Consider the following 56625-nt stretch of genomic DNA (forward strand, 5'->3'; position numbering starts at 1 on the left):
CTGGCATGTCAAGGATATAAGGCATAGAATTTTGTTTACGCTTGGGATGATCCTTGTTTTTAGAGCTGGTTCACATATACCGGTTCCTGGTATAGATACCAATATCATCAAGCAAATGGTGAACAGTGGACAATTGCTTGGATTTTTTGATGTTCTATCTGGTGGGTCATTCAGTAACTTTACTGTGTTTGCTTTAAGTATTACGCCATATGTTACAGCGTCAATTATAGTCCAGTTGCTTACTATAGCAATCCCATCATGGGAGCAAATGGCTAAAGCTGGAGAAGAAGGCAGAAAGAAATTAGCACAGTATACCAGATATGGCACGGTGGTGTTAGCCTTTATTCAAGCCATAAGTATGACCTATGGGTTAAGGGGAGCAGTGACAGAGGCAACAACTTTTAACTTATTATTAATTGCTCTTACCCTTACAGCAGGTACTGCATTTTTAATGTGGCTTGGCGAACAGATTAATGAGAAGGGGATAGGCAATGGCATTTCAATGATTATATTTGCCGGTATTATATCAAGAATACCAGCAATGTTTGTCACTACCTATCAATATGTTAAGGCTGGTACAACAAGTATCATTGGTGCTACAGTTTACTGGGTTGTAACACTTATCATGGTAGTAGCTATTGTGTATATAACAGAAGGACAAAGACGTATTCCCGTCCAATATGCTCGTAGACAGGTGGGAAGGAGAATGTATGGTGGTCAAAGCACTCATCTACCGCTTAGGGTAAACCCTACTGGGATGATACCGATAATATTTGCTGTCTCTATACTGCAATTTCCACTGCAAATAGCAGCGTTTTTCCCTAACAGCGGTTATGCACACTTTATGAACACCTGGTTTAATACAGGTGGTGTGCTGTATAATATACTTGATGCGATTTTGATTGTCTTCTTTACATTTTTTTATGCTGCAGTTGTGTTTAACCCTGAAGATGTTGCCGAAAACCTGAAAAAGTATGGTGGTTTTATACCTGGTATAAGACCCGGCAAGCCAACATCTGACTATATAACAAAAATTATGAACAGGTTAGTAATGGTTGGTGGTGTTTTTCTTGCGCTTGTCGCTGTTATACCGGTGATAGTAATGAAAATTACTGGCTTGAACCTTTACTTCAGCGGGGCTGCTATTTTGATTGCAGTTGGTGTGGCCATGGATACTGTAAAGCAGCTGGAGGCTCAGCTAGTGATGAGGAATTACCAGGGTTTCTTGAAATAGAGGTGTGTAAGCATGAGATTGATTATAATTGGTCCACCAGGAGCAGGAAAAGGGACACAGGCTAAATTAATATGCCGTCATTTTGACATTCCCCATATATCTACCGGTGATATGTTCAGAGAGAATATTATCGCCGCCACAGAAACTGGATTATTAGTTGATGAATATATAAAGAAAGGTCTTTTAGTCCCCGACCAAATAGTAAACAGGATGGTAGAAGATAGGCTGTCCAATCCAGATGTCAATAAAGGTTTTTTGCTTGATGGCTATCCGAGGACAGTATCTCAGGCTGATGTGTTGCAGAGTTTTTTAACAAAAAACGGAAAAAAGTTAGATGCTGTGATTAACCTTAATATTTCCAGGGAAAAATTAATAAGTAGAATAGCTGGTAGAAGAATATGTGAGAATTGTGGCGCTTTGTTCAACGTCATCACTAGCCCGCCCAAAATAGAAGGCGTATGTGATAATTGTGGTGGCAGGTTAATACAGAGATCAGATGATGATGTGAATGTAGCAGCAACAAGAGTGGACGTATATATAAAAGAGACAAAACCTTTGATTGAATATTATAATGCACTGTCATTGCTTTATAATGTAGATGCTGACAACTCGATAGAAAAAGTATTCAGGGATATATGCAAAAAATTGGAGAGCGACAGGTAAATGATTATTATAAAGTCTGAAAGTGAAATAGCTTTAATGAGAAGGGCAGGCAAAATTGTAAAAGCGACACTGGATTTTCTGGAGGAACACATAAAACCTGGTGTTACTACGGAATTTTTAGATTCTATTGCTGAGGAATTTATTCTAAAACAAAATGCCTATCCGGGTTTTAAGGGATATGAAGGTTTTCCTGCCAGCATTTGTGCATCAATTAATGAAGAAGTAGTTCACGGTATCCCCAGTAGAGACAGAGTTTTAAAGGATGGAGATATAATAAGTATAGACATTGGGGCAATTTATGAGGGGTACTACGGAGATGCTGCAAGGACATTTCCTGTGGGAGAGATCAGCGATGATGCCAGAAAATTAATTGATGTAACAAAACAAAGCTTTTTTGAAGGTATTAAGTTTGCACGTACGGGTTATAGGTTGTATGATATATCTAATGCCATCCAGACGTATATTGTGAACAATGGTTATTCAGTAGTCAGGGACTATGTTGGTCACGGTATAGGTCGAGATATGCATGAGGATCCTCAGATACCTAATTATGGGCCAAAAGGAAGAGGACCAAGGTTGCTACCAGGTATGGTCCTTGCCATTGAACCAATGGTAAATGCAGGAGATTATAAGGTTAAGACGTTGGGCAACGGATGGACGGTTATCACTGCAGATGGTAGCTTATCGGCTCATTATGAAAATACTATAGTAATAACTGAGGATGAACCTGAGATTCTTACTTTATGATGATTGGGGGACTTTGATGGACGGTATAGGTCTTAAGGTTGGCCAGGTCGTAAAATCTAAGGCTGGTAGAGATAAAGGAAAACTGTTTATTGTATTGAATGTAGAAGATCCTTATGCTTATATTGCTGATGGCTCTTTGCGCAAGGTGGAAAAGCCAAAAAAGAAGAAAATAAAGCATCTTATTAAGTATAATGTCGTAGACGAAAATATCAGGACAAAAATTTTAAATGGCAAAAAACCGACGAATACAGAGCTTTGTAAAAGTCTCCTTAACATCAACCTCAATGATGTCTGTGAGGAATAAAGGAGGTTTTGATAATTTGTCCAAAGATGATGTAATTGAAATGGAAGGGACAGTGCTTGAAGCATTACCCAATGCCATGTTTCAGGTAAAATTGGAGAATGGTTATGTTATACTGGCACATATTTCTGGAAAGCTCAGAATGAATTTTATAAAAATATTGCCTGGCGACAAGGTCAAGGTTGAACTATCGCCATATGACTTGAGCAGAGGAAGAATTACGTGGCGCGCCAAATAAAGGAGGTAATAATTTATGAAGGTTCGACCATCAGTAAAGCCAATGTGTGAGAAGTGCAAGGTTATAAAGAGAAAAGGTCGGGTTATGATTATTTGTGAAAATCCTAAGCATAAGCAAAAGCAGGGTTAAGGAGGTGTAAAGATGGCAAGAATAGCAGGAGTTGATTTGCCAAGAGAAAAGAGGGCCGAGATAGGTCTCACATATATATATGGAATTGGACGTTCCAGGGCTAAAGAAATTTTAAATAAAGCAGGTGTCAGTCCGGACATTAAAATAAAGGATATGACTGATGAAGAGGTAAACAGGTTAAGGGACATAATTGAGAAGGAATACAAGGTTGAAGGCGAATTAAGACGTGAGGTAGCACAGAACATTAAGCGACTGGTAGATATAGGATGCTACCGTGGGATAAGACATAGGAGAGGCCTTCCTGTAAGAGGACAGAGGACGAGGACAAATGCAAGGACAAGGAAGGGTCCTAAAAAGACTGTGGCTAAGAAGAAAAAATAAGGAGGGAATTTGATGCCGACCAAGACAAGGAGAGCACGTAAAAAACGTGAACATAAACATGTCGAAAGTGGTATAGCTCATATTCATTCAACATTTAACAATACAATAGTTACGATTACAGATATGGCAGGGAACGCCCTTTCATGGGCTAGCGCTGGTGGAGCGGGTTTTAAGGGTTCAAGAAAATCTACTCCATTTGCAGCCCAGATAGCTGCAGAGAATGCAGCAAAAGCAGCTCAGGAGTTTGGCCTTAAGTCGGTTGAAGTATTTGTAAAAGGCCCCGGAGCTGGAAGAGAAGCGGCAATAAGGGCGTTGCAGGCGGCAGGGCTTGAAGTTAATGCAATAAAGGATGTTACGCCAATACCTCATAATGGCTGCAGGCCGCCAAAACGCAGAAGGGTTTAAGGAGGTGACGATATTTTATGTCAAAAAGTATAGGTCCATCATGTAAATTATGCCGCAGAGAAGGACAGAAACTCTTCTTAAAAGGAGATAAATGCTATACAGATAAGTGCCCGGTAGCCAGAAGGCCTTATGCACCCGGCGAGCATGGCCAGAACAGAAAGAAGCTTAGTTATTATGGTACTCAGTTGAGAGAGAAGCAGAAGGCTAAGAGAGTATATGGAATAATGGAAAGACAGTTTAGAAGGTATTTTGAAGAGGCCGAGCGCATGAAGGGCATGACCGGCGATAATTTGTTCCATTTACTGGAGAGAAGGCTGGATAATGTGGTATATAGAATGGGGTTTGCTTCATCCCGGGCTCAGGCCAGAGAGATGGTAAGTCATGGATATTTTAAGGTAAATGGCAAAAAGGTTGATGCACCAGCCTACAATGTAAAGTTAAATGATGTGATAACCGTAGTTGAGAGACACAGGGATAACGAGACAGTAAAGGGTAATCTTGACATTCAAAGAACCATTCCAGCCTGGCTATCTGTTGACAGAGATAAAATGGAGGGTATTGTTGTTGGTTTGCCTAAGAAGGAGGATATGGATATACAGTTTGAGGATCACCTTATAGTAGAGCTTTATTCTAAGTAATGATGCCCTCGAAATTTTGCCAGCAATTAAGGAGGGTTATATAAATGTTAGAAATAGAAAAACCAAAAATTGACAGGGCAGAGGTTTCTGAGGATGGTTGCTACGGTAAGTTTATAATAGAACCTCTGGAAAGGGGATACGGCATAACTCTGGGTAATGCGTTGAGGAGGATAATGCTCTCATCATTGCCTGGGGCTGCTGTATCATCTATAAAAATTGATGGGGTGCTTCATGAGTTTTCAACAATACCTGGTGTAAAAGAAGATGTGGTAGAGATTATTTTAAATTTAAAAGAACTGGCAATTAAATTATATGGTTCAGAGGCAAAAATTGCCAGGATTGAGGCGGTGGGGCCGGGAGTTGTAACCGGTGGAGACATAAAGACAGATGGCGATGTTGAGATTTTTAACACTGACCTGCATATAGCGACATTAGAAGAAAATGCTGTATTAAACATGGAGATTACAATAACACCTGGACGCGGCTATGTTACAGCAGAGAGGAATAAAAAACAGGACCAGGCGATAGGGGTTATACCTGTAGATTCTATATATACTCCGGTCAAACGTGTGAATTTTAGTGTGGATAATACCAGGGTGGGACAGATTACAGACTATGATAGATTAACCTTAGAGGTCTGGACTAACGGTACATTGAAGCCTGATGAGGCTATCAGTCTTGCAGCTAAGATTATGATTGAACATTTGAATTTATTTGTTGGGTTAACTGAAAAGGTTGATGAAATAGAAATTGTTGAAGAAAAGGAAGAGGACAAAAAGGACAAAGTCCTTGACATGACCATTGAAGAGTTAGATCTTTCAGTGCGGTCATATAACTGCTTGAAGAGAGCTGGTATTAATACTGTTGAAGATTTGATTCAGCGCACAGAAGAGGATATGATGAAGGTGCGGAATCTCGGGAAAAAATCCCTTGAAGAGGTACAACAGAAGCTTGCACTTCTGGGGCTTAGTTTAAAGAAAAGCGATGAATAGGGAGGAGGTAAAATATGGGATATAGAAAGCTGGGAAGACCTTCTTCTCACAGAAGAGCCATGCTCAGGAACATGGTTACCTCGCTGCTGATGCATGACAGAATAATTACTACAGAGACAAGAGCAAAAGAGGTTAGATCCCTTGCTGAACATATGATAACACTGGGGAAAAGAGGAGATCTGCATTCAAGAAGACAGGCTCTAGCGTTTATGATGGACGAGACCACAGTGAAAAAATTATTTGATGAAATAGCCCCCAAGTATGCAGAAAGAAATGGTGGTTACACTAGAATAATTAAACTTGGCAACAGAAGGGGTGACGGTGCACCAGAGGCAATAATAGAGCTTGTATAGTCCATTAAATAGGGATTAAGTCTTTCTTAATCCCTATTTTAAAATTATTTAAGAGGGTGTGCCAATGGATGATGTTTTCATAGAGGTAAGAAATGTAGGATATGTATATGGGAAAGATAAAAAGCAAAAACCCGCTCTGCATGATATCAGTATAAGTATAAAAAAGGGTGAGTTTGTAGCTATCCTTGGGGAAAATGGTTCGGGTAAATCAACCTTTGCACGTCTTTTAAATGCACTTTTGATTCCTACTGAGGGAGATGTGTATATAAATGGCATGAACACAAAGGATAGCAGAAGGACCTGGGATATTAGACAGAATGTAGGTATGGTTTTCCAGAATCCCGACAATCAGCTTGTTGCCACCGTTGTAGAGGATGATGTGGCGTTTGGACCTGAGAACCTTGGTGTACCGCAAAGTGAGATAAGGGAAAGGGTAGACATGGCGCTTAAAGCGGTAGATATGTATGAGCATAGATTAAGAGAACCTTACAGGCTCTCTGGGGGTCAGAAGCAGAGGGTTGCCATTGCCGGTATTATAGCTATGAAGCCGAAGTGCATAGTCCTTGACGAACCGACAGCTATGCTGGATCCTCTGGGAAGGGCTGAGGTGATGGAAACCATAATGAAATTGAATAGAGCTGATGGAATCACTATAATACTTATAACACATTTTATGGAAGAAGCCGTTCTGGCTGACAGGGTTATTGTAATGAATAAGGGGGAGATTAAAATGGACGGAACTCCTAAAGAGGTTTTTGAGGACGTGGAAAGGATAAGGGCCTTTGGCTTAGATGTTCCTCAGGTAACAGAGCTTGCATATCTTTTGAGGCAGTCTGGAGTTGACATCCGGCCTGAGATACTTACAGTGGATGAAATGGTGGAAAGCCTATGTCAATTAAGATGAAGAATGTAAGCTACATATATGGGAAGGGTACCCCTTTCGAGACGATAGCCCTGGATAATATAGACCTTGAGATAAATGACGGAGAGTTTATAGGTTTGATCGGGCATACAGGTTCTGGAAAATCCACGTTGATACAGCATATGAACGGCCTCTTAAAACCTACCAGTGGTAAAATATTTGTGGATGGCACTGATATAACAGAGCATGGTGTAAACCTGAAAGAGATCAGACGCAAGGTAGGTCTTGTTTTTCAATACCCCGAGCATCAATTGTTTGAGGAGACTGTATTTAAAGATGTGGCTTTTGGTCCAATGAACCAGGGAGTGGGTGCTGAAGAGATTGAAGAAAGGGTAAAGTGGGCGCTTACGGAGGTTGGTCTTGATTATGATTCAATAAAAGACGTGTCACCCTTTGAACTTTCAGGTGGAGAGAGAAGACGTGTGGCTATTGCAGGTGTGCTGTCTATGCATCCCGAGGTTTTAATTCTTGATGAACCTACGTCAGGACTTGATCCACGTGGCAGAGACGATATTTTGGAGAAAATAAAGTCTTTAAACAGTGAAAATGGTATCACAGTAGTATTGGTCTCCCACAGCATGGAGGATGTTGCAAGGTTATCAGACAGGCTGATTGTGATGAACAGGGGTAAAATAATATTGACGGGTAGGCCAAGAGAGGTTTTTAAGGAGTCAAAGCTTCTAATGTCTGTTGGACTTGGTGTACCGCAGATGACACTGTTGTTTGAAAGGTTGAGGGAAAGAGGCTGGGATGTGCGTGACGATGTGTTGACTGTGGAAGAGGCAAGGGATGACATATTAAAGAAGGTGGGTTTGGATGCTTAGAGATATTACGATTGGACAGTATGTGCCTGGAGAGTCTGTCATACATCGTCTTGATCCGCGAACAAAAATTTTATTGACACTTATTTTTATAATTTCCCTTTTTATTATTACAAGGTTTTCAGGTTATATAATAGCAGCAGCATTTCTATTTACTGTAATTTATCTTTCGCGTATACCTGCAAGGTATATCATAAAAGGCCTAAGGGGTATAATTATAATTCTTCTCATAACGGTTTTAATTAATATGTTTATGACACCAGGAAGGGTGTTATGGTCATTTCTGTTTTTGAAGGTTACTTACGAAGGACTTACTCAGGCTGCTTTTATGGGATTGCGGCTTGTCTTTTTAATCGTTGGTACTTCAATTTTGACCCTTACCACGCCGCCTATTATAATGACTGATGGGATCGAGTATTTGCTAAAACCCTTAAGACCAATTGGTGTACCTGCCCATGAGTTGGCGATGATGATGACAATAGCCTTGAGATTTATACCAACATTGATGGAGGAGACAGATAAGATTATGAAGGCTCAGATGGCAAGAGGGGCAGATTTTGAGAGTGGCAATGTGCTGAACAGGGCAAGGAATATGGTGCCTCTTCTTGTGCCGCTATTTATAAATGCATTTAGAAGGGCGGATGAACTGGCGATAGCTATGGAGGCAAGGTGTTACAGGGGTGGAGAGGGAAGGACAAGACTTCATGAACTTATATATAACAGGAATGACTATCTGGCTTATGTTTTTGCAACCGTGATGGTAGGTTTGTTTATATGGAACAGATATTGGGTATGGTAGGTATGAGGAATGTAAAAATTAAAGTGAGGTATAAGGGTACGAATTATTGTGGTTGGCAATCTCAGAAGAATGGTGTTGCTATTCAGGATGTGTTAAAGGCTGCTATCGACAAGATCACAGGCGAAGATGTTAAACTGATTGGAGCAGGCAGGACAGATGCTGGTGTTCATGCTATGGCCCAGGTGGCAAATTTTGTAACTGGCTCATCTATACCTGCTGAGAGGTTTCCCCATGCATTGAATGCCGTCCTGCCTGACGACATATCGGTATTTCATGCTGAAGAGGTGGATATGAATTTTAATGCCAGGTATGACGCTATCGGAAAACACTACAGGTATTATATATGGAATTCTAGATTCAGGCCTGGCCTTTTTGAGGAATATTGTTACTGGTGTCCATATCAGTTAAATATGGAATTGATGCATACAGCATCAAAACTTTTTGTTGGCACCCATAATTTTAAAAACTATATGTCTACTGGTGGCAGTGCAAAGACCACTATAAGGAATCTGTGGAGTGTGGAGGTAGGCAGAGAAAGTGATATCATTTATATTGATATAAAAGGGAACGGGTTTTTATATAATATGGTGAGAAGGATCGCAGGTTGTCTTGTAGAGGTAGGAAGAAGAAAAAAGACAGTCCAAGAAGTAAAAGACATGGTTGAAGGGAAAAACACGCCTGCAAGCTATCTGACACTCCCTTCGAAGGGGCTGTTTCTTATGGAGGTTTACTATTGACAGGATAAAGAAACTTTATTATACTTGAAATAGTGTCTTGGAAGCCCCGCTAATTCTGGATACTAAACACACATTCAGGAGGGAAAAAAATGCAGAACACATACATGGCGAAGCCGCAGTCAGTCGAGAGAAACTGGTACGTAATTGATGCAACGGGCAAACCTCTTGGAAGGCTGGCAAGCGAAGTGGCAAAGATTTTGACAGGCAAGACCAAGCCGATATACACTCCCCATGTAGACACAGGGGATTATTGCATAATAATCAATGCGGAAAAGGTCGTCCTTACAGGTAAAAAGTTAAATCAGAAGCTTTACAGGCATTATTCTGGTTATCCTGGGGGATTGAAGGAGACACCATACAGGGTGTTAATGGAGAAGAAACCCGAGTTTGTAATATATGAAGCAGTGAAGGGTATGCTGCCAAAGAACAAGCTCGGCAGACAGATGATAAAAAAATTAAAGGTTTACAAGGGCTCAGAACATAAGCATGAAGCTCAGAAGCCACAACCTTTAGAGCTACACATATAAGAGGAGGTATATGAATGGCAGCTTTTTACTATGGTACTGGGAGAAGGAAAAATGCTGTAGCCAAGGTTAGACTTTACCCGGGGACCGGCTCCATTACTGTAAATGGACGTAATGTGGATGACTATTTTCGTCTTGAGACATTGAAACAGATAATCAGGCAACCGTTAGAGCTTACCAATTCATTAAACAGATTTGACATAGTGGTCGATGTACTGGGAGGCGGTATATCTGGCCAGGCTGGTGCTATCAGACACGGCATTGCCAGGGCACTTGTTGAGGCTGAACCCGGTTTAAGGCCTGTCATTAAGAAGGCAGGGTTTCTAACAAGAGATCCAAGGATGAAAGAAAGACGCAAATATGGCTTAAAAAAAGCAAGGAAGGCACCACAGTTTTCAAAGAGATAATTACTGGTGGAGGGACGAGCGAAGGCTCGTCCCTTTTTCACATATATGTGCCGCTACAATGGATTTTTAGATATGGTACAAACTCCTAAAATCAGAACCAGGGTATGAATTTTATAATTCATAAGTATACAGAGTGAATTAATTCATTATCATTGTCAAGAAAATATTTAATAATATTCTCAAAAGTTATGAAGGAATCTTTAGTTATCTATAGAAATATATATTACAAAAGTGGATGGTCCAGTTAAGGGAGTGCTATAAATGGGGTCGTCTCCTATAAAAAATATCAGGCTTTACGAAGTTTTAGTCGATAGAATTAAAGGTCTAATAAAATCAGAAAAATTAAGACCAGGAGATAAGCTACCATCAGAGAGAGAAATGATGGATATGTTTGGCGTAAGCAGAAGTGTAATAAGGGAAGCATTTCGCGTATTAGAATCCAGGGGTATAGTAGACAGCAGACCAGGGGGCGGCAGATACCTTATGTCAGAGATTGATAGGCCCGCTGGTTTGATGCCTCTATATAATATGGAATACGGTACAATAGCTGACCTTCTGGAAGCTCGTGAAATTGTTGAGGCAGATGTGGTAAAATTAGCCTGTGTAAGGGCAGAAAGAAAAGACATAAACAGACTGAGGAGTATTGTAAATGATCTGATATACAGAGATAATTTAAAGTTAAAGGAATATAGGGAAAAGGATATGGACCTTGAGTTCCATATTGCCCTTGCTGGTGCAACACACAACTTTATGCTGAAGGAAATTTTAAATATACAGATGCAGTTTGCCAGGAATTTAAACATAAAGGGCTATATAAATGATAAAGAATGGCTTGTACTTTGTGAAGATCATATAGATATTTTAAGGGCTGTAGAGGATAAAAATATAGATAAGGCTCATGCCCTTATAAAAAGACACATTGAGTCGCTAAAAAAAACAATACTTTCGGAAGATGTTAGCTCAAGACATAGAAAGGGGTGATGCACAGGGCAGTACAAATGTCGAAAGAGATTTAAGCATTTATTTTAGAAAAAAAGGGGGAAAATTTATGGAGAAAAAGGATACCTTTGCAACCCGCTTTGGCTTTATTGCTGCAGCAATGGGCCAGGCCATTGGTACGGGGAACATATGGAGATTTCCCAGAGTTGCAACAGCCAATGGTGGAGGACCATTTATGGTGGCGTACATCGTGGCACTGCTGGTATGGTCTGTACCGCTTCTTATTGCTGAGGTGGTTATAGGCAGGCGTACCAGAGAAGGTACAGTAGGTGCTTTTAGAGATTTCATGGGTGAAAAGTACACGTGGATGGGCGGCTGGATGGTATTTGTATGCCTTGCTTTAGGAGCATATTATTCTGTTACCATGGGTTGGACTCTTAAATATTTCACCTTGGGTCTTTCAGGGGCGTTAAAACCAGGGGTAAATACTGAACTGCTGTGGAACAACTTTGTAGCGTCACCATGGCAGGGCATTTTATTTCATACCATATCTGTAGCCCTTGCTGCATATGTGGTATTCAGAGGTGTTAACAAAGGTATAGAGGCAGCATCTAAGTTTATGATACCCACACTCTTTGTGCTTTTAATAGTTGGAATGATTCGTGCGTTGACACTTCCAGGCGCAGTGGGCGGCCTTAATTATCTCTTTAATCCTGATTTCAGTCAGCTTTTAAACGGTAAGGTATGGCTGGAGGCATTTACGCAGTCGGCATGGTCAACCGGTGCTGGATGGGGATTCATGATAACCTATGCTGTGTACACCCGTGAGAGAGAGGATGTTGCATGTAACGGTTTTATTACAGGTTTTGCAGATACATCGGCTGCACTGATTGCATCAATGACGGTAATACCCACTATATTTGCACTGGCGCCCGAAAATTTAAATGAGGCTATTGGCGCAGGAAATACAGGTCTTACCTTTATATGGCTTGCAAGACTATTTCCCAAAATGCCTGGTGGTTCAATAATAGCCACCATCTTTTTCCTGGCGATGGGATTTGCGGCACTTACATCACTATATGCGATGTATGAGGTTGGCATAAGAAACTTCATGGATGCAGGTTGGAGCAGGAATAAGGCAGCGGCGTTTGTGGTAACCTTATGTTTCCTTGGTGGACTTTCATCCGCCATAAATATAAAGTTTTTAAACAACCAGGACCAGGTATGGGGTGTCGGGTTATTGGTAAGTGGCCTCTTTGTTTCACTGGCAATGATGAGATATGGTCTTGAAAAAGCAAGGCTGGAGGACATCAATCCTGTGTCTGACATAAAAATAGGGAAATGGTGGAACTATTGTATAATGCTTTTCCCTCTTATGTTTGCAATCATCTGCGGATGGTGGATATATCAGGAATTCGTCTTGTATCCGGATACATGGTGGAATCCATTGGAGACATACAGCCCTGCTACTATGTTTTTGCAGTGGGCATTGGTTATAATAGTATTTGTGCTGTTTAACAATACACTGGCAAAGGCAATAAAAGCAAAGAACCCTGAATTCCTGCAGAAGGAGGGGAAATAAATGAGCACGGGAAGTTTGATTACAATGATTATAATACTTGGGCTGACTTTTGGAGGGATGATTTATTTCCTCAATATAGCATTTACCAGTGAGGATAAAAAAGGGGATTAAAAATATGGCGGGCCATTACTGGCCCGCACTGTAAATCAATTAAACTGGTCTGCTGAGTATACTTGGTTTACTTGGTCGGGGAGTGAGTATATGTATATTAAGCCAGTGAAGAGTACCAAACTCTATGAAGTGGTCATTGACTACATAATGGAAATGATAAACAATGGCGAGATTAAGCCAGGAGAAAAACTATATACCGAAAATGAATTTATGAAGATGTTTAAGGTAAGCAAGAGTGTATTGCGGGAGGCCTTCAGGGTATTAGAGAACAGGGGGATAATTGAAACCCGCCCTGGTGATGGAAGATATATGCGCTTGTTAACTGTAGGGGTAGAGAGAGATAGGGACTACTATCAAAAATATAAAGAATCTGCCATTATTGATATATATGAATGCAGACAAATAATTGAAGTGAATATTGTAAGATTAGCGGCTATGAGGGCCACATCAGATGATATTGATGCGCTGGATAAAATAAACCGTGAAATGAAATTAATGATATCCGACACCAGAGAAACTGACCTGGATATGGAGTTTCATCTGGCGATCTCCAAGGCTGCACACAACATCATACTTTTTGAGTCGATGCAAAACATTATTAACACATTGAAAGATATAAATGAAAAATATATTTTGCCACATCAGGAATGCAGGACATTGTGTGCTGAACATCAGGACATTTTTGAGGCAATTGCATCAAGAGATGAAAACAGGGCCGTGTATGCAATGCGCAACCATCTTATGCATTTTAGAGATATGATAGGCGAAACGCTAACATAAACCATTTTTGATAATAGGAGGTAATTGATTTGAGGATAGAGAGTCATCCAATTTTAGAGTTCAAAAGAGGCCATGCATTAAAGTTTATATTTGATGGTCAGGAAATGATTGGATATGAGGGTGAGACCATCGCAGCAGCACTGCACGCCAATGGGGTAAAGGTGCTTTCACACAGCATTAAAGAGGGGCGTCCGAGAGGCTTTTACTGTGCTATTGGCAACTGTTCCTCGTGTCTTATGAAGGTAAACGGGACACCTAACGTAAGGGTGTGCATAGAACCTTTAAGGGATGGTATGATAGTCGAGACACAGCATGGCAAGGGGGTTATAAAATGATTAATACGGATGTTGCTGTTATAGGGGGAGGGCCTGCTGGACTTTCAGCTGCCATAGCAGCAGCTGATATGGGAGCCCACGTAACTATCATAGACAGGAATCACGAACTTGGGGGTCAGCTTTTAAAGCAGACCCATATGTTTTTTGGCTCTCGAGAGGAATATGCGTCTACCAGGGGCTTTGACATTGCAAATATATTAAAAGAAGAACTTAAAGAAAGAAGTGTAGAGGTGCTTTTAAACACTACTGCAGTTGGATATTACAAAGATGACGGTGTCTGGGCTCTGGAAGAAGGTGAGGATAAGTTTGTAAAACTGAAGGCTAAAAAGACCATTGTTGCTACAGGGGCAATGGAAAGGCATCTATTGTTTCCAAATAATGACTTACCGGGGATATATGGTGCCGGTGCCGTGCAGACTTTGATGAATCAATATGGTGTGATGCCCGGCAAAAAGGTCTTGATGGTTGGGGCTGGAAATATCGGACTTATTGTCAGTTATCAGCTTTTACAGGCAGGTGTTGAGGTTTCTGCAATAATTGACGCCGCACCTGCAATAGGTGGTTATCTTGTCCATGCGTCAAAGGTAAGGAGACAGGGGGTGCCGATACTAACATCCTATACAGTGAAGAGGGCTTACGGAAATGAAGTGCTTGAAGGAGCGACAATAGTTAAAGTAGATGAAGGGTTTAGACAAATACCGGGTACTGAGATAGATATGGATATTGACACTATGTGCATAGCGGTTGGCCTAAACCCGTTGGTAGAATTGCTATGGCAGGCGGGCTGCAAAATGAGGTACATACCTCAACTCGGTGGGCATGTCCCGGTCAAGGATGAAGATTATGAGACAACTGTAAAGGGGATATACGTAGCCGGCGATGCAGCAGAGATAGAGGAGGCTACATCGGCAATGGTAGAGGGAAGGTTAGCCGGTCTTAATGCTGCTCATGCTATAGGGTTTGATAACGGAAATTACGCCAGAGAAAAGGACAATGCCTTGAAGAGATTGAACGCCCTCAGGTCAGGCCCGGTTGGAGCAAAAATTAGAAATGGTTTATTAAAACTTGCTGAGGAGGCCGTTTGATATGGTGTCACAAAGACTTTTGAGGGAAGGAGTAGCAGATGAGACCGATTTAAAAGAGATTATCCCACCTGACTACGCATTAGATAAGGGGCCTGTGGCTGTAGCAGAGTGCTTTCAGGAGATTCCATGTAATCCATGTTCAACTTATTGCAGGAGAGGGGCTATAGTACTTGAAAACATCAATGACAGACCGATAATTGACTATGATAGATGCAATGGTTGCACCCTTTGTGTAAGCAAATGCCCGGGCCTTGCCATTTTTGTGATAAACAAAAATTTTTCAGAAGATGAGGCTACTGTAACGCTTCCATATGAGTTTTTGCCGCTGCCCAAAAAGGGCGACGTGGTTATAACCCTTGACAGATACGGCAGTCCAGTGGGGAAAGGCAAGGTGGTCAGGGTCCAGAACACCAGATATAACGATAAGACCCCTCTCATAACTGTGACAGTACCTAAGGATATGATAATGAATGTAAGGAATATAAAGGTGGAGGCGTAAATTATGGAGGGAAAGACCATAGTATGCAGATGTGAGGATATAACCCTGGAAGAGATAGAAGAACTCATCGACCTTGGTTATGACGATCTGGAGGAAATAAAGAGGCTTACCAGATGTTCTATGGGGCCATGTCAGGGCAGGACCTGCAGGAATCTCTTGGCTCAAGTAGTAGCATCTAAGACAGGTAAGAGCATAGATGAGCTCCATATACCGACATACAGGCCGCCGGCTAAGAACATAAAGATGACTGCCCTTGCTGGGGGTGATGAGGATGAAGAATAGTGCTGAGATAGTTATTATAGGAGGTGGGATATCAGGCCTGGCCACGGCATACAATTTAGCTGCCAGAGGCATGAAGGACATAATTGTGGTGGAAAGAGGATATATAGCCAGCGGTTCTACTGGACGATGCGGAGCGGGGATAAGACAGCAATGGGGAACGGAGATGAACTGCCGACTCTCCAAGGCAAGCTGTGAGATACTGGAGAACTTAGAGGAAATTTTAGACTATAAAAGAAGTATAGAATTCAAACAGGGTGGATACCTGCTTTTTGCGACGACTGAAAAGGAGGTAGAACAGTTTAAAAAGAATGTTGCATTGCAAAACAGCCTTGGTATAAACTCTAAAATACTTTCTATTGAAGAAGCGCTGGAGATTGTGCCCGATATGAATACTGAGGGAGTAATGTCGTTCGCATTTCATCAAAAGGATGGTCATGCCAACCCATTTCAAACCACTTTTGCATATGCAGAGGCAGCAAAGAGACTTGGTGTTGAAATATATACCTATACAACAGTGAGGGGTATAGAGGTAAAAAATGATAGAATAGAATCAGTTATCACAGATAAGGGTGAAATCAAAACCCATAGGGTGTTAAACGCCGCAGGTGGCTTTGCTAAGGATATAGGGCGAATGGTAGGGGTGGAGCTTCCATTAAAGCCCGAAAGGCATGAAATTCTGGTGACGGAACCAGTGGAGACAATCCTGGGCCCAATGCTTATGTCCTTTTCATGGAATTTCTATATACAGCAGGAACCCAACGGGACATTCATAATGGGCTATGGCGAACAGGATAACCCTGAAAGTCAGGGCGTGAACTCATCATGGCACTTTGCTCAGGAAATGGCCAGAAAAGCTATCCGCATATACCCACCGCTTTCAAAGGTAAGGGTAGTCAGGCAGTGGGCAGGCCTATATACGATGACGCCTGACTCTCAGCCCATATACGGCAGTGTCCCGGGCTTGGATGGATTTTATATAGCGGCGGGTTTCAGTGGCCATGGCTTTATGTTTGGACCAATAACAGGTGTACTGATGGCGGAATATATACTGGGCGAAGAGCCTGAAATACCTATAGACATGCTGGATGCAGGAAGGTTTGAAAGGGGAGAGCTTATCTATGAGCCCTCTGTTGTATAAGCTTGAGAAGATTACGGAAATAGATTATATAAATGGTGCTGTGGTAAGGGAGGGGGGCAAAACTCGGCATACCAACACCTGTAAATGAAGTCCTGTAAATCTGGTTAAAGCCATTGAGGAAGGATATTGAAACGTCTAACGGTTATAAGGGAAAAATTTATAGATATAACCTTATAGCCATTTTTTTCGTTTAAAATATATAATCTGTATAATAGTGATAATAGCCATAACGGCGAGAGTAATAAAATAACCGTACCTCCACCTCAGTTCTGGCATATTGTTAAAATTCATCCCATATATTCCACTTATCACCGTAAGAGGCATAAGAAGTGTGGCTACTATAGTCAAAAACCGCATCTGTTCGTTAGCTTTAAGATCCATTATGGACACGTAGGATTCAATGACATTATTAGCGGACTCCAGCACAAATCGCAGCCTTTCAGAAGCATCCCTGTATTTTTCATTTAATACCATCGATAGAGAATCTTTACTCTCTGCAAGCATATCAATTTCATTCAGGTCGTCGACCACATACTTGCTCAGGTTTACTATATGAGCATATCTGTATACCATATTTTTAAAGTTTAATAAGTTGCGCAGATATGATATAGAATATACATCGTAGATTTTACTTTCCAGCTTTTCAAGTTCAGACATAAACCAGTCGCTGAGGCTGTAGTAATTCTCACAACATTCTTCCAATATGTAGAACAATAGCTTGTTCACATTCAATTTTCCTATCTTTTTGTTTTTTATATCGTGTTCTATGCCTTTAAAAAACTCAGGTTTTTCCTTATACAGGGTTACAATATAACCGTCTTCTCTATAGATATAGTAAATGTATTCTACTAAATAACCTGAATGATGTCGTGTAAAATAAGGCATTACAAAAAAATAATCGTCATTTATTCTATGTAACTTAATCTTTGGTCGGTCAGCATTTATCAGTTCTACTATTTTTTCTGTTAAATTAATCTTTTCATCGAGCTTTTTTGACAAAAACTCCTCAACACTGGACATTACCCATAGCACATCTACTGTATCCAATGTTTTATCAATATAGTCTTGATAAATAAGATCTTTAGTGATATATTGCATTTAGCCACACCTCTTTTTTATTATACCACACCATGGGCAGAACACAGTATATCATAATATGGCAAACTTAATTTTTACATTAAAAAGCGAGGAGGGAAATAGCAGTGGAGAAGAAAACTTTTAAAGAAGACCCGAGATATAGACAGACCAATAAAGAGACACTCTCTATGGTAATCCTGCTCATTGCAAACATCATATGGTGGTATGTGTTTGCATATGGTTTAGGGTCCAGACCCCCGGAAGAATATACCTATATAATGGGTTTTCCGGCATGGTTTTTTTGGAGCTGCATAGTGAGCTTTGTGCTTTTCAGTATACTTGTCTGGATAGTGGTCTCAGTGGTTTTCAAAGACATACCCTTAGATTCTTTTGAAGATGAGAAGAAGGGGGGAAAGGGGAAATGAACCTTAGCAGCTCCTATCTGATCCAGCTCTGGATACCATTGGGTTTGTATCTTTTAATCATGCTCTATATCGGTTTTTACAGCAATAGAGTGGTAAGCACTGTAAGCAAAAGGAACTTTTTGGGAGAATATTTCCTGGGCAATAGGAACTTTGGTGGATATGTCCTGGCCATGACTCTGGTTGCAACGTATGTCAGTGCATCCAGTTTTTTAGGTGGGCCAGGCACTGCCTACAGTCAAGGATTGGGTTGGGTCCTTCTTGCAATGACACAACTTCCAACAGCATATATTACCCTCGGTATACTTGGCAAAAGGTTTGCCATTGTATCAAGGAAAGTAAATGCAGTAACAATTATTGATGTAATACGTGAGAGGTATGATAACAATCCACTGGTGGTCTGGATTGCCTCGATGGGGGCAATTATATTTTTAATAGTTGCAGTTGTTGGGCAGTTTGTAGGAGGAGCAAAATTATTTCAGACCATTACAGGCCTACCGTATATATGGGGACTCATACTGTTTGGCAGCATTGTTCTGATTTATACAACAGTTGGTGGGTTCAGGGCAGTGGTCCTGACTGACGCTGTACAGGGGACAATTATGGTCTTTGGTACGGTAGTTATATTAATTGCCACTATAATGGCAGGTGGGGGCATTTCAAATATAATGCACACCTTAAAGACTATTAACCCGGACCTCTTGACACCATATGGAGTTGATAACTTTATCGCTGTGCCGTGGATTTCATCTTACTGGGTGCTTGTCTGCATAGGGATACTCGGGCTCCCACAGAATGCTATAAGGGCCATGGCATATAAAGATTCTAAGTCCATGCATAGAGCAATTATAATTGGTACCGTAGTATCGGGTGTATTAATGCTTGGCCTTCATCTAACCGGCGTGATGGCAAGGGCGATTGTCACTGAGATACCACAAGGGCTTACCACGGACAATGTTATGCCATTACTTGCCATGAGGTTATTTCCTGCTTGGTTTGCTGGCATATTTTTGGCTGCCCCGTTGGCAGCTATAATGTCTACTGTGGACTCACAGCTTATACTTATATCCAGCACTATAGTTAAAGACCTTTATCTAAATTATATAAATCCTAAAGTAAATGATGACCAGAGAAAACTTACCAGTACCAGCATGATAATAACTGCTCTACTGGGGCTTATTGCAATTTTGGCATCTATAAAGCCACCATCACTTATCATATGGATAAACCTGTATGCTTTTGGTGGCCTTGAGGCTACATTTTTCTGGATGCTTATACTTGGTCTTTACTGGAAAAGAGCTAATGCAGCTGGTGCTATAGCATCTATGATTACTGGCATAGTGAGTTTTATCGTTATTAGCAGGGTATGGCCGAGGCCATTTGGCACACATCCAATAGTTTTAACCTTGATTTTAGGCCTAATAGCTTTTTTAATTGCTACCTATGCTACAAAACCGCCAAAAGAGGAAACTATAGAGAAGTTTTGGGGTGTGTAAAATGGATTGTATGAAAGTCCATTAGTGAGGGTGAGTTAATATCTTTTGAGGGGTAAACTGGTCTAAATTGAATTTCGTATGTATACTGGATTGATTGCATCTGCGGGTATGGCGGTTGAAGTCATAAAAGACTGCTGTATTGATATCCCTGGCCAAATTATCACCTGTATACAGGATATCTTCCATGGGGTGGTTTTGAATTGTAGTGTGACATAAGGCTTATCTTAAAATTGTATCACATAGAGCAACGTTAAATCAAAAGGTTGGGACTACACAATGTCTTTGATATCAAAGTACAGTCCCAACCATTGTTGTATTTTCAGCTAATAGGAATTATCAACTCAATATTGTAGATGAGGGTAGACCTGTTGCGATTGATATACATACACACCGTACCTGGCAAATTTGCATGATTTTAAGCATGTTCTCTTTCTGAGACGGCTTTCTTTATCGCATCAACAGCTTGCTGTGTATTCATGTTTCTTATCTCCACGCCTATATGTTTGTCTCTTGCAAATCCCGCATCTTCGAAGGCGTCTCTGTACATCTTTCTCTGCATTGTGGGGTCGCAACCGGCGACGTATAATTCATCGATTTCACACCCTCGCAGCATATCCCTTAAATATTTATCGCCATCGTCAGCACATAGTTGCGGGTGAAGACCTACCCACTCAAATATATTTTCCCTTCTCAGTGAATTTAATACTTCAAACACATTCATCTCCTGAAACGACGGACATGTGCCCTGACAGACACATAACAACAGTCCTTTTTTACTCATGGCTTTACCTCCTATTTCCAAAATATGTTATTGCCTCACTGGGGCAAATTTTTGAACATCCTTTACAAAACTCTACACAGTTGTCGGGATTAACCACTTTAGGATATCCCTCATCGTCAATGGTATAGACATCGTGTGGACAAAAGTTAACACATTCATGATCCTGAATGCACTTATCCTTACTTATGATTGGATACCAGTTCTTTGCCAATAAGTTCACCCCCCTTCACTGGAAATAAAGATTATTCATTGAACGCTAATTAATCAAATGAATTCAATACATCGGCTATTCTGCCGTTTGCCCCTTCTATAACACTAATATTATTTTTACTTAACTTTTCTTTTACAGCGGGATCATCAATTTTAAATAGGACTAGTTTATCAATTTTTAAAGATTGAATAAATTTAATAAATTCATTGTCGTCAATATTTTGATGTCCATAGAAGATATTTTCGATATTTTGCACTTTTTTTAGCTCCTTATCTTCTATATCAGCAACAGTAAAGTATTCTGATCCGGATATGCTTGTACCCACCTCACTGTTTAAACCCAGATGATTTTTTGAAGCGAAAGCTATTTTCACTTTTTTCACCTCCATAAACGAATATTCGAATAAACGAATATACTTGATAAAAAATAACACGGATTAAACATACTTGAATAGGTCTTTTTTAACAAGCTCTATTATAGTAACAATTGATTTATCGATAAGAGTATAAAAAATTTTATTTCCATCTCTTGAATCCTCTACTATGTTATTATTTCTTAATACCGTTAAATGTCTTGAGATGTGCGATTGATCTAAATTGAGTTCGGCCATCATCTCACATACACACATATCTCTTTTGCTCAATAGCTCTATTATTTTTATCCTGGTAGGGTGGGATAAGGCTTTAAAGTATTCGGCCGAACTTTCATACACATCAAAATTATTGTGAATCATATGACCATCCTTTCATACTTAGTATATTCGTTTATTCGAATATTGTCAAGGGTAATCTTAAAGAATTGGTTAAAAAGGGCATTACGGATGGCTCATAAGGTTATCGGCAGGTATTGGATAACATGATGATATAGTTGAGCACTTAGTGCAGAGATGGATATCATTAGACGGAGTAGAGGCGAAAGGGAAAGAAATATAAAGATATTAGAAACTATGTAGAGATAAACCCGTGTAAATGGATTTTTATATTTTTGACTAAAATAGAATTCTCGTATATACTTATTATGTCAAACGGCCCGGTAGTTCAGCTGGTTTAGAACGCTAGCCTGTCACGCTAGAGGTCGAGGGTTCGAACCCCTTCCGGGTCGCCATATTATCTGCCCAGATAGCTCAGTTGGTAGAGCAGGGGACTGAAAATCCCCGTGTCGGTGGTTCGATTCCACCTTTGGGCACCATATATGCGGATGTAGCTCAGTTGGTAGAGCATCGCCTTGCCATGGCGAGTGTCGCGAGTTCGAGTCTCGTCATCCGCTCCATTTTTTTATGGCGACGTACCCAAGTGGCTAAGGGAGAGGTCTGCAAAACCTTTATGCCCCGGTTCGAATCCGGGCGTCGCCTCCATACATAAGAAAAAGTTAAAGGGTGATTTTTATCACCCTTTTTGTATATTATTTGTAATTCATATGCTCATTAGATTTTTTGACATGGATTGAATAAAAAAAGTAAAATATATATAATAGATATTAGATACAAAATGCAGCATAAAACATATACAACATAAGTATAATATATTGAAGTATTATTTGGGTGGGGCGACGATTGATAAATGGAAGAGAAAAAGAAAAAGATATTGGTAGCCGATGACTCCGTGCTGGCGAACAAAATAACAACAGATATCTTAAAAAAAGCCGGTTATGATGTTGTGAACGCCTTTGATGGGGAGGAGACATTAGAACTGATACAGAAGGAGCGACCTGACCTGCTGCTTACAGATATTGTTATGCCGAAGCTGTCTGGATTGGACGTGTGCAAGATAATCAGAGATGACCCGGTATACAACCTGATGCCTATTATCATACTTACCATGCAGGGGCAAGAAGAGGATAAGCTGCGAGGACTGGAGCTTGGCGCTGATGATTACATAGTAAAGCCATTTAATGAAAAAGAGCTTCTAATCAGGGTAAGAAATCTGTTCAAAAGAATTGACAGAAACAGACTTGCCAACCCTCTTACAGGTCTTCATGGTAACCTTGACATAACCATGGAGATGACAAGGCGGCTTGAGGCAGGTGAGAAGTTTGCTGTCCTTTACATAGACCTGGATAATTTTAAAGCATTCAATGACTATTATGGTTTTTCACGCGGCGACAGGGGAATAAAACTGCTGGCAGACATCATAGTAGAGGCCGACCATAAAGTGGGGGATACCAGGGACTTTATAGGCCATATTGGTGGCGACGATTTTGTTGTTATTACTACTACCGACAAAATGGAGCTACTGAGTCAGGAGATAATTAAAGCGTTTGATAGTTCAATCAAACTGCTTTACAATGAGGAGGATATTAAAAGAGGGTATATAATAACTAAAGATAGGCGCGGCCATGAAATGAAATACCCAATTATGACTGTTTCAATAGGGATAGTTGTAAATGAAGACCACAGGTTTAAGAGCCCTTTGGAAATAGGTGAAGTTGCAGCAGAGCTAAAGGCTGTAGCTAAGAATATGGCATTTAAGAGTAGTTATTTCATTGATAGAAGAAGGAGATGAAACTCCTTCTTTTTGAGGCGATAACATGGAAAAAAATTACAAATACTTTCTTGTGGATTATAGGGCAAAAAAACAGATTAAAGCATTAAGAAATATGGGAAATAATGTAATACCAGTGTATAGTCATCCACATTTACAGTCTCCTGTGTCAGCTCACCCTGACATGTTGATATATTCAATATATAATCACGTAATATATGCACCGGGTACATCATATACTACATTAAGGGCTATTCGTTCACTTGGATTTAACTTAATAAAGGGCGCCACAACCTTGACATGCAATTATCCTGGAGATATAGCATATAATATAGCAAGAATTGGAAATAAAATTTTTCATAACCTTAAACACACAGACAATGTCCTTAGAGATATACTAGAAAAATATGGTTTCACCTTTGTGCATGTAAATCAGGGCTATACAAAATGCAATGTCTGTATCCTGAATGACTATGCTGTCATAACAGAGGATAAAGGTATCGCAAGTGTATTGGAAAGAGAAGGTATAGATACATTGTTGTTACCACCTGGCAATGTCAGATTGCCGGGATACAGTTATGGGTTTATTGGTGGAGCCAGTGGTGCTTTAAACGATGATATTCTTGTTTTCACAGGCAGGATACGGGATAAGGCTGTTTCTAAAAGAATTGAAGGGTTTGCAGAAAAGCATAATAAAATAATAAAATATTTATCTGACAATGAAATAATAGACATAGGTTCAATTATTTCTCTAAATCAGGAATCATTATGACAGCATAAAGAATATGAGGATACACATACTACAGGAGAAAGGAAGTGAATTTAAGTGGCTTATTTCTCCGTGATACTCAACGATAATAGAGACGAGTTTTTAAGGCAACTGTGTAAAGGCCTGGCCAGGATTAAAGACGGCGAATTTTTTAAGATAAAAAAGCAGATCGTTGATAAAAAGACATGTATTTATTCACTGGAATGCATAGATGGATATATACCGACGAGGGACTCTTATAATGCTGCTATGGGGCTGATAGCCAGTACTTTAAGTGCCTATATTGTTGATGTCCATGAAAAAACCATATTAAAAAAAGTAATAGATAGATACTATTATTATTTTAACAAAGAAGAAAAGGAAATTATCTATGCCAATGCAATTTCTTTTTCTGACGAATATAACAGGGAACTTAGAGAATATAAAATAGAGGGGTTGAGAAAAAGTATAAACGATTTCTTGTGTGAAATGCATGAGATAAATCTTGAAGGCTTTATATCATTCAGAGGCCAGAATTATTTAAAGTGCCTGCGTGAGATCGCTGATAGGGCAGTAGACGAATATCTTATGGAAAGGGAATATAACGATTTTATAAAATTATTAAAGTATTTTGTTGACCTGCAAAGCCCTAAACTGGATACAATAAATATAATAATAAAGGATGACACGTATCAACTTCTTGATGGGGACATGAATGAACTGGATAACCATTTTATTGAATCGGCGATACAGGACAGTATAGAGGCAGAAATGAACAGGGATGATATATTAATAAGCTTTTTACTTACAATGGCGCCAGTAAAAATTTATATACACTCAGTTGAAAAAGCGGTAAACAAAGAGATAATAGAGACCATTATAAATGTGTTTGGAGGCAGGGTTTCCATTTGTGGTGGGTGCAACTTATGCAATGATATAAGGAGCATGATAAAAAAGTAGTAGAGGATAGCAAAAGGCAGCTATCCTTTTGTTTATTTGATAAAAAGATATCAAAAAAATTTTTGAAGGGCAGGGAGGATTTTTTGATTTTATGTAGAATACATATATTACAAAAATAAAACTCAATTTTATATTATGAAACAGGTGCTATCTATGAATGACTCATATAATGTTCAGGTCTTAGAGCGTACAATAAAGATACTGGAGATAATGGCTAAATACCCTTATGGCATTGCGCTAACTGACCTCTCGAAGGAGGTAGGGCTTAATAAAAGCACTGTCTTTCGAATTCTTGCAACATTCCAGTATTATGGATATATCATGCAGGACAGCGATGGTAAGTATAAGCTGGGTTATAAGTTCATGGAACTATCCAGTGCTGTGATGGAAAGACTTGATATCAGGAAAATCGCCCACCCATACCTTGATGAATTATCAAAAATCACTGGTGAGGTAGTCCATCTGGTTGTACTTGACGGGTATGAGGGTGTCTATATCGATAAGGTAGATAACTCTTTCGGCACGATAAGAATGTATTCGCAGGTAGGAAAACGTGTGTCACTGCACAGCAGTGGAGTAGGGAAGGTTCTTCTTGCCTCTTTAAGTGAGGAAGAAGTTGATAAATTCATTATAGAGAAAGGGTTACCGAAGAAAACTGAAAATACTATTACAGACCCTGTCAAATTGAAGGAAGAGCTGGCCAGGATAAGGAATCAGGGTTATGCAATTGACGATATAGAGAATGAGGAAGGGATAAGGTGTGTGGCAGCACCAATATTAAATTACAATGGAGAAACAGTTGCAGCAGTTAGCATATCTGGTCCTACGATACGTGTTACAAAAGAAAGGATTCCAGAATTAGTACATTTGATAAGGGAGTACACAATAAAGATATCGAGGGAAATGGGCTTTTTGATAAAGGAAAGAGGTGTGTAACATGCTGGATTAAACAATAGATGTATTAGTCTATTTTAAAAGGGGTGGTAAAAATATAAACATAATCTAAAACCATATTTCATATTATGAAACAAAATATAGGGAATTAGGAGGGGTAAAATGAAAAGGTTTTTAGTTATTCTTTTTTTGGCTATTTTGGTTATATCCACTATAACTGGTTGTGGCAGCAGCCAGAATACAGCACCAAATGGTAATGCTCAACAGTCCTCTCAGGAACAGGCAAAACAACTAACAATTAAGTTTGCAACATATTTTCCACCCGATCACCCTCAAAATGTAGCATTAAGGGAAGTATTTAAAAAACAAGTAGAGGAGAAGAGCAACGGTTCTATCAAAGTAGAAATTTATGATAATAATCAATTGGGCGACGAGAAAACATTTACAGAGGGTGTAAGAATGGGCACTATTGAGATGGGACTTCCCGGTCTCATTCAAGGTGAATCATTACCAAAGCTGAATATACTTCAATTTTCATATTTGTTTGATTCTTATGAGCATGCAATTAAAGTGTTGAAGAATGAAGAAATTATGAATAAAGTTACTGAAGGTATGACAGAGATGGGGACAAGACCTCTTGCATATTCTGTTAACGGCTTTAGAGTGGTCTCCAACTCAAAGCACCCAATAAACGCTATAGACGATACTAAAGATATTAAGTTAAGGGTTCCTCAAAATCAGATATTTATAGATTCTTTAAGTGCATTGGGATTTAGTACAGTTACGATGCCAATGACAGAGTTATTTACTGCATTACAACAAAAGACAGTTGATGGCCAGGAAAACCCTGCCGTGACTTTGTATACTTCAGGGTGGTATGAGGTTCAGCCATACTTAGCAATCACAAATCATATCTTTGGACCAAACATTTATGTTATAAATGAAAAATTTTGGCAAAGCCTGACCCCTGAACAACAACAAATTATTTCGGATGCAGCAAAGGCATCCGCAGATTACGAAATTAATTTATTCTTGGAGCAGGAAAAGGATATATTAAAGACTTTGAATGAAAAGGGCATTGAGATTACTTATCCTGATTTAGAGCCTTTTAGAGAGGCTTCCCAACCAGTTTATGAAAAATGGTATAAGCAATATCCTGATATTAAACCTATAGTTGAGGAAATAAAATCCGTAAAATAGGTTTTTTGATGAGCGGCTTAAAGCGCCGCTCATCTTCAAATGCTTTAAGGAGGTGTTATGCATGAAATTATTTGAAAAAAGTTTAAAAGTAATAATTAAGGGCTTAAATTATATTTGTGCATTACTTTTGGGTTTAATGGCTGTAATAGTTTTTATTAATGTTATAGAACGTTTTATCTTGTCTTCGTCAATACCATGGGCTGAAGAAGTAGCTCGCTTTTTACTAATCTGGGTTGTCTTTATAGGTGCAGTTATAAATTTCTATTATGACGAACATCTTGGTCTGGATATCTTAACGGCAAGGCTGCATGGTAATTTAAAAAAATTTATTTCGCTTATTGCATATTTAGTTATAACTTTTATTTTAATATTGGTCATTTATTATGGATATCAGTTTTCCGCATTAAGTCTTGATTGGCCTGCTCCAGCAAGTAAAATTCCTTTTGGATATGTTTACATGATTGCTCCAATTTCATGTATGATAATGTTAATTGTATTAATATACAAATTAATTAAATTGTGGGTTAAAGGGGGTGAATAATAATGGTCATAGCTTCTTTTTTAATATCGCTTTTTGCCTTTTTACTTATTGGTGTTCCTGTCTCCTTTTCTCTTTTATTAACTAGCTTTGTGTTGATGCTGGTATTAGATTTGAATACATTTCAGGTTATACCACAAAACATGATTGTTGGTACTGATAACTATGCTTTAATGGCTATACCATTTTTTATGATGGCAGGCGAGATAATGACTGCAGGTGGATTATCGAAAAGAATAGTTGACTTTGCAAATGAACTTGTAGGATATGTGAGAGGTGGTCTTGGCTATGCAACAGTTATTTCAGGGATGATCTTTGCTGGTGTATCTGGAACTGCAGTAGCTGATACCTCGGCAATTGGTTCTATATTAGCACCAGTTATGTTAAAAGAAGGATATGATAAAGAAAAAAGCACAGCTCTTATTTGTGCTGCTGGATGTATTGGCCCTATAATTCCTCCAAGCTATCCAATGATTCTATATGGCGTTTTGGCTGGCGTCTCAATCGCAAAATTATTTTTGGGCGGTTTCTTGCCAGGAATAATTGCCGGACTGGGTATTATGTCGATTTGGTATTTTATTGTTAGAAAAGAGGGCTATCAACCTAAAACCACTATCAAATTTTCTGGTAAAAGGCTTTTAAAAAGTTTTTTAGGAGCAATATGGGCGTTGATTTTACCTGTAATAATTTTGGGTGGTATAGTAAGCGGTGTGTTTACTCCTACGGAGTCGGGGGTTATAGCAGTCTTTTATGCTTTATTTGTATGCTTGTTTATTTATAAAGAACTTTCAATAAAAGACATTCCACAAATTTTAATCAAATCAGCACGTTCTACAGCGGTAGTTATATTTGTAGCTGCTACGGCCTCTTCTGTAGCGTATATGGTAACTGTTGGCCATGTACCACAGGACTTAGCATCCTTTTTACTTGGCATTACCCAAAATAAGTATGCAATTTTACTTTTAATTGACATTCTTCTATTAGCTGTAGGCTGTGTTTTAGACTTGACACCCGCTATGCTTATATTTGGTCCAATATTTGTACCGTTGGTTAAGAGCATTGGTATTGATCCTCTGTTCTTCGGCATAATCATGGTTATCGTACTGTGTATTGGTTTGATTACACCGCCAGTTGGCACAGTCCTTTATGTAGGATGTGGGCTGACGAAAATTACTATGATGAATCTTGCTAAAGCCTTATTACCTTATATACTTCTGTATGTTGCATTATTATTTTTCCTTACATTGATGCCACAATTAGTGTTATTTATTCCAAATCTATTTTAAGGAGATGGTTATCTATTGGAAATATTTGTTAAAATCAATGACAAGACACATAAAGATTTCTTTGGCTTGTTAGAAAACAATCAAGTTTTGAAGGTTAATGGAGATATTTTTACTGAGTACACTGTAACAGAAGAATCATATCCTTTGGATGAAATAAAACTTTCAGCCCCATGTGAGCCCTCAAAAATTGTTGGTATTGGCTTGAACTACAAAGATGCGGTGGAAAAGACCAATGCAAGCACACCTGTAGAGCCAATCGTGTTTTTAAAACCGCCAACGACCATAATAGGTCCATATGACCCTATCATCTACCCTGCAATGAGCAAAGTGGTGACGTATGAGGTAGAACTGGCTGTGGTAATTGGGAAAAAGGCAAAAAATGTTTCTGAAGATAAGGCTTTGGACTATGTTTTTGGTTATACAATTGCCAATGATGTTACTGCTAAAGACCTTTTGGGAAAGTATGGTCCATGGGACATAGGGAAGGGGTTTGATACATTTTTGCCACTGGGGCCCTATATAGTTACAGGTATAGACCCATCTAAACTCAGGATAACTATGAGGCAGAATGGCGTTACCACACAGGATTCATGCACCTGCAACATGATTTTTAGTGTTCCATACCTTATAGGTTATGTATCTAAAATAATGACTTTACTGCCTGGTGACGTAATTATTACCGGCACTCCGGCTGGAGCCTCTGAGTTAAAGATTGGGGATGTACTGGAAGGAAGTATAGAGAACATAGGCACTATTACAAATAAGGTCATAGGAGGATAACGATGGCGAAATATAAGGTTTATGTGACTGACTATGAGTATGAGACGCTGGAAAATGAAAGGAGTGTAATATCGAGGATTGATGCTGATTTTATACCACTGCAGTGCAGAACTGATGAAGATGTTATTAATATGGCGAAAGATGCTGATGCTCTTCTGGTACAGTATGCACCTGTTACAGAGAGTGTGTTCGAGGAGCTAAAGAATCTCAGGATAGTTGTAAGATACGGTGTTGGTGTGGACTGTGTTGATGTAGAGTCTGCTACGAGACATGGAGTGTATATATGCAATGTCCCGGACTATGGTGTTGAAGAGGTATCGACCCATGCCATGGCACTTATTTTAGGGTCCATTAGGAAAATAACAGAAATGTCAAATATTGTTAAACGTGGAACATGGGACTTTAAGCTTTCAAAACCAATTTACAGGACTACTAAATTGACCCTTGGCATAACAGGTTTTGGGAGGATACCGAGAGAGGTTGCAAGGAAGGCCAGGCCATTCGGCTTTAATATCTTGGTATACGATCCCTACGTAAATGATGATATTTTGCATCAATATGAGGTTAAAAGGGTTGAGTTCGAGACACTGCTCGAGGAATCGGATATAATTACTGTGCATACTCCGCTAACAAGGGATACCTATCACCTGTTTGATAAGGAAACATTTTCAAAGATGAAAAGAGGTTCATATTTAGTAAACACATCGAGAGGACCCGTTGTAGACGAGGAAGCACTGGCTGATGCCATTGAAAATGGTGTTCTATCAGGGGCGGCTCTTGATGTTACAGAGAAAGAGCCTCTGGGTAAAGACAGCAGATTGCTATCTTTTGACAATGTGATAATCACACCACACATGGCATGGTACTCTGAAGAGGCTCAGGCAGACCTGCAGAGAAAGGCCGCTGAAGAGGTAGTAAGGGTTTTGACAGGGAATAAACCATTAAATTCTGTAAACATCAGGGATTAATCTTAGGAGGTATAAAAATGCCGGAAGTTGTTACGATCGGTGAAACCATGATACTATTCAGCCCGACATGTACCGGTTCGTTGCAGTATGTCAACTACTTTCAGAAACAGGTAGGCGGTGCTGAATCGAATTTTGCTATTGGGATAGTCAGGTTGGGCCACACTGCTGGCTGGATAAGCAAGGTAGGCGATGACCCTTTTGGTAAATATCTGGTCTCCTTTATACGGGGTGAGGGAGTGGATACAAGCAGGGTAAGGGTCGATAATGAGGCGCCCACTGCTGTGTATTTTAAGGAATTCCACGAGATGAGAAACCCCAAGGTATACTATTACAGGGCTGGTTCTGCGGCGAGCAGGATGAGACCCGAGGACCTGGATGAAGATTATATGTCAAAGGCAAAAATTCTTCATATTACAGGCATAACACCGGCACTGAGTACGAGTGCCAAAGAGACTGTATATAAGTCAATAGAGATTGCCCGTAAACATAACCTTACTATAAGCTTTGACCCAAACATAAGGAAAAAGCTGTGGAGCGAAGAGGAATGCAGAAATACCATACTGGATATAGCTGGTAAGGTGGACATTATAATGCCGGGCATTGAAGAGGCGAGGTTTTTGTTGGGAGAAGGAAGCCCGGAAGACTATTGCAGGAAGTTCCTGGGTATGGGTATAAAGACTGTTGCCATGAAGATGGGTAAGGATGGATGTGTTGTGGCAGAAAAGGATATTATTCAAAGGGTACACGGAAGGGTTATTGATAATATAGTTGACCCTGTAGGTGCCGGGGACGGATTTGACGCTGGTTTTATTACAGGAATCTTAAACGGCTGGGACATTATAGAGTGTGCCAAACTGGCTAATGATGTTGGGGCGTTTGTTGTTACTGTAAATGGTGATGTGGAGGGACTGCCAACGATGGAAGAGGTCATGGAATTTAGAGGAGAACGGAATGTGGTTGACAGATAGCAGTATCAAAGTGGATATCAGTATTTTCAATGGTTCTGAGCGGTGTTATGAAAAGAGGACAACTGGAGCAATCAGGGCGGGACATGGTATTATTGGTTTTGTTGTATAAGTAAAGGAAAAAGGAGTGGTGATTAATGTATAAGTATGAGATTCTTAATCGGTTAATAGAGAATGGTATAGTAGCTATAATGAGAAGGGTAGATAAAGATAGGTTTGATGGGGTGTTAAAGGCCTTGACTGATGGAGGCATCAAATGCGTCGAGGTAACGGCAGACAGCGATGGGGCTTTTGAGTTTATCAGAGATATGGCATCAATGTATGGGGATAGGCTCTGCATAGGTGCCGGGACGATACTGGACCCTGAGACATGCAGGATAGCCATTATATCTGGGGCCCAGTATATTGTAACCCCTACGTTAAATATTGATGTAATCAAGACAGCCAACAGGTATGGGAAACCCTGCATACCTGGAGCCATGACGCCGACAGAGATACTGACTGCATATGAAAACGGTGCTGAGATGGTAAAGGTATTTCCAGCCGGTTCTCTGGGTCCATCCTATTTTAAGGAGGTGCTGGGACCATTATCTCATATACCGCTGATGGCCACAGGGGGAGTAACAATAGATAATATCTCTGAATTCAAGAAAGCAGGGGTTAAAGCATTTGGTATTGGCTCTGCGCTTATAGACAGGGAGGCCGTCAGGGTCGGTGACTTTGATAAGATAGAGGATATAGCAAGAAAATTTGTGGAGGCCTGTGTGCTATGAAAGTCCTTATAACCTCGAAATCATTTGGCCATGGGACTGACGGTGTTAAAAGACTGAAGGAGATGGGGCTTGAGGTGCTCTACGACTATAATGAATTATCAGGTGCGGACATCTGCATTGCTGGTAATGAAAGATGTAGCAGGGATTTTTTTGAGGCAGCCAAGAACCTGAAGCTTTTATGCAGGAGAGGTACAGGTATAGACAATATCGATGTTAAAGAGGCACATAAAAGAGGTATCATTGTAACCAGGGTCGCATCCGTTATGAAAGAAGCTGTAGCAGAGTTAACCTTTGCCCTTATGCTCATATTGTCGAGGAAATTGCTCTTAAATATAGAGGATGCCAGAAATGGCCGTTGGGGAAAGATGATGGGCGTAGACCTTTCCGGTAAGACCATAGGTATTGCAGGCATGGGTGAGATCGGTAGAGAGGTGGCACGGAGGGCCAATGCCTTTAATATGAATATTATTTATTACAACAGGAGCAGAAAGGAGGATGTGGAAAAAGACTATAGGGCAAGGTATGTGAATATAGAAGAGCTTATGAGTTCTGCAGACTTTATTACGTTGCACCTGCCACTTGGTGTGGAAACAATGGGTATCATAAATGCCGACAGATTAAATCTTATGAAAAGGACTTCATATCTTATAAATGTTGGCAGGGGAGCTCTTGTAGATGAGGAGGCCCTGTATTACGTATTAGAAGAGGGCAGGATTGCTGGTGCTGCCAGTGATGTTTTCATAAATGAACCTCCTGTGGGTAGTCCACTTTTAAGACTACCAAACTTTGTGCCGACGCCACATATAGGTTCTGCCACCATTGATACTGCTAAAAAAATGGATGATGCCGTCGTTATGGAAATTGACAGGTTCTTAAAGGGCGAATCAAATATAAACGTGGTATAGGCGTGATTTTACAGAAATAATTTAGTGAGGTATGTTATTGACACGAATGGATGGGGGCTATTGTATTGAAATGTTAATGATGCGTAACAAAAGGGGGTTGGCAAATTGTTTTGGAGGAGTAAGGATATACTGGCCAGGCCGGAATGGTCATTGAACCGGTCGCTGTATAAGTCAATGGGGTATACTGATGAGGAACTGGCCAGGCCGATTGTAGCCATAGTCAATTCTTGGAATACCATAGTACCGGGACATTTTATGCTAAATGATATTGCGAGAGCAGTGAAGGAAGGCGTTATTGCTGCTGGTGGTACGCCGGTAGAGTTTTCTACCATAGCAGCCTGTGATGGTGTAGCCCAGGGTCATCTGGGAATGAGATATATTCTGCCAACAAGGGACCTTATAGCAAACAGCATAGAGATGATGATTCAGGCCCACAGACTGGACGGCATGGTGCTCATTGGCTCATGCGATAAGGTGGTCCCGGGCATGCTTATGGCTGCTGCAAGGTTGGACATGCCCTCTATATTCATAAATGGTGGACCAATGCCCTCGGGGAAATTTAAAAAAGAGAACCCCTATGGTGGAGAGATGGTGGATAGTTCGGCTGTGCAAGAGGGATTGGGTGCCTTACAGGCAGGAAAGCTGACGCTGAATGACTACTGCCTGCTTGAGGATACGGCATGTCCTTCCCCTGGCTCCTGTGCTATGCTGGGGACTGCTAACACCATGTGCTGTGTGGCTGAGGCCATGGGGATGAGCCTGCCCGGCAGTGCCATGATACCGCCGACGGAGGCGCTGAGACTGCGAGCAGCGAAGGAGACAGGGAAGGCTATAATGCAGCTTATTGAAAAGGGTATCACGGCAAGAGATATAATAAATAAAATGTCTATAGAGAATGCCATAAGACTCGCACTGGCCATAGGTGGTTCTACAAACCTGGCCATTCATATCATAGCAATAGCCATGGAGGCTGGGGTTGACCTTACGTTAGACGACTTAGATAGGCTTGCCAGAGAAACTCCGCATGTGGCGGCTATAATGCCGGCGAGTCCGTATGGATGTGCCGAGTTCTACTATGCAGGAGGTGTACCTGCAGTCATGAAACAGATAGAGAGTCTCCTACACAAAGGTGCGTTGACTGTAAATGGCAGGACTGTTGGGGAGAATATCTCCGGTGCAGAGGTTAGGGATGATAGGATTATCAGGAGTATAGATAGTCCGTTCCACAGGGACAGTGGCCTGGCCGTACTTAAAGGAAACCTGGCACCTGATGGCTCTATAACAAAGCCTGCTGCTATATCTGAAGCCCTGTGGCATTTTAGGGGCAAGGCAAAGGTATTTGACAGTGAGCAGGATGCCATAGACTATATAGAGGCAGGAAAGGTGGAAAAAGGTATGGTGCTGGTCATAAGATATGAGGGGCCTAAGGGAGGACCTGGTATGCCTGAGATGTTCAAACCCATGAAGCTTTTAGCCGGCATGGGACTTGCAAAAGACGTTGCTCTAATAACCGATGGCAGATTTTCGGGTTCTAACAATGGATGTTTTGTGGGACATATATCTCCTGAGGCTTTTGAGGGTGGCACCATAGCGCTTGTGAAAGACGGGGATATCATTGATATAGACATAACAAACGGAAGCTTGAATATAGAGTTAAGTGATGATGAGCTTAACGCAAGAAAAAAAGAATGGGTGCAGCCAGAGCCTAAGATTAAGGAAGGATATCTTTACCTGTATTCTAAACTGGCAAGTTCTGCTGACAAGGGGGCTGTGCTGCGATATGACAGGTAGGGAACTGAAGAGTCAGAAACTCAGAGGGGTTGGGTCAGAGATTGACCCTTTGAGGCATGGAATGGACTGGTCTGAAGAGGATCTTGAAAAGCCCCAGATACTTGTGGAGAGTACCTATGGACAGAGTCATCCGGGGAGCTTTCATTTAGATCTGTTGGTAGGTGAAGTGGATAAAGGGGTATGGGAATCGGGCATGAAGCCTGCAAATTCCTATGCTACAGATATATGTGACGGTATAGCCCAGGGACATGATGGTATGAACTTCTCCTTAGCTTCCAGGGAGATAATTGCCGATATGGTAGAGATACATGCTACAGCAGAACCCTATGATGGCCTTGTGTTGATATCATCATGCGATAAGGCAATACCAGCCCATCTTATAGCTGCGGCCAGGCTGGATATGCCTACGATTCATGTGCCGGGTGGCAGCATGATTACAGGCTTTGGCGGCCTCACACTGGAACAGGTAGGGACTTTTGCTGCAGATTATGAGCGGGGAAAGATGTCGGCAGACGAATATAGGTTCTACAAGCTAAACGTATGCCCGTCATGTGGGGCCTGTCAGTTTATGGGAACAGCCAGTACCCATCAGGTACTGGCAGAGGCACTGGGCCTGGCCCTGCCCGGCAGCGCCTTGATCCCAACCTCATTCAATACCCTTGGTAAGATGGCACGCAAGGCAGGCAAACAGATTAAGTATCTCATAGAGAATAACATAACAGCACGTACCATCCTTACCAGAGAAGCGTTTATAAACGCCATCATTGTACATGCGGCAATTGGAGGCTCTACCAATGCACTTTTGCACCTGCCTGCGGTGGCCCATGAGGTGGGGATAGAGCTTGAGCCTGAGGTGTTTGATGAGATAAACAGAAGGATACCTTACCTGGCAGATGTAAAGCCTTCTGGGAAATACCCTACAGAGTATTTTTATTATGCCGGTGGTGTACCTGCGGTTATGAGAGAGTTGAAAGGCTATCTGAATCTGAATGTGATGACAGTTACCGGCAAGACTTTTGGTGAGAACCTAAAGGATTTAGAGGATAGTGGGTACTTTAAACTTTCCGCTGGTTACTTGAGTAAATTCGGGTTAAAAAGAGAGGATGTTATAAGGCCAATAGATAACCCGATACAGTCCAATGGCTCTATTGCAATACTGAAGGGGAATCTGGCTCCTGATGGTGCTGTGGTAAAACACTCGGCAGTGTCAAAGGATATGCTGGTACACAAAGGCCAGGCCAGAGTGTTTGACAGCGAAGAAGATGCCTTGAATGCGATTATAAAGAGGACAGTTAAACCGGGGGATGTCATTATAGTAAGATACGAAGGACCTAAAGGGTCTGGCATGCCCGAGATGTTCTATGCCACGGAGGCATTAGCCTCAGACCCGGAACTGGTCTCTACAACTGCACTGGTCACTGACGGCAGGTTTTCTGGTGCGTCACGGGGGCCATGCATAGGCCATGTATCGCCCGAAGCCGCAGAAGGAGGGCCTATAGCTCTTATAGAAGATGGCGACATTATTTTAATTGATATACCCGGGAGAATGCTGGATATAGTAGGAATAAATGGCAAGGAACTTCTTCCTGAAGATGTTGAGCGCATACTGGTTGAGAGAAAAAACAAATGGATTAAACCTGAAAGCAGGTTCAAGTCCGGTGTGCTGGGTGTGTATTCAAAACTTGCTGTATCTGCAATGAAGGGTGGATATATGGAGATATAATATTCTATCAGGTGCATGGATGTTGCTATCATTCGCAGGTAGACTTCTTGCACCAGGATTAAGAAAGGGATGATCGTAAACATGAGTGTAATTGAAGACTTAATCAAAGATGTGGAAATACCAAAAATGGTTAAGATAAAACAACACTTCAAATCGGACAGGATTGTCCCTGAAGACATTCCTGATGCCATACATCACGAACTGCATAAAGGCGATATCATTGAAAGGATAAGGCCTGGCCAGAGGGTAGGAATTACTGCCGGCAGCCGTGGCATAGCCAATATAGCACTTGTATTAAGAGAGATTGTAAAAAACATAAAATGCGTCGGTGCAGAACCATACATAATCCCCTGTATGGGAAGCCACGGCGGAGCAACAGCCCTGGGACAAAAAGAAGTCTTAGAAAGCCTTGGTATTACGGAAGAGTATACAGGGGCACCCATCCTCTCTTCAATGGAGGTAGTAAAGATAGGAGAGACGGCAAATGGCCTTGACGTATACCTTGATAAGTATGCCTCAACAATGGATGCTATTATCCTCTTAAACAGGATAAAACCGCATACTGCTTTCAGGGGTGATGTAGAAAGCGGCCTTCAGAAGATGATAGCCATAGGACTTGGCAAGCAAAAGGGTGCAGAAACGTGTCACGCAGCGGGTTTTGGCGAAATGCACAGAAACATAACCCAGATAGCTGATGTGGTACTTCAGAAGGTAAACATACCATTTGCCGTAGGCCTGATTGAAAACGCCTATGATGAAACGGCGAAGATAGTTGCACTCAGAAAAGAAGAAATAAGGGCTGAGGAACCAGCACTGTTAAGAATAGCCAAAGAAAATATGCCGCGTATCATGTTTAATGAGATAGATGTCCTGGTGATTGATGAAATAGGGAAGAACATCAGTGGGGATGGAATGGACCCTAATATAACAGGGAGATATCCTACTCCCTATGCATCAGGCGGACCAAAGGTATCAAAGATGGTGGTACTGGACCTTACCAGCGAATCCCATGGCAACGGCAACGGTATAGGCACTGCGGATTTTACAACCAGAAGATTTATGAATAAGATGAAATTGGAAGAGACATATCCCAATGCCCTGACATCCACCGTTACTGGCCCTGTCAAGATACCAATGATATTAAAAAATGACGAACTTGCTATAAAGGCTGCAATTAAGACATGCAACAGAAATCCGGCGGAGGGTATAAGGATGGTAAGGATAAAGAACACACTTAAATTGGAGGAAATATGGATCTCTGAGGCACTGCTCCCGTTGGCCAAGGAAAATAAAGATATTGACATAATTGAAGTTCCTCATGAAATGGATTTTGATGATGAAGGCAACCTGTTCTAAATTTTTCTCTTCTCTTTACTTTGATACAATTTCCGGTTAAAATGTAATTAGAGGAATCGTTTTTCTGGTTCCTACTATGTACGGATGAGGTGGTTAAATTGTTTAAAGGAGTTATTGTCCCAACGGTTACCCTCTTTGATGATGATAGGAAAATAGATTTCAAGGCCAATGAGATTCAGATGAACAGGTTAATAGAAAGCGGTGTGAACGGCCTTTTCTATATGGGTACCACAGGTGAATTTATGCACATGAATACCGATGAGAGAAAACAAATTATCAAATGGGCTGTAGAAGCTGCTGGTAAGAGGGTTCCCATACTGGTTGGGACAGGCTCAACAAACATTTATGAAACGGTGGAGCTTACCAATTATGCAAAAGAAGTAGGGGCAGACGCCGCTGTTGTCATTACGCCATATTATCTGCGGCTTACTCAAGAGGAGCTTTACCACTACTATAGAAAGATTTTTAAACATACTGACATACATATACTTATATATAACTATCCTGACCTTTCCGGAAATAATATATCTCCTCAAACTGTTTCCCACCTTGCCATGGAGTACGAAAATCTGGTTGGTATCAAAGAGACCATTGAGAGTGTTTCACATATCAGGAAGATGATACTGGAGGTCAAGTCTATACGCCCTGATTTTTCAGTATTATGCGGATATGATGACCACACAATCAATACCCTTATCATGGGTGGAGATGGTGTAATAGGTGCACTGGCCAACATACGTCCCGATGTGTTTGTGTCTTTATACAAGGCCTTCATTGCTGGTGATTGGGAATCCATTAGAGAATACAATTCAAAGATATTGAAACTCATGAAGCTGTATGACTTTAACCCGGTGTCTATGGTTGCCTTGAAGAAGGCATTAGAGATATTAAATATTACAAGAAATCCAAAGGTGAGGTTGCCCCATGCCAGCCTTACAGAGGTAGAGGTAAGGGATATACAGAGCATACTGGAGGACATTTAAACGTTCAGGGTGTTGACAATACTTTAATATATGCTATAATATATCACAATAAAAGCGATGAAGAGAAGAGTAACCCTGGGAGGCTTTAAAGAGAGAAGGTACCACCGGCTGAAAGTACCTTTAAGCGACAAACAGGGCGAAGACCATCTCGAAGCTGTGGGCTGAAATATAGTAAGCCTCACCGGCAGAGCCGTTATCTTATTGAGAAGTAATTAGGGTGGAACCACGAAGACCCCTTCGTCCCTGCATGGGATGAAGGGGTTAATTTTATTGTGAAGGAGTGATTTTGTATGGTTAAAGTGACATTGCCAGATGAAAGCATAATAGAGGTAGAAGAGGGCACAAGAGTGATAGATGTAGCAAAGATGATAGGTAGTAGCCTGGCAAAAAATGCCTTGGGTGGTATGGAGGACAACCGTGTAGTTGGGCTAAGGCACCCTCTGAATAAGGATTGCCGTTTAAGGATACTCACATTTGAGGATGAAGACGGCAGAAGGATACTCAGACATACTGCCTCACACGTCATGGCACAGGCAGTAAAGAGACTTTTCCCGGGAGCAAAGCTGGCAATTGGTCCGGCAATTGAAACGGGTTTTTACTACGATTTTGATATCGATAGGCCCTTTACGCCTGAAGATTTTGCAGCCATAGAGGCAGAGATGAAGAAGATTGTTGAGGCAGACTATCCAGTAATAAGGGAAGTAAAGACAAAAGAAGAGGCACTGCAGTTTATGAGAGAAAAGGATGAGCCGTATAAGGTAGAGCTTATAGAGGCACTTCCTGATGATGCTACAATCACCTTTTATACTCAAGGGGAATTCACTGACCTGTGTGCGGGCCCGCATCTGCCATCCACTGGCATGGTAAGGGCGTTTAAACTGCTCTCTGTAGCGGGTGCTTACTGGAGGGGTGATGAGCATAACAAGATGCTGCAGAGGATATACGGCACAGCCTTTGTAAGACAAAAGGACCTGGATGATTACCTGAATATGTTAGAAGAGGCTAAAAAGAGAGACCACAGGAAACTGGGCAAGGAGCTGGATCTCTTCAGCATACAAGAAGAGGGGCCTGGCTTTCCTTTCTTTCATCCTAAAGGGATGATCCTGCGAAATGAACTGGAGGATTTCTGGAAGGCAGAGCATATTAAGAGAGGCTATCAGGAGATCAAGACCCCTATAATATTAAATGAGGAACTGTGGCATCGTTCGGGACACTGGGACCACTATAAAGACAACATGTATTTTACAACAATAGATGAGGCTACCTACGCTATAAAGCCGATGAACTGCCCTGGCGCCATACTGGTCTACAATACCCATCTTCACAGCTACAGGGAACTTCCCATAAGGCTTGCTGAGCTGGGATTGGTCCACAGGCACGAGCTTTCTGGCGTTTTACACGGCCTCATGAGGGTGAGGTGCTTTACTCAGGATGATGCCCATATATTCATGACGCCTGAGCAGGTAAGGGATGAGATACTTGGTGTGATTGACCTTGCAGATTATGTCTACAATCTTTTTGGATTTGACTACCATGTTGAGCTCTCCACAAGGCCGGAAAATTCTATGGGCACCGATGAGCAGTGGAACATGGCTACAGATGCTTTGAGAGACGCATTAGAGGCAAAGGGGATAAACTATAAGGTGAATGAGGGCGATGGCGCATTTTATGGGCCAAAGATTGACTTCCATTTAAAAGACAGCATAGGCAGGACATGGCAGTGCGGTACCATACAGCTGGACTTTCAGATGCCCGAAAGGTTTGACCTGGTATATATTGGGCCGGATGGTGAAAAACACAGGCCGGTAATGGTTCACAGGACAATCCTTGGTAGCATAGAGAGATTTATAGGAATCCTCACCGAGCAGTTTGCAGGGGCCTTCCCTGTGTGGCTGTCACCAGTTCAGGTCAGGGTTATACCGATTACAGACAGGCATAAGGATTATGCGGCCTGCGTATTAAACAGGATAAGAGAGACAGGGATAAGGGCTGATATGGATGACAGGAATGAAAAGGTAGGGTACAAGATAAGGGAGGGTGAAATGCAGAAAATACCGTACATGCTGATTGCAGGAGATAAAGAGGTGGAAGCCAGTGGTGTCTCAGTGAGAGAAAGAAAAGGCGGAGACATGGGATGCATGAGTCTGGATGCCTTTATAGATATGGTGAAGGAGAAGATAAATACTAAGGCTATAGATTAGAGCGGGGTATTTCCCCGCTTTTTTATGGTATAATCTTGAATGGAGGTGGTATTTGTGCCAGGAGTAAAACATGGGGGCGATATATATTCCATAGCGAGAGAATATGGTTTTAAGCCTGAGGATATTTTAGACTTCAGCGGGAATATAAACCCGCTGGGTATGCCTGAATCGGTAAAGAGGGCAATAATAGAGAATCTCGATATCCTTTCCAAGTATCCCGATCCTGAGTATCTGGATTTAAGGCAGGCGATCTATAAGTACTCGGGAGTTAGACCTGAAAATATTATTGTGGGAAATGGTGGCACAGAGCTGATATCCCTTTTCTTTAAGATCTTAAACCCCCGATCTGGGTTGATACTGATGCCCACATACTCTGAATATGAGAGGGAGATTATGATAAATGGTGGTAGATACGAGTACTACAGATTGAAAGAAGAGAGGGACTTTGTACCTGAGGTGGATGATATAATAAATTGCATAGCAGGTCATGATCTTTTGGTTGTATGCAATCCAAATAATCCAACCGGCCAGGCCATTTATACTGACGATATGATAAAAATTTTAGCGAAGGCTAAAAAATGTGGCTGCTTTGTCTTTGTAGACGAGACATATGTCGAGTTTGTAGAGGATATTGATAGTGTAAGTGCAGCCAGACTTGTGAATGAATTTGACAACCTGTTTATAATAAGGGGTATTTCCAAGTTTTTTGGCACTCCTGGTCTAAGGATAGGGTATGGACTTACAAGTAACAAAGAGATCATGGAAAAGATGCTCTTCATAAAGGACCCATGGACTGTAAGTTCTATAGCACAGGTTGCTGGCCAGGCCGTATTTGGTGATATAGAATATCAGGAGAGATCTAAAAAATTGATCAGGGAAGAAAGAGAATATATTTCTAAAGAAATGAGCCGCTTTACAAATATAAAAGCTTACAATACTACAGCTAACTTCTTTTTGTGCAAAATACTGGATAACCACAGTGCCTCTGCTTTAAGGGAACATCTTTTAAGATATGCCATGGATGTGCGGGATGCGTCAAATTTTCCGTATCTCAGTGATGCTTTTTTTAGATTTTGTATACTCGATAGGGAAGATAACGAGAAATTAATAAAATTACTTAATGTTTTCTTTAACTGATGTTGACAGCTTCAATATAAGATGCTAAAATTGTTTTGAACAATAAAGTAGAAGCATCCGCTTCTCACCCGACCTTCAGGCTACGGGTCAATACATGTTTTGATGTATTGGAGCGGGTGTTTTACCTGCTTTTTTATTGGGAAAAATTAGGAGGTGTATTTTTATCAGCAAAGAACTTCAGGTTAATGAAGAGATTAGAGACCATGAAGTGCGTCTTATTGACGTAGATGGAAAACAGCTTGGGATAATGTCGTCAAAAGAAGCCCTTGCCATTGCAGAAGAGAAACATTTAGACCTGGTCAAGGTATCTCCAGATGCCAAACCGCCTGTCTGCAGGCTGATGGATTATGGCAAGTACAGGTATGAACTCAGTAAGAAAGAAAAGGAAGCCCGTAAGAAGCAGAGGGTTATCAATGTAAAAGAAATCAGGATGAGACCTTCTATAGAAGAGCATGACTTTATGGTAAAGGTCAAGAGTGCAATCAGGTTTCTGGAAGATGGCGACAAGGTAAAAGTAACTATCAGGTTTCGTGGTAGAGAAATGGACCATGCTTCTCTTGCAGAAGAGCTTTTATACCAGTTTGCAGACAAGCTAAAGGAAGTAGGAAAAGTTGAAAAAAAACCGGAGTTAGAGGGCAAGAATCTAAGTATAGTGGTTTCACCAATCAATGCAAAATGAGGAGGAATATTTATGCCAAAAATGAAGACCCACAGGGGTGCAGCCAAACGCTTCAGATATACAAAGAATGGCAAAATAAAAAGGTTTAAGGCTTATAAGAGCCATTTGCTGAGCGGTAAAACCAGAAAGCGGAAGAGAAATCTTCGCAAAGCTACACTGGTGCATGCCTCAGATATGAAACGAGTAAAGATTTTATTACCATATGCAAAATAGGAGGAGTTATATATGGCTAGAATAAAGGCAGGCAAGGTGACACATAAGAGACATAAAAAGATCTTAAAACTGGCAAAGGGATATTACGGGGCAAAGAGCAAGAGATTCAGGATGGCAAATCAGGCTGTCATGAAGTCTCTTCAGTATGCATATATTGGCAGGAAGCTTAAGAAGAGAGATTTCAGAAAACTCTGGATTACCAGGATAAATGCTGCGGCCAGAATGAATGGCATTTCGTACAGCAGACTGATAAATGGCCTTAAGCTGGCAGGGGTAAATATCAACAGGAAGATGTTGGCAGATATGGCCGTCAATGATTCTAATGCGTTTGCTGAACTGGTGGCACTGGCAAAAGAAAAGCTAAATGCATAAAGGCCTTATGGCCTTTTGTAGTTTTCAGCATGGAAGGTGATAAAATTTTAGTAAATATCAAGAAATTAATAAGACCATGGATACAACCCACAAGGGTTGTTGTTTTCAGTTTTGGAGTTCTAATATTAGCAGGTACTATCTTGCTTATGCTTCCAATTTCGTCAAAAAGTGGTGATGTTACACCGTTTATCAATGCACTTTTTACTGCTACTTCAGCAGTTTGTGTAACAGGGCTTGTTGTGGTAGATACAGCCAGTTACTGGTCAACCTTTGGACAGTTTGTTATATTGTGCCTCATACAGGCAGGCGGGCTTGGCACGATGATGATAGTTACTATGTTTGCGCTTCTTATGGGGCGTAGGATTAGCTTGCGAGAGAGACTTACCATGCAGGAAGCATTTAACCAGTATTCCATGGCAGGCCTTGTCCGGCTGGCTAAGGAAATAATGGAGGTAACCATCATATTTGAAGGGATTGGGGCCCTGGTCTTATTTATAAGGTTTTTAAGAGAAATGCCGCCTGTCAAAGCCATTTATTATGGTGTATTTCATGCTGTTTCTGCTTTTAATAATGCAGGTTTTGACCTTATGGGCGGGTTTAATAGTTTTACTGGATATACAGAAGATATTGTTATCAATATTACGCTCATGGTCCTTATAGTTGTTGGTGGCATAGGCTTTACGGTAATAGTAGATATAATCCAGCGGAAAAAATTCAGAAAACTAACCCTGCATTCAAAGCTTGTAATAACGATAACTATATTTTTAATACTAGCATCATCTATAGTATTCTTTATACTTGAACACAACAATGCTGCTACAATGGGAAAACTGAGCCTAAAGGGCAAGATACTGGCTTCGCTATTTCAGTCAGTAACACCGAGGACGGCAGGTTTTAATACGATACCAGAGGACAGTATGAGGACAGCAAGCATTTTTACTACCCTGATCCTTATGTTCATAGGGGCATCACCTGGTGGTACTGGAGGTGGAATTAAAACATCCACCTTTGGGGTAATCCTGTTTACTGTTATATCGATAATTAATGGCAGAGAAGATACCGAGATATATAAGAGGAGAATCCCTAAGTTTGTTGTATACAGGTCCCTGGCCATAGTTTTTATCTCAATGCTCATAGTTATGGGCACTACCGCTGTTTTGTCAATTGTTCAAGATGCGGATTTTATGACCTTGCTGTTTGAGTCTACATCAGCCTTTGCTACTGTGGGACTGAGTTTGGGTTTAACCCCTCACCTTACAACAATAGGGAAAGCATTCATTATTTTTAATATGTATGCTGGAAGAGTGGGGCCACTTACACTTGCTCTGGCCATAGGGCACAGAAGGAAAAATATAAATGGCTATAAATATCCAGAGGAAAAGATTATAGTAGGATAGAAGGTGAAATAATGAAACAGTTTGGAGTTATAGGGCTTGGCAGGTTTGGATTCAGTGTTGCCACCTCTCTTTACGAGATGGGATATGATGTACTTGCAGTAGATATTGACGAGCAGATTGTTCAGGACATATCAGACCGGGTTACACATGCGGTGCAGGCTGACGCTACAGATGAGAACATTATAAGGTCACTGGGCATAAGGAATCTGGATGTTGTAATTGTAACAATAGGTTCTAATATTCAGGCCAGTATAATGGTGACCATGATAGTAAAAGAACTGGGCGTAAAATTTGTTGTTGCCAAGGCACAAAGCGATTTACATGCCAAGGTCCTTTACAAGGTCGGGGCTGACAGGGTGGTGTTTCCAGAGAGGGATATGGGAATCAGGGTAGCGAGAAATCTTGTATCATCCAAGGTTTTAGACTATATTGAATTATCAAAGGATTACAGTATCGTGGAGATAGAACCTATGATAGAGTGGATAGGCCTGTCACTAAAAGAGATAGGTATACGCCAGAACCATGGCCTTAATGTGGTGGCTGTGAGAAAAAATAAAGAGGATATAGTGGTGTCTCCAGGTCCAGAGTATGTGATAAATGAGGATGATATACTGGTGGTTATAGGGGAAAATCGCAACCTGCGCAAGTTTGAGAAAAAGGATGAGGGAGAATGATTGTCATCTCAAGCAGGCAGAACCCTCTTGTCAAAAAAGTCATTTCTCTGAAACAGAAAAAATGGCGGGAGGAATACAGAAAATATATAATTGAAGGCTTGAAAAACGTGCGCGAGGCCTTAAGCTTTGGAGTGGATATAGACTATATATTCATAGACAGTGGACAGGATTCACTTATAGAAGAATTTGCATATTTAACCGACAGAGTAATCCTTGTGGCTGAAAGCATTTTTAAAGAACTAAGCGATACAAAAACGCCGCAGGGTGTAATAGCATTAGCTTCATTTTATTCCTATTCCTTAGATAATATCCTCAGGGATGGGAATATTTTTTTAGTGCTGGACAGGATTCAAGACCCCGGCAATATGGGCACACTTATAAGGTCGGCAGATGCTTTTGGAGTAGAGGGAATACTGATATCTAAGGGCAGCGTTGATATATATAGCCCTAAGGTTGTCAGGGCGGCTATGGGTTCTATCTTCCATGTACCTTTTGTATATGCTGATATATGGGAAATAATAAAAACGTTGAAAGAGAACAAGATAGTGACACTGGCAACAACCCCATACGCAGAAAAAAATATAAGGGATGCATATATAAAACCTCCTGTGGCCATATTTCTTGGGAATGAGGCCAATGGTCTTGACGGAAACATCATTGATGCATGTGATGAAAAGGTAAGGATATATATGAAAGGGAAGGCGGAATCGCTCAATGTATCTATAGCTGGTTCAATAATTATGCATGAAATTCTATTAAAAATTCATAGATAAAAAGAGGAAATTTCGTCTTTTCGGCGAATATATATAAAATATATATAATATATCCAATTTTAAAGAAAATGGAGGGATTAGTTTATGAAGAATTTTTTTGTGTTTTTTGTAGTCTTAATTATGGTTCTTGCTTTTGTTGCCGGATGCGGAACACAACAGACTCAGCAGCAGGCACAACAAGGCGAAACCCAAGAACAGAAACCTGCTGAACAGAGGTTTTTAAACATTGCCACAGGTGGTACAGCAGGTACCTATTATCCGCTTGGTGGTGCTATGGCAGATATATGGAAAAACAATATACCTGGGCTCAATCCATCTGTGCAGAGCACAGGAGCAGCTGTGGCCAACGTGAATATGCTCAAGGATGGCAGTGTAGATGTGATATTTGTGCAGAATGATATTGCATATTATGCCTTCAGCGGCGAAGAGATGTTTAAGGACAATAAATATGAAGATATCAGAGGGCTTGCGTCTCTTTACCCTGAGACCATTCAGATTGTGGCCTTGAAAGATAAAAATATCAAAACTGTTGCTGATTTAAAGGGGAAAAGGGTAGCTGTAGGTGCTGCTGGTAGCGGTACTGAGGCCAATGCGAGGCAGATATTAGAAGCCGCAGGACTGTCATATAATGATATAAATGTACAATACCTGTCCTTTGGTGATGCTGCAAACAATATGAAGGATGGCAATATTGACGCTGCTTTTGTCACTGCAGGGATGCCGACTGCCGCAGTCACAGATATTTCTGCGACAAAGGATATTAATATCGTTGAGATAGGCGATGATATTGCAGATAATCTGATTAGAAAGTATCCCTTCTATGTAAAGACAACCATTCAAGGTGGCACCTATAAGGGGCAGGATTCAGATGTAAAGACTGTGTCTGTCATGTCAATGCTGGCAGTATCAAAGGATATGGATGAGGAACTTGCATATAACCTTGTTAAGTCACTTTTTGAGAATACAGACAGGTTAAAGGCTGCTCATGCTATGGGTGTGAAGATTACTATTGATACAGCAAAAGAGGGTATGTCTATAGACCTTCATCCTGGCGCTGCAAAATATTATACTGAACAGGGCAAATAATTCAGGAGGCCGGGCATTGTCTGATCAATGCCCGGAATATAAATGACAGAGGGGAAAATAATTTATATAATCATTCTATTAGTTTTTTTGTTGATGATTGGATTTTATTTAGCCAGGATTGATGTATTAAGTGTTTATGACCAGACCACAGGTAAGTTGCTTTTCGAGGTGCCTCTTTTAGATGATAGGTTTTCGCTTTGGTATATTCATTCAATACAACTTACCCCATCCTACGAGAACTTTATGGTCAAGAATGGAAAAATGATACTCTATGAGACAGTATACGAGACAGTGGGTGTAGGATTGCCATCAATCAATGAGGGTAGTTTCTATATGAAGGATGGCAAGATGGTGATGAAATTGCACAGGGAATTTAAAGAAATCCTGTTGAGGATATATCCAAAGCCGGACAATTCAATTGTCGTCAGAGGCAAAAAGTTCAGGTTAATGAATTATGCAGGTTCTGAAGATCTTATACGGTTGAGTATTCATAAAGGCTATAATCCTCTATACTTAATTTGGCAGAAAGTGAGGTCATGACATGGAGAGCAGAGAAAATGAGACAGTAGACATCCAGGAATTCATGTCTAAGGTTGATAGAGAGTCTGATTACAGAAAATTAAAAGGCTTTGCCGGGCGTTTTGTGTGGGCGTTAGCCATAGCCTTTTCTGTGTTTCAGGTTTATACGGCAGCCTTTGGAGTCTTAGATGCCATGATACAGAGGTCTATACACTTAGGGTTTGGCCTTTCATTGATATTTTTATTATATCCTGCCAGAAAGTCCTGGCCCAGAAACAGGCTTCACTGGTTTGACGTCCTTTTGTCGGTTCTGGGAGCGGCAGCGCCGGCCTATATAGTAATATTTTATAAAGACCTGGTACTCAGGGCAGGTACAGTAACAACCACGGATATGATAATTGGTGTCATAGGCATACTGTTAGTGCTGGAGGCAGCCAGAAGAATAGTGGGTTGGCCGATGGTTATAATTGCACTGATTTTTTTGTCCTATGCCTTTTTAGGGCCATATGTGCCGGGTGACCTTGCCCATAGAGGGGTGACTGTCTCAAAACTGGTGGGCCATATGTTTTATACCACAGAAGGCATATTTGGCATTCCGCTGATGGTATCGTCTACCTTTATATTCCTGTTTATACTCTTTGGAGCCTTTCTGGAAAAGACAGGCATGGGTAAGCTGTTTATAGACCTTTCCAATGCTATTGCGGGTTGGGCTGTGGGCGGACCGGCCAAGGTTGCGGTTTTGTCCAGCGGTCTTATGGGCACAATCTCTGGCAGTTCTGTTGCCAATGTGGTTGGTACAGGCAGTTTTACCATACCAATGATGAAAAAATTGGGTTATAAACCTGAATTTGCAGGGGCGGTCGAGGCAACCGCTTCAACGGGAGGCCAGCTTATGCCACCTATAATGGGTGCAGCAGCCTTTCTCATGGCTGAGTTTGTCGGCGTACCGTATTTGAGGATAGTTACTGCTGCCATAATTCCTGCTATACTCTATTATACCGGTGTATGGATAAGCGTTGACCTTGAAGCTAGGAGGCTTGGTCTGAAAGGAATGAGCAGAGAGGAAATCCCTAAACTCAAGGATATAATCCTTGAAAGGGGCCACCTGCTTATACCCCTTATAGCTATAATATGGCTCCTTGTAAGTGGATATACCCCTATGAGGGTGGCACTCATAGCTATCCTCTTAGCTGTTTTATGCAGTATCTTGAGGAAGAATACCAGGATAAGACCTGTGGATATAATAGATGCCCTGGAGCAGGGTGCCAGATCGGCTCTCGGTGTTGTCGCTGCAACTGCGTGTGCAGGCATAATAATTGGGGTTGTTACTTTGACAGGACTGGGGCTTAAGTTTGCCACAACAATGGTTGACGCAGCCCAGGGGAATTTGTTTTTGACATTAATATTTGTAATGTTTGCTTCTCTTGTGTTGGGGATGGGTGTCCCTACCACGGCCAATTATGTGATAACATCGACCATAGCAGCGCCGGCCTTGATACTCATGAAGGTTCCTACTTTGGCGGCACATATGTTTGCGTTTTATTTTGGGATAGTTGCGGACATAACACCACCGGTTGCTTTAGCTGCATATGCGGGGGCCGGCATAGCACGGGGGAATCCTATGAAGACAGGTATAAACGCTACAAAAATAGCTATAGCAGCGTTCCTGATACCATATATTTTTGTCTATAACCCTCAAATGCTGTTGATTGATGCGCAGCCTTTAGAAGTTATCTGGATGATAATAACGGCATGTATAGGTATGTATGGTGTGGGTGCCTCAATGATCGGCTATATGCTCACCAATGCTTCAATAATAGAGAGGGTTTTGATGTTTGTTGGTGGCGTATTGATGGTTACACCAGGCCTCAGTACTGATTGTATAGGTTTTGTATTGCTTCTTTCCATATTTATTTTCCAGAGGAGAAAAAAAGCATTATTAGCTAAGGGTGCATAAAAAACGGATTGCAAAGGGCAATCCGTTTTTTATGGTTTAGATTACAGAGAATAGCAGTAATAAAACTGTCAGGATGATTATAAAGACAGCAGTAATCCATGCAATAATATTAAAAGTTTTAGAGTTTACATATTCACCCATAAGCTCTTTATTATTTGCCAGCTTTATTATAAATATGAGGATTATGGGAACCAGTATACCATTTATGACCTGAGATACAAGCATAACCTCAATAAGGTTAACACTGAAAAGTGTTATTACACCCGCACCTATAATAATCAGTATTGTATAAAGAGAATAGAAGATGGGGGCTTCAGAAAATTTATTGTCCAAGCCACTTTCCCACCCAAAGGCTTCACATATTACGTATGATGTGGAAAGTGGAAGTACACTGGCAGCCATTACAGAGGCCCCAAAGAGACCTATGCCGAAGAGAAATGTTGCATATTTTCCGGCCAGTGGCCTTAATGCTATGGCTGCATCCGCTGCTGTGTTTATTGATATGCCATGAGTGTTAAGCGTCGCAGCTGTGGTGACAATTATAAAAAAGGCAATGAAGTCGGCCATTATTGCCCCTGTATAGACGTCTAACCTTTCGTATTTATAATGTTTTATTGTTATTCCCTTATCCACTATACTTGATTGAAGGAAAAACTGCATCCAAGGGGCAATAGTGGTGCCTACCATGCCGATAAACAACTGTATAAAATCACGGTCCCACTCAAAAGAGGGGACAAAAGTGTCATGCAGCACGATATTCCAATCGGGCTTTACTATAAAAGCGGTTATTATATAAGTAAACAAGGCAAGAGAGAGGGAGAGGAAGAACTTTTCCACAGAGGTATAATTTCCCCTTATTACTATAAACCATATTATTATGGCCATTATGGGCACAGAAATATACTTACTTATGCCAAACAGTTCCATGCTTGCTGCTATACCTGCAAATTCAGATATAATTATAGTGATATTGGCAATAAGCAGGGCTAACATGGCAAGAAAAGTCCACCTTACGCCAAACTGCTCACGTATGAGTGCTGAGAGTCCTTTGCCTGTGACGGTGCCCATCCTGGAGCACATCTCTTGGGCTACAGCGAGGCTGAACGTCATGAACAAAAGCCCCCACAGCATTTTATAGCCGTATGCTGAACCTACAGTGGCATATGTGGCTATGCCGCCTGCATCGTCACCGGCAGCGGCAGCAACCAGGCCAGGCCCTATTATGCTTAAGAAGGTTAAAATATTTTTCAGTTTATTGTCCCCAGCCCGCATGTTAAACACCTGCCATCCTTGTAAACCATCTCCTTCTGATGGTTGAAATCTCATCAAATATGTCATTTATTATAACAACACCTGATAAAACATTATTTTCATCAACAACTGGTATTGCTAAAAGACCATATTTTATAAACAGCTCAGATGCATCCCTTATGGAGTCTGTATCCTTGAGAGTAATCACATTTGTACTCATAATATGCCTGAGCATGGTATCGGGTGTTGATATTACTAAATCTCTTAAGGATACTATACCCACAAGATGTTCCTCATTGTCTTGAACATAAAGATAATAAGGCACCTCAGAGGACGGCTTCAATTCCCGTAAGGCATGCAGTGTTTCCTCCACGGTCATTTCTGGGGAAAAGGCAATATACTCTGTAGTCATTATTGAGCCTACCTCATCGTCTTCATAATCCATCAGCTCCCTTATTTCCTCAGCGTTTTCTGATTCCATATGGTTTAGTATAGAGTCTGCCTCTTCCTCATCCAGGGTTTCAAGCAGGTCGGCAGCATCATCACTGGACATATTTTCTATTATCTTTATGGCCTTATCCTCATACAGACTTTCAATTATATTTTTCTGTATCTCTGGTTCAATTTCTTCCAATATGTCGGCAGCCCTTTCTTCATCGAGACTGCTTATGAAGTTGGTTCTGTATTCGCTGCTCATATCTTCAAGTATGTCTGCAAGGTCTGCAGGGTGCATATTTAAGAGCTTTTTATATGGGATTACAAGCTTAAGACTGTCCTCTTCCCTCTCGAGAGGCTCAACTCCGTGCCACGGTATTAGTATATCCCTGTTTATCTTTTCACTAAGTCCGACAAATCCCAATCTTCTCAGGAGACCGGAGAATCCGGTGTCTACGGAATTTATATAAAAGCAGCCCTCTCTATTTACTATTAATATGTCGTTGACCCTTATTACTTTTTTCCCATTTACATCCACAATCTGTTTGTCTAAGAGATTTTTTGCAAGAAATATGCCATTGACCGGATGGTTTGATGAGACAGGGCGGTCAACAACAATGGATATGCCCTTCTTCTTTATAATCTGTATTTTTTTCCATGACAGTTCAATACGGCTGTTTTTCTTGTCTCTGATGATTATGGAAATTATTCTTGGGAAATCCTCGTCGAGATCCGCATACATATCAACCATGTATCCCAGAAGTATTCCGTTGGTATCATATACAGGTTTTGATAAAAGTGTGCTGAAGTAGACCTCATTCATAAACTCCATGAAAACCCCTCCTTAAGAGGGATTCCGTCTCTCCGGTGAGATATGGAACCCCTCTTGATTATTATTTGCATAACATCGGTATATATTACTGCCGTCCGGGTCCATTATCCTCACCTCCAATAAAAAATCTTTCACCTGCGGTGAAAGACGAAAATCTCCCACCGTGTGAGCTTTGGCACTATTCGGCATAGGGATAAATCCCAGCTGCATTAAGTAAAACCTTGACACGGTAATACCTGTTTACCCATTGGCATCTCTCGATGTTTCCGGGCAGCAGCTTTTATCCGGATAGGAACCTCACCTAACGGTGAATATTTACCTTCTACCGCAATATTAGCACGTTTTAGCTGTTTTTTCAACCATTTATTTGAGTTTTTTTGTTTATTTATAGACTTTTTAACGCTTTGCGTATTAAAATTTACTATGGAGAGGAAGAGGATTATGGACAAAGATGATTTTCAAACCTTTGTAGAAGATTATACCGGGAAGATATACAGCACATGCTGCAGGTTGGTCGGAAGGTGTGATGCTGAAGATGTTTCACAGGACGTCCTCATAAAGATTTACAGAAACATAGATAGGTTTAAGGGCAAATCTGGTTTGTCCACGTGGATCTATAGGATAACAGTGAATACATGCAGGGAATACTGGAGGAAGAGCAGGGGATATAATAAAAGGGCGGAGCTTAAAGAAGAGAGTTTAATAATTGATTCTAGGATTGATGACAGAATAATAAATGAGGAATTAAAAAAGTATATAACAGAGGCATTGATGGCAATGGATATTGAAAAGAGAGAAGCCGTTGTACTGAGAGACATAGAGGGGTTGAGCTACGATGAAATATCAAGGGTACTCAACATACCTGTCGGCACAGTAAAGTCAAGGATTGCCCGTGGAAGGGAGTATATAAAAAAGTTTTTGGAGGAATTGGAACTTTTATAGGCAAATTGCATCTAAATAAGTGAAGAGAGGGATTAAAAGTGGACTGCAGAGAAGTTAGAGATTACTTGTCGTTATACATTGATGGCGCCATAGATGACGATAAGGCATCCGACATTGAAAGACATTTAATAGGGTGCGAGGCATGCCAGCTGGAATTAAAAAAGTATATAAGGATAAAAGAAGCACTTAACAGTTTTGAGGATTTGCCACTTCCTGAAGGCTACAATGAAAGGCTTAAGAAAAAGCTTCATAGTGTAGAGGCCAGGCCGCCTTTTATTAAATGGATTGCTGCAGCAGCAGTAGTTGTGGTTATAGTTTCAGGGGTGCATTTAATCAGTATCAACGGGGCCGGCAGAGAGAGGGTGGCAGATGTACAGCAGTCCATTGATACCCATGAGTTTCAGGCAGAAGACGCAACGGCGGATAGGCCTGAAGGACAGGTGTCAACCTCACAGTATTCAATGAAGAAGGAGGAGAGCAATAGTGTGGGCTCAGAAAAAGATATTGAAATTGAATCTTCGATGAAAGAAGCGGAATCCAGGAAAGATGTGTCAGGTGTGGCTGCAGGCTGTGAAAAAAATACTAAAAATGTGACATATGATACGGGAAAGACAGCAGAAGGTTCTAACAGAGATGGAGAAGGGTATGGAATGTTTAAAACGGATATAGCCCAGCAACAAGCGGAAGATGTCACTACTAAGATAGAAGAAATTATAAAAAAATACAACGGAAAACTTTTGGATGAGGCGGAGGAGAATGGCCTTACTGTATTGACAGTACAAATCGAGAGCAGCAATGAAAATGAGTTTATGGAGGAAGTCGGTAAGGAGGCTAAGAAAATAGAAAAGACCAGTGGAGGGATCCTAAAAATATTTCTGGAGGGTGATAAGAGTGAATAGAAACTTATATTTGGCAATCTCAACAGTACTGATTGTGATGACAATAATTGGATTTACGTTTGTATCGAGTGTGGCCCGTCAGTCTGTAGCCAGTGCCGATGATGCAAAAAATGTCATAACTGTAAATGGTGAGGGGGTAATAAAGGCAAAGCCGGATATGGCATATATAAATTTGGGAGTAGAGACAAAAGGTAAGACAGCAAAAGAGGCTCAGGACAGCAATGCCGATACTATGGGCAAGGTAATACAGGCCCTGAAGGGCATGGGCATTACAGAAAACGATATTAGGACAACAAACTATAACATATATCCTGAACAATATTTTGATGATAAGACCAATCAAAGTAAAATTTCTGGTTATCATGTCACTAATATGGTGGAGGTAACAGTGAGAGATGTGGACAAAGTTGGTAGTGTAATTGATGCCACTGGTAATGCAGGTGCCAACATTATGTATGGTGTGAGTTTTACCATATCGGACAACAGCGCATATTATCAGCAGGCACTGCAGTTAGCCGCTAAAGACGCACGCAGCAAGGCAGAAGGCATAGCTAAAGGACTTGGTGTTAACCTGGGAACACCGTTGAGGATTGTTGAACAGAGTAATAGCGGTGGTACAGTTTACAATATTAATCAGAGTCAGGCAATGAAGGCCGGTGGAACTCCAATAACATCAGGGGAACTGGAGATAAAGGCACAGATAACGGTTGATTATAGTTTTTAAACGTTCAGATCATTTAGAATCTATTCTTTTTGAATATTATTGAAAAAATGTAATATACTAAAATAGAAACCAAAATTTTTTTCGTCAAAAAGAAGGATTTGTTATGTTTACGTCGAATTAAATAATTTGTTAAAAGAAAAATAATCAAATTACAAGGAGGGGTATTTGTGAAAAGATTTATTGCATTATTTTGTGTATTGGTCTTAGCACTTGTCCTTGCGGCAGGCTGTGGTGGACAGCAACAGCAACCACAACAGCAACCATCACAGCAACAAAACGAACAGGCTCAGCAGCCATCTCAGGAAGAGGCGACTGCTTTAAAGGATGGCGTGTATACAGCAGAGGAGCCTGAGTTTGATGACCATGGTTGGAAGGCCATTACCACTGTTGTGGTAAAGGATGGTAAAATCGCGAATGTATTCTATGATGAGATAAACAAGGACAACCAGATTAAGAGCCTTGATCAGGATTATGCTTCAAATATGAAGGAAAAATCAGGTGAGACTCCATTGGATGCTGTTGCAAAATTAAGTGCATCCCTATTGGAAAAGCAGGATCCGGCCAATGTAGACACTGTAACGGGTGCTACAAGTACTACAAATAAGTTTAAGACTCTTGTTGCGGAGGCTTTGAAATCGTCACCAGAAGAAAAGGGTGCAGGTGGATACTATGATGGTATCTTCAAGGCGGAGGAGAAAGACTTTGATGAGCACGGATACAAGGCTTATGCTACTGTAATCATAAAGGATGGCAAGGTGGCAAATGCCTATTATGATGAGTTGAGTAAGGATACCGGGACATTCAAGAGTAAAGATGAAAACTATCAAAAGAACATGAAAGCTAAGACTGGTGTTTCCAATACAGAGGCTATTCCACAGCTTATCCAGTCACTTATAACCAAGCAGGACGCAGAGCAGGTAGACGCTGTGACAGGTGCTACCGGTACCACTCAAAAGTTTAAGACCTTAATGGGCGAAGCTCTGTCCTTAGCAAAGTAGGTAATAATAGGGTATAGGATTTTCTGGATGAATTTGATAGACGTATATAGGCTGGTTTTATGAGATAAATGGTAGGGATATTAGGTTAGTGAAATAAAATTAGCAAAAATTATAGCACAAGGCATACCCATTTGGTATGCCTTGTGCTATAATTAGT

67 protein-coding genes, 4 tRNA genes, 1 riboswitch and 1 other annotated feature (1 of these 73 cut by a window edge) are annotated in these 56625 nt (G+C 40.9%); of the genes, 64 read left to right on the forward strand and 7 right to left on the reverse strand.

The window, feature by feature from the left end; all coding sequences use genetic code 11:
• The 26 genes from secY to FWJ32_RS03950 all read left to right on the forward strand — a co-directional run.
• On the forward strand, positions 1 to 1234 hold the 3' portion of the coding sequence (secY, locus tag FWJ32_RS03825; RefSeq protein ID WP_149544652.1) for a preprotein translocase subunit SecY. The gene continues 23 nt to the left of window position 1, outside the view; 1234 of the gene's 1257 nt are visible here — the last part of the coding sequence; the start codon falls outside the window, past its left edge; it ends in the stop codon at positions 1232 to 1234.
• Between the two features lie 12 nt (positions 1235 to 1246).
• Positions 1247 to 1897 (forward strand): adenylate kinase, encoded by a 651-nt coding sequence (locus FWJ32_RS03830; protein ID WP_149544653.1) that lies wholly within the window; start codon positions 1247 to 1249, stop codon positions 1895 to 1897.
• Positions 1898 to 2644, forward strand: a complete 747-nt coding sequence (map, locus tag FWJ32_RS03835) for a type I methionyl aminopeptidase (RefSeq protein ID WP_149544654.1) — start codon at positions 1898 to 1900, stop codon at positions 2642 to 2644.
• Between the two features lie 16 nt (positions 2645 to 2660).
• Positions 2661 to 2948 (forward strand): KOW domain-containing RNA-binding protein, encoded by a 288-nt coding sequence (locus FWJ32_RS03840; RefSeq protein WP_149544655.1) that lies wholly within the window; start codon positions 2661 to 2663, stop codon positions 2946 to 2948.
• Between the two features lie 16 nt (positions 2949 to 2964).
• The gene (gene infA, locus FWJ32_RS03845; RefSeq protein WP_149544656.1) at positions 2965 to 3183 is read left to right on the forward strand and encodes a translation initiation factor IF-1; all 219 of its coding nucleotides are present in this window, start codon (positions 2965 to 2967) and stop codon (positions 3181 to 3183) included.
• Between the two features lie 15 nt (positions 3184 to 3198).
• Complete coding sequence (gene rpmJ, locus FWJ32_RS03850; RefSeq protein ID WP_010237732.1) at positions 3199 to 3312, forward strand: 50S ribosomal protein L36; 114 nt, start codon at positions 3199 to 3201, stop codon at positions 3310 to 3312.
• Positions 3313 to 3324: 12 nt separating this feature from the next.
• Entirely contained in the window at positions 3325 to 3693 is a 369-nt protein-coding gene (rpsM, locus tag FWJ32_RS03855) for a 30S ribosomal protein S13 (RefSeq protein ID WP_149544657.1), read from the forward strand.
• Positions 3694 to 3705: 12 nt separating this feature from the next.
• A complete protein-coding gene (gene rpsK / locus FWJ32_RS03860) occupies positions 3706 to 4098 on the forward strand; it encodes a 30S ribosomal protein S11 (RefSeq protein ID WP_149544658.1) in 393 nt (130 codons plus the stop codon).
• A 17-nt stretch (positions 4099 to 4115) separates the two neighbouring features.
• Positions 4116 to 4736: a 30S ribosomal protein S4 gene (gene rpsD / locus FWJ32_RS03865; protein ID WP_149544659.1), complete on the forward strand. Its 621-nt coding sequence runs from the start codon at positions 4116 to 4118 to the stop codon at positions 4734 to 4736.
• A 44-nt stretch (positions 4737 to 4780) separates the two neighbouring features.
• The gene (locus FWJ32_RS03870) at positions 4781 to 5728 is read left to right on the forward strand and encodes a DNA-directed RNA polymerase subunit alpha (RefSeq protein ID WP_149544660.1); all 948 of its coding nucleotides are present in this window, start codon (positions 4781 to 4783) and stop codon (positions 5726 to 5728) included.
• A 14-nt stretch (positions 5729 to 5742) separates the two neighbouring features.
• Positions 5743 to 6081: a 50S ribosomal protein L17 gene (gene rplQ, locus FWJ32_RS03875; RefSeq protein ID WP_149544661.1), complete on the forward strand. Its 339-nt coding sequence runs from the start codon at positions 5743 to 5745 to the stop codon at positions 6079 to 6081.
• 64 nt (positions 6082 to 6145) lie between these two features.
• Positions 6146 to 6985 (forward strand): energy-coupling factor transporter ATPase, encoded by an 840-nt coding sequence (locus tag FWJ32_RS03880; RefSeq protein ID WP_149544662.1) that lies wholly within the window; start codon positions 6146 to 6148, stop codon positions 6983 to 6985.
• A complete protein-coding gene (locus FWJ32_RS03885; protein ID WP_149544663.1) occupies positions 6970 to 7827 on the forward strand; it encodes an energy-coupling factor transporter ATPase in 858 nt (285 codons plus the stop codon). Before FWJ32_RS03880 ends, FWJ32_RS03885 begins: the two co-directional genes overlap by 16 nt.
• Positions 7820 to 8623, forward strand: a complete 804-nt coding sequence (locus tag FWJ32_RS03890) for an energy-coupling factor transporter transmembrane component T family protein (protein ID WP_149544664.1) — start codon at positions 7820 to 7822, stop codon at positions 8621 to 8623. Before FWJ32_RS03885 ends, FWJ32_RS03890 begins: the two co-directional genes overlap by 8 nt.
• The gene (gene truA, locus FWJ32_RS03895) at positions 8599 to 9360 is read left to right on the forward strand and encodes a tRNA pseudouridine(38-40) synthase TruA (RefSeq protein WP_203227569.1); all 762 of its coding nucleotides are present in this window, start codon (positions 8599 to 8601) and stop codon (positions 9358 to 9360) included. Before FWJ32_RS03890 ends, truA begins: the two co-directional genes overlap by 25 nt.
• An 89-nt stretch (positions 9361 to 9449) precedes the next feature.
• A complete protein-coding gene (rplM, locus tag FWJ32_RS03900) occupies positions 9450 to 9887 on the forward strand; it encodes a 50S ribosomal protein L13 (protein WP_149544665.1) in 438 nt (145 codons plus the stop codon).
• 14 nt (positions 9888 to 9901) lie between these two features.
• A complete protein-coding gene (gene rpsI, locus FWJ32_RS03905) occupies positions 9902 to 10291 on the forward strand; it encodes a 30S ribosomal protein S9 (RefSeq protein ID WP_149544666.1) in 390 nt (129 codons plus the stop codon).
• 261 nt (positions 10292 to 10552) lie between these two features.
• Positions 10553 to 11272 (forward strand): FadR/GntR family transcriptional regulator, encoded by a 720-nt coding sequence (locus FWJ32_RS03910; RefSeq protein ID WP_149544667.1) that lies wholly within the window; start codon positions 10553 to 10555, stop codon positions 11270 to 11272.
• A gap of 67 nt (positions 11273 to 11339) precedes the next feature.
• A complete protein-coding gene (locus tag FWJ32_RS03915; protein ID WP_149544668.1) occupies positions 11340 to 12812 on the forward strand; it encodes a sodium-dependent transporter in 1473 nt (490 codons plus the stop codon).
• Positions 12813 to 12923 carry a MetS family NSS transporter small subunit gene (locus FWJ32_RS03920; protein WP_149544669.1) on the forward strand — a complete coding sequence of 37 codons (111 nt, stop codon included), beginning with the start codon at positions 12813 to 12815 and terminating at the stop codon, positions 12921 to 12923.
• Positions 12924 to 13013: 90 nt separating this feature from the next.
• Positions 13014 to 13703 (forward strand): FadR/GntR family transcriptional regulator, encoded by a 690-nt coding sequence (locus tag FWJ32_RS03925; protein WP_149544670.1) that lies wholly within the window; start codon positions 13014 to 13016, stop codon positions 13701 to 13703.
• A 29-nt stretch (positions 13704 to 13732) separates the two neighbouring features.
• Positions 13733 to 14038, forward strand: coding sequence for a (2Fe-2S)-binding protein (locus FWJ32_RS03930; protein WP_149544671.1), 306 nt, complete (start codon positions 13733 to 13735; stop codon positions 14036 to 14038).
• Positions 14035 to 15123, forward strand: a complete 1089-nt coding sequence (locus tag FWJ32_RS03935; protein ID WP_149544672.1) for an NAD(P)/FAD-dependent oxidoreductase — start codon at positions 14035 to 14037, stop codon at positions 15121 to 15123. The genes FWJ32_RS03930 and FWJ32_RS03935 overlap by 4 nt, the downstream gene beginning before the upstream one ends.
• A gap of 1 nt (position 15124) precedes the next feature.
• A complete protein-coding gene (locus FWJ32_RS03940; RefSeq protein ID WP_149544673.1) occupies positions 15125 to 15622 on the forward strand; it encodes a 4Fe-4S binding protein in 498 nt (165 codons plus the stop codon).
• A 3-nt stretch (positions 15623 to 15625) separates the two neighbouring features.
• Positions 15626 to 15904, forward strand: a complete 279-nt coding sequence (locus tag FWJ32_RS03945) for a (2Fe-2S)-binding protein (protein ID WP_149544674.1) — start codon at positions 15626 to 15628, stop codon at positions 15902 to 15904.
• On the forward strand, positions 15894 to 17042 hold the full coding sequence (locus FWJ32_RS03950; RefSeq protein ID WP_149544675.1) for an NAD(P)/FAD-dependent oxidoreductase: 1149 nt from the start codon (positions 15894 to 15896) through the stop codon (positions 17040 to 17042). The genes FWJ32_RS03945 and FWJ32_RS03950 overlap by 11 nt, the downstream gene beginning before the upstream one ends.
• Positions 17043 to 17213: 171 nt before the next feature.
• Here the strand turns inward: FWJ32_RS03950 and FWJ32_RS03955 are convergent, their stop codons facing one another.
• Positions 17214 to 18140 carry a magnesium transporter CorA family protein gene (locus tag FWJ32_RS03955; protein ID WP_149544676.1) on the reverse strand — a complete coding sequence of 309 codons (927 nt, stop codon included), beginning with the start codon at positions 18138 to 18140 and terminating at the stop codon, positions 17214 to 17216.
• 104 nt (positions 18141 to 18244) lie between these two features.
• Here FWJ32_RS03955 and FWJ32_RS03960 point away from each other — a divergent pair, with 104 nt between their 5' ends.
• Complete coding sequence (locus tag FWJ32_RS03960) at positions 18245 to 18544, forward strand: YhdT family protein (RefSeq protein WP_149544677.1); 300 nt, start codon at positions 18245 to 18247, stop codon at positions 18542 to 18544.
• Entirely contained in the window at positions 18541 to 20037 is a 1497-nt protein-coding gene (gene panF / locus FWJ32_RS03965; RefSeq protein WP_149544678.1) for a sodium/pantothenate symporter, read from the forward strand. The genes FWJ32_RS03960 and panF overlap by 4 nt, the downstream gene beginning before the upstream one ends.
• A gap of 415 nt (positions 20038 to 20452) precedes the next feature.
• Here panF and FWJ32_RS03970 read toward each other — a convergent pair whose 3' ends face one another.
• The 4 genes from FWJ32_RS03970 to FWJ32_RS03985 all read right to left on the reverse strand — a co-directional run bounded on the left by FWJ32_RS03970 (position 20453) and on the right by FWJ32_RS03985 (position 21762).
• On the reverse strand, positions 20453 to 20818 hold the full coding sequence (locus FWJ32_RS03970; RefSeq protein ID WP_149544679.1) for a heterodisulfide reductase subunit A-like protein: 366 nt from the start codon (positions 20816 to 20818) through the stop codon (positions 20453 to 20455).
• Between the two features lie 4 nt (positions 20819 to 20822).
• The gene (locus FWJ32_RS03975; protein ID WP_149544680.1) at positions 20823 to 21029 is read right to left on the reverse strand and encodes a 4Fe-4S dicluster domain-containing protein; all 207 of its coding nucleotides are present in this window, start codon (positions 21027 to 21029) and stop codon (positions 20823 to 20825) included.
• A gap of 49 nt (positions 21030 to 21078) precedes the next feature.
• Positions 21079 to 21402, reverse strand: coding sequence for a NifB/NifX family molybdenum-iron cluster-binding protein (locus FWJ32_RS03980; protein ID WP_149544681.1), 324 nt, complete (start codon positions 21400 to 21402; stop codon positions 21079 to 21081).
• A 63-nt stretch (positions 21403 to 21465) separates the two neighbouring features.
• The gene (locus tag FWJ32_RS03985) at positions 21466 to 21762 is read right to left on the reverse strand and encodes an ArsR/SmtB family transcription factor (RefSeq protein WP_149544682.1); all 297 of its coding nucleotides are present in this window, start codon (positions 21760 to 21762) and stop codon (positions 21466 to 21468) included.
• Between the two features lie 293 nt (positions 21763 to 22055).
• Here FWJ32_RS03985 and FWJ32_RS03990 point away from each other — a divergent pair.
• The 32 genes from FWJ32_RS03990 (at position 22056) to FWJ32_RS04140 (ending at position 50387) form a co-directional block, all read left to right on the forward strand.
• Positions 22056 to 22133: transfer RNA gene (locus FWJ32_RS03990), tRNA-Asp, on the forward strand.
• Between the two features lie 8 nt (positions 22134 to 22141).
• Positions 22142 to 22217 (forward strand) — tRNA-Phe (locus FWJ32_RS03995).
• 5 nt (positions 22218 to 22222) lie between these two features.
• Positions 22223 to 22298, forward strand: a tRNA-Gly gene (locus FWJ32_RS04000).
• A 9-nt stretch (positions 22299 to 22307) separates the two neighbouring features.
• Positions 22308 to 22383, forward strand: a tRNA-Cys gene (locus tag FWJ32_RS04005).
• A 205-nt stretch (positions 22384 to 22588) separates the two neighbouring features.
• Positions 22589 to 23530 carry a GGDEF domain-containing response regulator gene (locus FWJ32_RS04010; protein ID WP_149544683.1) on the forward strand — a complete coding sequence of 314 codons (942 nt, stop codon included), beginning with the start codon at positions 22589 to 22591 and terminating at the stop codon, positions 23528 to 23530.
• Positions 23531 to 23555: 25 nt separating this feature from the next.
• Positions 23556 to 24281: a DUF6873 family GME fold protein gene (locus tag FWJ32_RS04015; RefSeq protein WP_149544684.1), complete on the forward strand. Its 726-nt coding sequence runs from the start codon at positions 23556 to 23558 to the stop codon at positions 24279 to 24281.
• Positions 24282 to 24335: 54 nt separating this feature from the next.
• Entirely contained in the window at positions 24336 to 25217 is an 882-nt protein-coding gene (gene ytxC / locus FWJ32_RS04020) for a putative sporulation protein YtxC (RefSeq protein ID WP_149544685.1), read from the forward strand.
• A 153-nt stretch (positions 25218 to 25370) separates the two neighbouring features.
• Positions 25371 to 26153, forward strand: a complete 783-nt coding sequence (locus FWJ32_RS04025; protein ID WP_149544686.1) for an IclR family transcriptional regulator — start codon at positions 25371 to 25373, stop codon at positions 26151 to 26153.
• A gap of 120 nt (positions 26154 to 26273) precedes the next feature.
• Positions 26274 to 27311, forward strand: a complete 1038-nt coding sequence (locus tag FWJ32_RS04030) for a TRAP transporter substrate-binding protein (protein WP_149544687.1) — start codon at positions 26274 to 26276, stop codon at positions 27309 to 27311.
• Positions 27312 to 27372: 61 nt separating this feature from the next.
• On the forward strand, positions 27373 to 27852 hold the full coding sequence (locus tag FWJ32_RS04035) for a TRAP transporter small permease (RefSeq protein WP_149544688.1): 480 nt from the start codon (positions 27373 to 27375) through the stop codon (positions 27850 to 27852).
• 2 nt (positions 27853 to 27854) lie between these two features.
• The gene (locus tag FWJ32_RS04040; protein WP_149544689.1) at positions 27855 to 29135 is read left to right on the forward strand and encodes a TRAP transporter large permease; all 1281 of its coding nucleotides are present in this window, start codon (positions 27855 to 27857) and stop codon (positions 29133 to 29135) included.
• Positions 29136 to 29150: 15 nt separating this feature from the next.
• Complete coding sequence (locus FWJ32_RS04045; RefSeq protein ID WP_149544690.1) at positions 29151 to 29915, forward strand: fumarylacetoacetate hydrolase family protein; 765 nt, start codon at positions 29151 to 29153, stop codon at positions 29913 to 29915.
• A gap of 2 nt (positions 29916 to 29917) precedes the next feature.
• Positions 29918 to 30883, forward strand: a complete 966-nt coding sequence (locus FWJ32_RS04050) for a C-terminal binding protein (RefSeq protein ID WP_149544691.1) — start codon at positions 29918 to 29920, stop codon at positions 30881 to 30883.
• A gap of 17 nt (positions 30884 to 30900) precedes the next feature.
• Complete coding sequence (locus FWJ32_RS04055; protein ID WP_149544692.1) at positions 30901 to 31851, forward strand: sugar kinase; 951 nt, start codon at positions 30901 to 30903, stop codon at positions 31849 to 31851.
• Positions 31835 to 31960, forward strand: coding sequence for a hypothetical protein (locus FWJ32_RS13680; protein ID WP_275266230.1), 126 nt, complete (start codon positions 31835 to 31837; stop codon positions 31958 to 31960). Before FWJ32_RS04055 ends, FWJ32_RS13680 begins: the two co-directional genes overlap by 17 nt.
• Positions 31961 to 31985: 25 nt before the next feature.
• Entirely contained in the window at positions 31986 to 32621 is a 636-nt protein-coding gene (locus tag FWJ32_RS04060; RefSeq protein ID WP_149544693.1) for a bifunctional 4-hydroxy-2-oxoglutarate aldolase/2-dehydro-3-deoxy-phosphogluconate aldolase, read from the forward strand.
• Positions 32618 to 33526, forward strand: coding sequence for a 2-hydroxyacid dehydrogenase (locus tag FWJ32_RS04065; protein WP_149544694.1), 909 nt, complete (start codon positions 32618 to 32620; stop codon positions 33524 to 33526). The genes FWJ32_RS04060 and FWJ32_RS04065 overlap by 4 nt, the downstream gene beginning before the upstream one ends.
• 105 nt (positions 33527 to 33631) lie before the next feature.
• The gene (gene ilvD / locus FWJ32_RS04070; protein ID WP_149544695.1) at positions 33632 to 35317 is read left to right on the forward strand and encodes a dihydroxy-acid dehydratase; all 1686 of its coding nucleotides are present in this window, start codon (positions 33632 to 33634) and stop codon (positions 35315 to 35317) included.
• On the forward strand, positions 35307 to 37040 hold the full coding sequence (ilvD, locus tag FWJ32_RS04075) for a dihydroxy-acid dehydratase (RefSeq protein ID WP_149544696.1): 1734 nt from the start codon (positions 35307 to 35309) through the stop codon (positions 37038 to 37040). Before ilvD (FWJ32_RS04070) ends, ilvD (FWJ32_RS04075) begins: the two co-directional genes overlap by 11 nt.
• Before the next feature lie 81 nt (positions 37041 to 37121).
• Positions 37122 to 38396, forward strand: a complete 1275-nt coding sequence (locus FWJ32_RS04080; protein WP_149544697.1) for a nickel pincer cofactor-dependent isomerase, group 22 — start codon at positions 37122 to 37124, stop codon at positions 38394 to 38396.
• Between the two features lie 98 nt (positions 38397 to 38494).
• On the forward strand, positions 38495 to 39379 hold the full coding sequence (gene dapA / locus FWJ32_RS04085; protein ID WP_162523487.1) for a 4-hydroxy-tetrahydrodipicolinate synthase: 885 nt from the start codon (positions 38495 to 38497) through the stop codon (positions 39377 to 39379).
• Between the two features lie 48 nt (positions 39380 to 39427).
• Positions 39428 to 39627, forward strand: a binding site (T-box leader).
• 42 nt (positions 39628 to 39669) lie between these two features.
• On the forward strand, positions 39670 to 41580 hold the full coding sequence (gene thrS / locus FWJ32_RS04090; RefSeq protein WP_149544699.1) for a threonine--tRNA ligase: 1911 nt from the start codon (positions 39670 to 39672) through the stop codon (positions 41578 to 41580).
• 54 nt (positions 41581 to 41634) lie between these two features.
• Complete coding sequence (gene cobD, locus FWJ32_RS04095) at positions 41635 to 42717, forward strand: threonine-phosphate decarboxylase CobD (RefSeq protein ID WP_162523488.1); 1083 nt, start codon at positions 41635 to 41637, stop codon at positions 42715 to 42717.
• Positions 42718 to 42880: 163 nt separating this feature from the next.
• Positions 42881 to 43396, forward strand: coding sequence for a translation initiation factor IF-3 (gene infC / locus FWJ32_RS04100; RefSeq protein WP_238988786.1), 516 nt, complete (start codon positions 42881 to 42883; stop codon positions 43394 to 43396).
• A gap of 12 nt (positions 43397 to 43408) precedes the next feature.
• Entirely contained in the window at positions 43409 to 43609 is a 201-nt protein-coding gene (gene rpmI / locus FWJ32_RS04105) for a 50S ribosomal protein L35 (protein ID WP_149544702.1), read from the forward strand.
• Positions 43610 to 43621: 12 nt separating this feature from the next.
• Entirely contained in the window at positions 43622 to 43981 is a 360-nt protein-coding gene (gene rplT, locus FWJ32_RS04110) for a 50S ribosomal protein L20 (protein WP_149544703.1), read from the forward strand.
• A gap of 29 nt (positions 43982 to 44010) precedes the next feature.
• Positions 44011 to 45378: a TrkH family potassium uptake protein gene (locus FWJ32_RS04115; RefSeq protein ID WP_149544704.1), complete on the forward strand. Its 1368-nt coding sequence runs from the start codon at positions 44011 to 44013 to the stop codon at positions 45376 to 45378.
• Positions 45379 to 45389: 11 nt separating this feature from the next.
• A complete protein-coding gene (locus tag FWJ32_RS04120) occupies positions 45390 to 46052 on the forward strand; it encodes a potassium channel family protein (RefSeq protein WP_149544705.1) in 663 nt (220 codons plus the stop codon).
• A complete protein-coding gene (locus FWJ32_RS04125; protein WP_149544706.1) occupies positions 46049 to 46825 on the forward strand; it encodes a TrmH family RNA methyltransferase in 777 nt (258 codons plus the stop codon). Before FWJ32_RS04120 ends, FWJ32_RS04125 begins: the two co-directional genes overlap by 4 nt.
• 84 nt (positions 46826 to 46909) lie before the next feature.
• Complete coding sequence (locus FWJ32_RS04130; protein ID WP_149544707.1) at positions 46910 to 47911, forward strand: TAXI family TRAP transporter solute-binding subunit; 1002 nt, start codon at positions 46910 to 46912, stop codon at positions 47909 to 47911.
• A 93-nt stretch (positions 47912 to 48004) separates the two neighbouring features.
• Positions 48005 to 48451, forward strand: coding sequence for a DUF1850 domain-containing protein (locus FWJ32_RS04135; protein WP_162523489.1), 447 nt, complete (start codon positions 48005 to 48007; stop codon positions 48449 to 48451).
• 1 nt (position 48452) lies between these two features.
• Positions 48453 to 50387 carry a TRAP transporter permease gene (locus FWJ32_RS04140; RefSeq protein ID WP_149544709.1) on the forward strand — a complete coding sequence of 645 codons (1935 nt, stop codon included), beginning with the start codon at positions 48453 to 48455 and terminating at the stop codon, positions 50385 to 50387.
• A gap of 36 nt (positions 50388 to 50423) precedes the next feature.
• On the opposite strand, the gene FWJ32_RS04145 is transcribed toward FWJ32_RS04140, so the two are convergent.
• Positions 50424 to 51659, reverse strand: coding sequence for an Nramp family divalent metal transporter (locus FWJ32_RS04145; RefSeq protein ID WP_149544710.1), 1236 nt, complete (start codon positions 51657 to 51659; stop codon positions 50424 to 50426).
• Position 51660: 1 nt separating this feature from the next.
• A complete protein-coding gene (locus tag FWJ32_RS04150) occupies positions 51661 to 52905 on the reverse strand; it encodes a magnesium transporter (protein ID WP_149544711.1) in 1245 nt (414 codons plus the stop codon).
• 149 nt (positions 52906 to 53054) lie between these two features.
• Positions 53055 to 53221, reverse strand: a riboswitch (M-box (ykoK) riboswitch).
• A gap of 125 nt (positions 53222 to 53346) precedes the next feature.
• Here FWJ32_RS04150 and FWJ32_RS04155 point away from each other — a divergent pair.
• The 4 genes from FWJ32_RS04155 to FWJ32_RS04170 all read left to right on the forward strand — a co-directional run bounded on the left by FWJ32_RS04155 (position 53347) and on the right by FWJ32_RS04170 (position 56468).
• Complete coding sequence (locus FWJ32_RS04155; protein ID WP_162523490.1) at positions 53347 to 53847, forward strand: RNA polymerase sigma factor; 501 nt, start codon at positions 53347 to 53349, stop codon at positions 53845 to 53847.
• Between the two features lie 38 nt (positions 53848 to 53885).
• Positions 53886 to 54746, forward strand: coding sequence for an anti-sigma factor family protein (locus FWJ32_RS04160; RefSeq protein ID WP_149544713.1), 861 nt, complete (start codon positions 53886 to 53888; stop codon positions 54744 to 54746).
• Entirely contained in the window at positions 54739 to 55470 is a 732-nt protein-coding gene (locus tag FWJ32_RS04165; RefSeq protein WP_149544714.1) for an SIMPL domain-containing protein, read from the forward strand. Before FWJ32_RS04160 ends, FWJ32_RS04165 begins: the two co-directional genes overlap by 8 nt.
• A 167-nt stretch (positions 55471 to 55637) precedes the next feature.
• On the forward strand, positions 55638 to 56468 hold the full coding sequence (locus FWJ32_RS04170; protein ID WP_149544715.1) for an FMN-binding protein: 831 nt from the start codon (positions 55638 to 55640) through the stop codon (positions 56466 to 56468).
• Positions 56469 to 56625: the final 157 nt, after the last annotated feature.

It is taken from the genome of Calorimonas adulescens, from assembly GCF_008274215.1.
Lineage (GTDB): Bacteria > Bacillota > Thermoanaerobacteria > Thermoanaerobacterales > UBA4877 > Calorimonas > Calorimonas adulescens.

What these genes read in the sequence shown, in the direction of transcription:
- FWJ32_RS03935 (WP_149544672.1), top strand. Translation starts at nt 14,035, where the DNA reads ATGATTAATACGGATGTTGCTGTTATAGGGGGAGGGCCTGCTGGACTT.
- FWJ32_RS04010 (WP_149544683.1), top strand. Translation starts at nt 22,589, where the DNA reads ATGGAAGAGAAAAAGAAAAAGATATTGGTAGCCGATGACTCCGTGCTG.
- FWJ32_RS03915 (WP_149544668.1), top strand. Translation starts at nt 11,340, where the DNA reads ATGGAGAAAAAGGATACCTTTGCAACCCGCTTTGGCTTTATTGCTGCA.
- FWJ32_RS04060 (WP_149544693.1), top strand. Translation starts at nt 31,986, where the DNA reads ATGTATAAGTATGAGATTCTTAATCGGTTAATAGAGAATGGTATAGTA.
- FWJ32_RS03950 (WP_149544675.1), top strand. Translation starts at nt 15,894, where the DNA reads ATGAAGAATAGTGCTGAGATAGTTATTATAGGAGGTGGGATATCAGGC.
- FWJ32_RS03925 (WP_149544670.1), top strand. Translation starts at nt 13,014, where the DNA reads ATGTATATTAAGCCAGTGAAGAGTACCAAACTCTATGAAGTGGTCATT.
- rplT (WP_149544703.1), top strand. Translation starts at nt 43,622, where the DNA reads ATGGCTAGAATAAAGGCAGGCAAGGTGACACATAAGAGACATAAAAAG.
- FWJ32_RS04125 (WP_149544706.1), top strand. Translation starts at nt 46,049, where the DNA reads ATGATTGTCATCTCAAGCAGGCAGAACCCTCTTGTCAAAAAAGTCATT.
- FWJ32_RS04025 (WP_149544686.1), top strand. Translation starts at nt 25,371, where the DNA reads ATGAATGACTCATATAATGTTCAGGTCTTAGAGCGTACAATAAAGATA.
- FWJ32_RS03840 (WP_149544655.1), top strand. Translation starts at nt 2,661, where the DNA reads ATGGACGGTATAGGTCTTAAGGTTGGCCAGGTCGTAAAATCTAAGGCT.
- FWJ32_RS03920 (WP_149544669.1), top strand. Translation starts at nt 12,813, where the DNA reads ATGAGCACGGGAAGTTTGATTACAATGATTATAATACTTGGGCTGACT.
- rpmI (WP_149544702.1), top strand. Translation starts at nt 43,409, where the DNA reads ATGCCAAAAATGAAGACCCACAGGGGTGCAGCCAAACGCTTCAGATAT.
- rpsM (WP_149544657.1), top strand. Translation starts at nt 3,325, where the DNA reads ATGGCAAGAATAGCAGGAGTTGATTTGCCAAGAGAAAAGAGGGCCGAG.
- FWJ32_RS04080 (WP_149544697.1), top strand. Translation starts at nt 37,122, where the DNA reads ATGAGTGTAATTGAAGACTTAATCAAAGATGTGGAAATACCAAAAATG.
- FWJ32_RS03940 (WP_149544673.1), top strand. Translation starts at nt 15,125, where the DNA reads ATGGTGTCACAAAGACTTTTGAGGGAAGGAGTAGCAGATGAGACCGAT.
- FWJ32_RS04140 (WP_149544709.1), top strand. Translation starts at nt 48,453, where the DNA reads ATGGAGAGCAGAGAAAATGAGACAGTAGACATCCAGGAATTCATGTCT.
- thrS (WP_149544699.1), top strand. Translation starts at nt 39,670, where the DNA reads ATGGTTAAAGTGACATTGCCAGATGAAAGCATAATAGAGGTAGAAGAG.
- FWJ32_RS04115 (WP_149544704.1), top strand. Translation starts at nt 44,011, where the DNA reads ATGGAAGGTGATAAAATTTTAGTAAATATCAAGAAATTAATAAGACCA.
- truA (WP_203227569.1), top strand. Translation starts at nt 8,599, where the DNA reads ATGGAACAGATATTGGGTATGGTAGGTATGAGGAATGTAAAAATTAAA.
- FWJ32_RS03910 (WP_149544667.1), top strand. Translation starts at nt 10,553, where the DNA reads ATGGGGTCGTCTCCTATAAAAAATATCAGGCTTTACGAAGTTTTAGTC.
- rpsK (WP_149544658.1), top strand. Translation starts at nt 3,706, where the DNA reads ATGCCGACCAAGACAAGGAGAGCACGTAAAAAACGTGAACATAAACAT.
- FWJ32_RS03830 (WP_149544653.1), top strand. Translation starts at nt 1,247, where the DNA reads ATGAGATTGATTATAATTGGTCCACCAGGAGCAGGAAAAGGGACACAG.
- FWJ32_RS04035 (WP_149544688.1), top strand. Translation starts at nt 27,373, where the DNA reads ATGAAATTATTTGAAAAAAGTTTAAAAGTAATAATTAAGGGCTTAAAT.
- FWJ32_RS03890 (WP_149544664.1), top strand. Translation starts at nt 7,820, where the DNA reads ATGCTTAGAGATATTACGATTGGACAGTATGTGCCTGGAGAGTCTGTC.
- FWJ32_RS04145 (WP_149544710.1), bottom strand. Translation starts at nt 51,659, where the DNA reads ATGCGGGCTGGGGACAATAAACTGAAAAATATTTTAACCTTCTTAAGC.
- map (WP_149544654.1), top strand. Translation starts at nt 1,898, where the DNA reads ATGATTATTATAAAGTCTGAAAGTGAAATAGCTTTAATGAGAAGGGCA.
- FWJ32_RS04120 (WP_149544705.1), top strand. Translation starts at nt 45,390, where the DNA reads ATGAAACAGTTTGGAGTTATAGGGCTTGGCAGGTTTGGATTCAGTGTT.
- panF (WP_149544678.1), top strand. Translation starts at nt 18,541, where the DNA reads ATGAACCTTAGCAGCTCCTATCTGATCCAGCTCTGGATACCATTGGGT.
- FWJ32_RS03945 (WP_149544674.1), top strand. Translation starts at nt 15,626, where the DNA reads ATGGAGGGAAAGACCATAGTATGCAGATGTGAGGATATAACCCTGGAA.
- FWJ32_RS03955 (WP_149544676.1), bottom strand. Translation starts at nt 18,140, where the DNA reads ATGCAATATATCACTAAAGATCTTATTTATCAAGACTATATTGATAAA.
- ilvD (WP_149544696.1), top strand. Translation starts at nt 35,307, where the DNA reads ATGACAGGTAGGGAACTGAAGAGTCAGAAACTCAGAGGGGTTGGGTCA.
- FWJ32_RS13680 (WP_275266230.1), top strand. Translation starts at nt 31,835, where the DNA reads ATGTGGTTGACAGATAGCAGTATCAAAGTGGATATCAGTATTTTCAAT.
- FWJ32_RS04155 (WP_162523490.1), top strand. Translation starts at nt 53,347, where the DNA reads ATGGACAAAGATGATTTTCAAACCTTTGTAGAAGATTATACCGGGAAG.
- FWJ32_RS04135 (WP_162523489.1), top strand. Translation starts at nt 48,005, where the DNA reads ATGATTGGATTTTATTTAGCCAGGATTGATGTATTAAGTGTTTATGAC.
- FWJ32_RS04040 (WP_149544689.1), top strand. Translation starts at nt 27,855, where the DNA reads ATGGTCATAGCTTCTTTTTTAATATCGCTTTTTGCCTTTTTACTTATT.
- FWJ32_RS03885 (WP_149544663.1), top strand. Translation starts at nt 6,970, where the DNA reads ATGTCAATTAAGATGAAGAATGTAAGCTACATATATGGGAAGGGTACC.
- rpsI (WP_149544666.1), top strand. Translation starts at nt 9,902, where the DNA reads ATGGCAGCTTTTTACTATGGTACTGGGAGAAGGAAAAATGCTGTAGCC.
- FWJ32_RS04015 (WP_149544684.1), top strand. Translation starts at nt 23,556, where the DNA reads ATGGAAAAAAATTACAAATACTTTCTTGTGGATTATAGGGCAAAAAAA.
- FWJ32_RS04055 (WP_149544692.1), top strand. Translation starts at nt 30,901, where the DNA reads ATGCCGGAAGTTGTTACGATCGGTGAAACCATGATACTATTCAGCCCG.
- rpsD (WP_149544659.1), top strand. Translation starts at nt 4,116, where the DNA reads ATGTCAAAAAGTATAGGTCCATCATGTAAATTATGCCGCAGAGAAGGA.
- FWJ32_RS04065 (WP_149544694.1), top strand. Translation starts at nt 32,618, where the DNA reads ATGAAAGTCCTTATAACCTCGAAATCATTTGGCCATGGGACTGACGGT.
- FWJ32_RS03970 (WP_149544679.1), bottom strand. Translation starts at nt 20,818, where the DNA reads ATGAGTAAAAAAGGACTGTTGTTATGTGTCTGTCAGGGCACATGTCCG.
- FWJ32_RS04130 (WP_149544707.1), top strand. Translation starts at nt 46,910, where the DNA reads ATGAAGAATTTTTTTGTGTTTTTTGTAGTCTTAATTATGGTTCTTGCT.
- FWJ32_RS04150 (WP_149544711.1), bottom strand. Translation starts at nt 52,905, where the DNA reads ATGGAGTTTATGAATGAGGTCTACTTCAGCACACTTTTATCAAAACCT.
- FWJ32_RS04030 (WP_149544687.1), top strand. Translation starts at nt 26,274, where the DNA reads ATGAAAAGGTTTTTAGTTATTCTTTTTTTGGCTATTTTGGTTATATCC.
- FWJ32_RS04050 (WP_149544691.1), top strand. Translation starts at nt 29,918, where the DNA reads ATGGCGAAATATAAGGTTTATGTGACTGACTATGAGTATGAGACGCTG.
- rpmJ (WP_010237732.1), top strand. Translation starts at nt 3,199, where the DNA reads ATGAAGGTTCGACCATCAGTAAAGCCAATGTGTGAGAAGTGCAAGGTT.
- FWJ32_RS03880 (WP_149544662.1), top strand. Translation starts at nt 6,146, where the DNA reads ATGGATGATGTTTTCATAGAGGTAAGAAATGTAGGATATGTATATGGG.
- rplM (WP_149544665.1), top strand. Translation starts at nt 9,450, where the DNA reads ATGCAGAACACATACATGGCGAAGCCGCAGTCAGTCGAGAGAAACTGG.
- FWJ32_RS03870 (WP_149544660.1), top strand. Translation starts at nt 4,781, where the DNA reads ATGTTAGAAATAGAAAAACCAAAAATTGACAGGGCAGAGGTTTCTGAG.
- rplQ (WP_149544661.1), top strand. Translation starts at nt 5,743, where the DNA reads ATGGGATATAGAAAGCTGGGAAGACCTTCTTCTCACAGAAGAGCCATG.
- FWJ32_RS03985 (WP_149544682.1), bottom strand. Translation starts at nt 21,762, where the DNA reads ATGATTCACAATAATTTTGATGTGTATGAAAGTTCGGCCGAATACTTT.